Here is a 57,671-nt window from a genome sequence, read left to right as displayed (position 1 = left end):
TCTACATCCCGGCTACGTCGATTGGCTGATAGGGCAGGATCCCATCATGGTCGATCGCGCCATGCACTACCTCGGCTGGGAGTTCTTTAGGCACTCGCCGGTCTTGCAGTTCCCGCTTGGCGCCAATCCTACTTACGGCAGCGAGATCAGTAGCTCGATCGTATTTACCGACTCGATACCTTTGTTAGCCCTGCTGCTGAAGCCGTTCGAAGGAATTCTGCCCGAGCCTTTTCAATATTCCGGATTTTGGATACTGACGTCATTTTGCCTGCAGGCTGTATTCGCCTGGAAGATTCTATTCGCTATTGGCAATGACAGAATCCTGGCGCTGACGGGCTGTGTATTTTTTGCGCTGGCTCCGCCCGCACTTTGGCGGTTGACCGCTCATTATGCCCTGTTCGCTCAATGGGTGTTGTTAGCCGGACTGTACCTTTATGTCAGGCGTTCGTTCAGCGGTCCGTCATGGTATTTGCTGTTGGCGGTGACCGCGCTCATCCACGCTTATCTGCTCTTCATGGTTGCAGGGCTATTTGTAGCCGATCTGCTGCAGCGCCGTTGGCTAGGACAGACGAGCACGGCGCGCACTATCACCGTGTTCGCTACTGGAACCGCTCTCACCGTGTTGGTGATGTGGGGCGTCGGATATTTCATGGTAGGTGCCGGTGTCGATATCGGGGGCTTCGGATATTATCGGATGAATCTTCTGGCTCCGATTGATCCCGACTCGGACTGGTCGATATTGCTGCGTGATCAGAGGCAAGGGCCAGGAGATTATGGTGGATTCAGCTATCTCGGCCTGGGCATGTTGGGTCTCATGTCCGTGGGTTTGTATGAAACCTTGAAGTCCCGTGGCCTTGAATGGAACGCCAGGCGACTCACGCCGCTCGTCCTGTTGTCGCTATGTCTGTATCTGTTCGCGATTTCGAACCATATCGCAATTGGAGACAACGAAATCGTTGCCTATGGTATTCCGGTGCCGGTATAACCTTTTGCACGTATTTTCAGAGCGGCGGGAAGAATGTTCTGGCCATTTTTTTACATCATGTACACGGCCGCTTTTTATGTTGTCGTTAAAAAGCTGCCCATAAAAACGGCCAGAGTATTATGTGTGCTGATGCTTCTCGTCCAGGTGGTGGATTTGTCTCATGCATTGGCCCGGCAGCGCGAGATGTTTACCAGCCGATATAGATGGTCGTCCCCCTTGACTTCGCCGGTGTGGACAGAAATCGCTGCCAGATATAAACACATTGTGTTAGTTCCGCCGAAAAACGAACCAGCCAATTGGTGCCTTTGGTGCATTTCGCAGCCAAGAACGGAATGACGGTAAATGCAGGCTACTTTGGCAGAGTCGATAATGCCAAAATCGATCGCGTCCGACGCGACCTGGCTTTGTCCTTATCCCGGAACGAACTGTCTCGAGATGCAATATACGTATTTGAAGACGATCCCTTGTGGGCGCTGGTCTCTCGGCGCGCCTCCAAGGCGGACTTGGTCGGAGAGATAGATGGTCTGCGCATCATTGCCCCGGATTTCAGATGAGGCTTGCCCGATAGTGCACCTCGATGTTTGAGATACACTACCGGGCACGTCCTGCCAGCTATTTCCCCCCTTGGCCCCCGGCGCTTCCCGGCATCTTCGGGAAACAGGTGTCGTTCGCCGCCGCCTTGGCATCCTTGAGTTTCTTGCGCAGTTGTTCGGATTGCGGTGGATCGCGGAAGACGGCGCCACGTTCGCCCCCCATGCCAAACAGATTGGTGAAGGTCACGGCCTGGTCGTATTCGTCGGCGGTCATCGCCTTGGCAACGACGTCGACGGCGCAGGCGCAGTGGTACATGTTGTCGTAGTTTTGACCTCCGTGTTCCTGCATGCATTGCAGAACGTATTCGACCCGTGTCAGCGTCGGGAAATCGCCAGTGCTCGGCGGAGCGGCAGCGGGCGATTCTGAAGCAGCAGAAGTTTGAACCTTCGGTTGCACCGGCTGGGGATCACAGGCGTTCAGTCCGGTCAGCAGCAGGGTCAAGGTAATGGGCCGGATTGTTCTGGCAGGGAAGATTGTCTTCATGGTCGTATCGGATCTGTGAGGGGAACCTAATTCTCGGCGGCGAAATCGACGATTTTCCTGAGTTTGTCGTTCATCCCCCTGGTGAAATCATCGAGGGATGGGTTTTGGGTGGTTTCGGGCAAGAGATGCACCGTGATTCGCGTGCGGCCCCGCTCGAAGCGGACGGCGACGTTGCAGGGCATCCAGGCCACTGCCGCCGGCTCGATTTCGAGCATTTGCCTGGCCAGGGTCAAGTTGCAGAACTGCAGCGTGTCATAATCGGGAAAGTCTATCCGATCCCGCTGACGTATCACACTGCCGATCTTGTTGTGGCCGGTGATCCGGAAGTTCTGCTCGGTGATCGCCAGCTCCAGCTCGGCCATCACGTCGGCGTAGGGTTTGGTGGTTTCCGCTTCGTAATAGTCCGCGCGCCAGTCCGCCGGTGTCGAGGCACAGGCGGTCAAGGCTGCTGCCGCCAGGAAGGGCAGATGCCGCTTGGCTTTTTCGGTCATTGTCAGGATTTGTTTACGCAGTGAAATATCCTTCCCCCAAGATTACCGGATGCGTGCTAGCCGGCGGAAGAGGAAGCCGCATGGGCGGTCGCGACAAGGGGCTGGTGCCGTTCCGGGGCAGGCCGCTGGTGGTTTATGCGCTGGAGGCCTTGCGGGCGGTGGCAGGGCAGGTGGTGGTCAGCGCCAACCGTAGCCGGGAAATTTACGCCGGTTTCGGCTGCCCGGTGATCGCCGACACAAGCGGGGAATTCGAGGGGCCGCTGGCGGGACTTTTCAGCGCGATGGCCTGGGCCGACACGGAATTCGTTTTGACCGTGCCTTGTGATACGCCGCTGGTCACCGGCTGCATGTTGAAACGCTTGGCCGAGGATCAGGCAAGGTCGGACTGCGATATCGCGGTGGCGCACGATGGCGAGCGCCTGCATCCGGTATTTCTCATCGTGCGGCGGTCCCTGCGGGCCGATCTCCGGTCCTTTCTGGCCTCGGGGGAGCGCCGGGTCGAGGACTGGCTGGCCCGGCACCGGACCCACCGGACCGACTACAGTGACGTGCCGGAGCTGTTCGCGAATGTGAATTCCCTAGAGGAGCTCAAGGTACTGGAAGCGCGGAGGATTCAGCCCAACGCCTGACCGTTCCGATCGAAGAAATACCAGTCTTCCGGCGCCATCCTTAGGCGGACGGCATCGCCGCGGGCAAAGGGCGGCAGGCCCGGGAGGCGGGCAATGAGGCTGGCCGCTCCCGCTTCATGGGCGAAATGCAGCAAGGTTTCATGGCCGAGATATTCCACCTCCCGGACGCGGACGGCGATCCCCTCGGACGAGACTTCGGCCAGGCGGACAGCTTCCGGCCGGATGCCGGCGATAGCCGCATCTTTCGGTGTCCTCATCCTGCCCGGCAGTGGCACGCCGCCGAAACTGGGGAGGATGATGTCGCCGGAACGTTCAATCCGGACCGGCAGGAGATTCATGGGGGGGCTGCCGATGAAACCGGCGACGAAAGTGTTGGCCGGATGGGCGTAGAGTTCCCGGGGCGAGGCGGCCTGCTGCAGCCGTCCGCGGTTGAGAACCGCGATGCGCTGGCCCAGGGTCATGGCCTCGACTTGGTCGTGAGTGACATAGATCATGGTCGTCCCGGTCCGCCGCTGCAGTTCGGCGATTTCTGCGCGAACCTGCGTGCGCAGACGGGCATCCAGGTTGGCGATGGGCTCGTCGAGCAGGAATGCCACCGGATCACGGACCAGCGCCCGCCCCATGGCCACGCGCTGGCGCTGGCCGCCGGAGAGCTGCGCAGGGCGGCGGTCGAGCAGCGGCGCGAGTTCGAGCATCGATGCCACCTGCTCGATCCGGCGGCGGCGTTCGGCGCGGCCCACCCGGCGCATTTTCAGCGGAAACTCCAGATTGCCACGCACTGTCATGTTGGGATAGAGCGCGTAATCCTGGAACACCATGGCGACGTTACGCTCCGCCGGGGAGAGCGCGTTCACCTTCGTGCCGCCGATCCGGATCGAGCCGGCGGTGGGGCGGTCCAGGCCGGCGATGAGCCGCAACAGCGTGGATTTGCCGCAACCCGATGGGCCGACGACGACGAGAAGTTCGCCGTCGGCGATGTCGAGGCTCAGATCGGACAGCGCCGCGAAACCGCTCGGATAGGTCTTGCTCAGTTCTTCGAATGCGATACTGCCCATGCGGATTCGCCCGGTCCGGTATCGGCGGGGCACTTGACCGGATTGCGGCCAGCACTCTTGGACGCGTACAGCGCCTGGTCGGCGAAGCGGATCAGGACTTCGCCGGTGTTGCCTTGGGCCGGAAATGCCGCAGCGCTGTCGGTGCCGCCGATACGCAGCGCACGCGCGTGTTCTTGAAGCGCCGGCCGGCCGTGGATTTCCCGGACCACGCGATGGGCCGCTTCGGCTCCGGTGAGCACGAAGTGTTCAGTCATGAACCCTTGGAAAGGCAAGGGCGTGCTGAAAAGTGCCAGAACCGCGACGTCGGTTTGGAAATGGTCGTTGCGATAGACCTCAGGTCTTTCTGTCATACCGCGGCGACCTCTTCCTCGCGAACCGACAGGCCGTCGCTCATCAACAGGGCTAAACAGTGCTCCGAATGCGCTCCTGGGGTCGAAATCTCGACTGGCGCCAGAGTATGAGCTCTGCCCGCGTCGAACTGCCGCAGACCGGTCCGGATGTACGCCGCCGCATGAAAGCTGCCGGCCTCAAAGCTCGTAACCGCAAGGCTGCGTTCGCGGTAGCCGGCCGGTCCGATTTCCCCCGCCGTGGTGCGGCTGACGACGGGGATTCCAGCGAACAGACACAGACGGTGCATTTCAGCAGTGGTCGCGCCCTGGTCGTATCCGTCGGAGCCAAACAACGTCACGACTGCCGCCCGTTGGGACGCGACGCCCGCATGGCATTCACGCACGGCTTCGCGGCGGTCTTCAGCGCAGAACTGTGCGATTCGGATCGGGGAAGAACCCGCTTCTCCCGTGTCTGAGCGGACTTCCCGGTATTTTATGAGCATCGGGGCGATTGAGCCGGCTGACATGAGCGTTATCCCGACAGCGGAAATCCATAAATGCAAGTGACACCGCGGTGAGCTTACCATTGTATACGACTTGACATATCTGGCTGCCTGGATAAGCATGCAAGCGGGCCGTGGGGGGTATCCAATCGTGCTGAGCTTGTTCAGATTTAAAAGATGTCGACGCTGGATAGGTTTTCTGGCGTTGACGTTAATCGCCTTGCAAGTGTCGTCCTTGCTACGGGTGAGCTGCATCGGGCCTGTGACACCCGAGGAACATCATGTTTTGCTGAATTGTGCGGGCCAATCCTCCCATGGGCATAAGGGTGGCGGTCATCGGACCCAGATACTGCTGGATTGTACGGCCCATCCGTGTATCAACGCCTTTTACGGCAGCGACGACGATGCCGTCCTGAAAAAAGAAAACCAGCCTGAGTTGGTTATCTGGACAGCCGTGGCTATCCTGCAGACGCTGATATCCGTCGTACTTCTTGAGATTTGCAGTTACACGAGTCATTCACGCGATTTCCGGCTGCGAGAGCGCGAAATCCCCCTTGTCTATCGATTCTGCAGTCTGCTCAACTAGCCCCCTTCCCGTCTAAAAGCCTCGAGATATAAGGTTTTTACGACAAGGAGTGGCTATGTCTTTGTTACGCCGGATTTACCCGGCAAACTCAAATTCGTTCATCGCGGCGCTTTATGTCATCGGGGCTTATCCGAGGAACGCGTTCGCCCGCGTTGACGACGCTCTGCTCGAAGAGTACTCAAGTCGCAGTATGCGCCCTTCGGAAAAACTTCCGGGATACGCACGATGGCACCACGGTCGCAAGGTAACCGTTCAGTCCCCTGGGAGCGCGGGCGTCCCGCCCGCTGAAAGAGCGGCCAGGATGGCCGCGTTCCCGGCAAAAAACCGGGGGCTGAACGGATGCCATCAGAGGTCGCAGGTCCGTTTTCCAAACATCACGCAGAAATCAAGGAGGTAACATTAGGCGAACAGTTAATAATACGTTGTGTTTGAATAAATAATCCGGTAATCAATCTAAAATAGGTCAATGAGGTATGCCATGAACAAAATGATCAAAACATTAGTGCCAGCTGCTATAGCCCTTGGAATGCTGGCGAGTTGTGCCCAACCGAATCTTCATCCCATGGACATGTCTGCGGCGGTACAGAGCGCCAAGACCAGAGCCGATCACGAAGCGCTGGCGGCGCATTATGAGCAAGCTGCCCAAGAAGCGGTGGGCAAGATTGACGAGCACAAGAAGCTGCTCGAGCAATATAAAACGCGGGGCTATCTTTATGGAAAACAAGCCTTGAACTTACAATCTCATTGTGAAGCGATTATTCGATCTTATCAGCAGCTTGCGAATGCCAACTCGGAGATGGCAAAAATGCACCGCCAGTTGGCCGAAAGTGCGAATTGATCGGTAAGACCAAGGGGCGCGGCAGAAGCGGGCTTTCAGGTCTGTCGCGTCACTCCAGGTGGTTGTTTCATTGATGAGATATGGCATATAGCGCGGAGGACGGGCGCCATGAAATCCGCATTGTTCTGGGTGGGGCTGATGTGGCCCGTTTTCGCTGTCACTCAGGAGAACCTCCCGCAGGTGTCACTGGAACGACTGATCCAGGAGGCACAGGACCATAACCCGGAGATTCATGCCATGCGCCAGCGATGGGAGTCCGCCAGAGCGGTGGTTCCTCAGGCGCAAACTTTGCCGGATCCCAAGATTGCCGTCGGGTATACCGATATAGCCCCGATGAAGGGCCCGATGTACGGGATAAGCCAGGAGATCCCCTTTCCCGGCAAACTGGCTCTCAAGGGCGAAATTGCCTCGCGCGAAGCCGAGCGTGCCGAACAGGATTATCTGGCGACCCAATTGACCGTCATCGCGCACTTGAAAGAACTGTTTTATGAACTTTGTTTCATCCATAAATCCAGCCAGGTCATCATCAAGAACAAATCTCTTCTGGAGGGTTTCGAGGAAACCGCCGAGGCACGTTATTCGGTCGGACAGGCCGCCCAGCAGGACGTGTTGCGGGCGCAAACGGAAATATCTCGTCTATTGGCTCGCTTGGCCATACTGGAGCAGCGCAGGCAATCTCTGCATGCCGAAATCAACCGCATCCTGAACCGTTTGCCCAGCGATCCTTTGGGCGCCCCGCAGGAAATTCGGATCACACCGATGAGGCATGCGCTCACGGAGTTGAATACTCTGCTGGAGCAGGGCTCCCCGTTGCTGCGCGGCCAACAGAAGGGTCTCGAACGCGGCAATCAGGCCATCGCGCTGGCGAACCGGCAGTATTATCCGGACTTTGAACTGGACGCACGGGGACAACACGATACCGCGATGCATGCGGAAGGCTACCAGGTTATGTTGCGCGTACAGGTTCCCCTCTATTTCGCCACCAAACAGCGGGAAGGCGTGCGCGAGGCTGTGGCCAGCCGCGAGGCTGTTTTCCAGGATCTGCAAGCGCTGCGTCAGGACTTGTTATCCCGGATCAAAGACAACGTGGCCCAAGCCGAGCGGGCGGAGCAACTCATCAAGCTGCTGAAAGACGGCATCATTCCCCAGTCCCGGCTCACGCTGGCCTCCGCCCAGGCCAGTTATGCGGTCGGCAAGGTGGATTTCCTCACCCTCCTGAACAGCCTGCTGACGCTTCAGGAGAACGAACTGGAGTTTCACGGTGAGATAACCGAGCACGAAAAGGCACTGGCGCGGCTAGAAGGCATCATCGGAGAAACGCCATGACCTTGCGCTATCGAGATGTGCTTGGCGGGGCGGTCTTGGGATCGGTCTTCACCTTGGCCATAGTCCTGCTCTTCCGCGCGGATCACCCAAACCTACGGCAGGCTTCGCCCGCCGAAGGAAAGGAAAAACCGATCCACGGAGATCGTGGGGCGGCAGTGGAGCTTCCCGCCACTCGGGACGATCATTCGGGCCACGTGCAAACCACGGCGGCACCTGAAAATTCCCTGGTCATCAGCCCGGAGCGGATGCAATCCATCGGCGTCAAGTTCGAGCCCGCGGCGCGGCGCCTCCTGGAGCGGACGATCCGCACGGTGGGCAGGGTCGAAGTCGACGAGCGGCAGCTCGCCCGGGTCACCGTCAAGCTGGAAGGCTGGATCGACCGGCTGTTGGTCAATACCACGGGGGCATCGGTTCGCCAGGGCCAAGTCTTGTTCACGCTTTACAGCCCGGAACTGCTGGCCACCCAGGAGGAGTACCTGATCGCTCTTCGCAGCATCAAAACCCTGGGCGAAAGCGAGTTTCCGGAAGTCGCGGCCGGTGCAAGAGCCTTGTTGGAAGCGTCACGCCGCAGGCTGTTGCTTTGGGACATCCACGAGAGCCATATCCGTGACCTGGAGCGCACCGGGAAGGTATTGACGACCTTGCCAATCCACGCACCACGCGCCGGCACGGTCATTAACAAGATGGCGGTGGAAGGCTTGCAGACAAAGCCGGGGGACGAGTTGTACACGATTGCCGATCTGTCTCGCATCTGGATCGTCGGCGATATTTACGAGTACGAAATGCCCCTCGTCGCCATCGGTCAGATCGCCAGCGTGAGTCTGTCCTACGTGCCGGAAGTCTCGCTCCAAGCACGCATTGGCTTCATCTATCCCACGGTCGACCCGCAGACCCGCACCGCCAAGGTTCGCTTCGAGCTGGACAATCCGGGCGAACGGCTCAAACCCGGCATGTACACCAATCTGGAACTGAAGATTCCACTCGGTATGCGACTGGTCGTGCCCAAGGACGCGATACTGGAGTCCGGAGAACGGCAGATCATTTTTATCCATCTCGGCGGCGGTCGGCTCGAATGGCGTAACGCCAAGACCGGGCTGCGCAGCGGAGACTGGGTGGAAGTCCTGGAGGGTATTCGGGAGGGCGAACATGTCGTGACCTCGGCGAATTTCCTCATCGACTCTGAAAGTCAGTTGAAATCGGCGGTCGGTGGCATGCCGGGCATGAAACATTAACGTTTTTATCAATTGAGGTTTTTCTCATGAGCGGTTGTTGTGATGACAGTTGTTCTTTGGATCGGTTGCGCGAACGACAGCGAGGAACGTTACAAATTGTTCTCGGCATCAACGCCGCGATGTTCCTGGTCATCGTTGCCGCTGCCTTCTATGGAAAGTCATCCGCCCTGTTGTCCGACAGTCTCGATAATCTCGGAGACGCATTGACCTATGGTCTTAGCCTTCATGCCGTTTCAAGGGAGCGTGTCGTCAAGGCCAAAGTAGCCTTGTTTAAAGGCGGGCTCATTTTTCTAGCCGCCTGTACCGTGGCTGTTCAAATAGCTTTCAAACTGATTGCCCCCACCGTCCCGCTGTTCGAGGTTATGGGCAGCTTTAGCCTTCTAGGCCTTGCCGCCAACTCCCTTTGCCTGTTCTTTCTATGGCGCCATCGCCGTGACGACGTGAATATGAGTTCGGTGTGGGAGTGTTCACGAAACGACATTGCATCGAATCTGTCCGTTTTTGTCGCGGCCGGCGCGGTTTGGTTCACCGGATCGGGCTGGCCCGATATCGTCGTCGCGTCCTGTCTCGTGCTGCTCTTAATGCGCTCCGCCCTTGGCGTCATGGCCGCAGCAAAGGCGGGGATGAGAGCGGCAAGCTAACGCTAACGCGAACCTTCGGATGGGAACCATGAGGTAACCGTGTGGTAGAAAAACTCATCGAGTTCTGCACCAAGAACCGCTTTATCGTCTTTCTGCTGGTCTTTGGCCTGGCCGCCGGCGGCTTGTGGGCGATGAAGAACACGCCCATCGATGCTCTGCCGGACTTATCCGACACCCAGGTGATCGTCTATACCCCATGGATGGGGCGCTCGCCGGACCTGGTGGAAGACCAGATCACCTATCCCATCATCACCGCCCTGCTGTCCGCACCCAATGTGACGGTGGTGCGCGGCTTTTCTGATTTCGGGTACTCGTACGTCTACGTGCTGTTCAAGGACGCCACCGACATCTACTGGGCGCGCTCGCGCGTGCTGGAATATCTCAACCAGTTGGCCGGCAAGCTGCCGGAAGGAGTGACACCCCAACTCGGGCCGGACGCCACGGCGGTGGGGTGGGTGTTCCAGTACGCCTTGGTGGATGAAACGGGACAGCAGGATCTGGCCTCGTTGCGCTCCTTCCAGGACTGGTATCTGCGCTACTGGCTGCGCAGTGTCGACGGGGTGGCCGAGGTCGCCAGCGTGGGCGGCTTCGTGCGTCAGTACCAGATCGCTCTCGATCCAACCAAGGTGCTGGCCTACGGGCTCAACCTGAACGAGATCATCGACAAGGTGCGGATGAGCAACCTCGACGTGGGCGGCCGGGTCGTCGAATTTTCGGGCGTTGAATACATGATCCGGGGACGCGGCTACATCAAATCCACGCATGACATCGAACAGATCGCGGTGGGGGCGAATCCCAACGGCACGCCCATCCTGCTGCGCGAGGTCGCTACGGTTACCCTGGGTCCGGATATGCGGCGTGGGCTGACGGAATGGAACGGCCGGGGCGAGGCGGTGGGCGGCGTCGTCATCATGCGCTACGGCCAGGATGCCATGGAGGTGATCGACCGCGTCAAAGCCAAGCTCAAGGAAATCGAGTCGTCCCTCCCCAAGGGCGTCAGGATCGTCACCGCCTACGACCGCAGCGACCTTATCAAGGAATCGGTGGCAACGGCCGCCGAGAATTTGACCGAAGAGCTGGTCGTCGTCAGCGTGCTGATCATCGGATTTCTGCTCCATATCCGCTCCGCTTTGATTCCCATCATCACTCTGCCTCTCGCCATCCTTATTGCGTTCATCCCGATGTACTGGCTCGGTGTCGGCCTGAACATCATGTCCATCGGCGGCATCATCGTCGCCGTGGGCGATATGGTGGACGCGTCCATCGTCATGGTGGACAACGCCCACCGTCGGCTGGAGGAATGGGAGCGGGGTGGAAGGGTGGGGGAGCGCAATCGGGTCCTCGTCGATTCCGCCAAGGAGGTTGGTCCGCCGATTTTCGCCTCGCTCCTGGTGATCGCCGTTGCCTTCATGCCGGTGTTCACGCTGGAGGCTCAGGAAGGCCGATTGTTCAAACCCCTGGCGCTGACCAAGAACCTGTCTATCGCCACGAGCGCGGTGCTGGCCGTCACGCTGATCCCGGCTCTTCTATCCCTTTTTATTCGGGGCCGGATCATTCCGGAGCGGCGCAATCCGGTCAGCCGAATCCTGCAAGCGCTTTATGTCCCGATACTGAGGCTGGCGCTGCGCTATCGGGCGCTGGTGGTTGTACTCGCCCTCCTGTTGATGGCCAGCATCGCCGTACCGTTCCAGCGCATGGGTTCGGAATTCATGCCGCCATTGTATGAAGGCACCATACTCTACATGCCGACCACGCTGCCGGGCATCGCGGTGACCGAGGCCGGGCAGCTCCTGCAACAGATGGATCGCAAACTCATGGCGTTTCCCGAAGTCGAGCATGTGTTCGGCAAATCCGGCCGTGCCGAGACCTCCACCGACCCGGCCCCGTTCAGCATGATGGAGGTGGTGGTGGAGCTCAAACCGAAGGAGCGGTGGCGAGAAGGACTGACCTACGAAGACCTGATCGCCGAAATGGATCGCGCGCTGCAATTCCCCGGGGTGACCAATGCCTGGACTATGCCGATCAAGGCGCGCATCGACATGCTCACCACCGGTGTGCGCACCCCCGTAGGCATCAAGATCTTCGGTCCGGATCTCAAAAAGATAGAGGAGATCGGAAAAGCCATCGAGATGATCGCCAAGGCGGTCCCCGGCACACGCAGCGTTTACGCGGAACGGGTTTCTGGCGGCTATTTCCTGGACTTCGCGATCAAGCGCGACGAGATCGCCCGCTTTGGGCTGACCGTCATGGATGTGGGCAAGATTATCGAGTCCGCCATCGGAGGGGAAAGCATCACCACCACCGTCGAGGGGCGCGAGCGCTATCCTGTCAATCTGCGCTATCTCCGGGAACTGCGAGATGACCTGGACAAACTGGGCCGTCTGACCGTCAGTACGCCCAGCGGTGCCCAGGTGCCCCTCGCCCAGCTCGCCGATTTACGGATGGTCAGCGGGCCGGCGATGATACGCGACGAGGACGGCATGTTGTCCGGTTATGTTTATGTGGACATGGCCGGGCGGGACGTGGGCGGTTACGTGGAAGACTTAAAGCGCGTGGTGAAAGAGAAAATCGAGCTGCCCGCGGGTTATACCCTGATTTGGTCCGGACAATACGAATTCATGGAGCGGGTCCGGCAAAGGCTCACGATTTTCGTGCCGTTGACGCTGGCCATCATCTTCGTACTGTACTACTTCACCTTCCGTTCAGTGGCGCAAACCCTCATGGTCATGCTGGGTGTGCCGCTGGCTCTTGTGGGCGGCGTCTGGGTGTTGTACGGCCTCGGTTACAACTTGAGTATCGCCGTGTGGGTGGGACTGATCGCGCTGGCCGGTGTCGCCGCCGAAACCAGCGCGGTCATGCTGGCCTACCTCGACGAAGCTGTCCGGCGGCGTCGGGACGCCGGCCAACTACATTCGCTGGCGGATCTGGTGGAAGCCGTGCAGACGGGCGCCAGGGAGCGTATCAGGCCGGTGATGATGACAGGCCTGGCCAATATCGTTGGCCTGTTCCCGACCATGCTGGCGACCGGTACCGGCGCGGATGTGATGAAGCGCCTGGCGGCACCCATGATCGGCGGCATAGGTTCGGCCATGTTGTTGACATTGCTGGTCATTCCGGCGATTTACGTCATCTGGCGATGGCACGGCGACATAAAGTCGATCGCCGAAGAGGCAAGGGCTTGAGGTGACCGGGATAGGGGCGCAGTACCTGATCGGGTTGGCGCCGGCATGGAATTCCCGCGCGGCTTTACGTAGATCGGCGGAGTAGTACCTTACTCGGACTCGGCGGCCATTCGACAAAAGCGGTTCCTCGTCATGGCAATCACGGCGGATCCAGCACGGCGGCGACAAGCGCGGGACGTCAGGCCCCGCGCTGTTGATCCAGGCACCGCGAGCGATCTACCTGCTAGCGGACAACGAGACCGGTGATGCCTGCGGGGAGGGCGCCCAGACTCTGGAGTTTTTGCAGCCCGCCTCCTTTCAGGATGCGGTAAACGCCGATACTGTGGTCGCCACCGCTCAAGGTATACAGCATTCGGCCGTCGGTAGAAACGGCGAGGTCGGTGGGCCGGTTTTCCTCGGCTGCACGGGTGTGCAACAGCGACAGATGGCCGGCGGCATCGATTGAGAATGCGGAAATGGCGTTGGCGGGGGTATCGGCGGTGAAGGCAATGCGCCCCGTGGGTGTCGTGGCCAGCCAGCAGGCGGCGGTTTGTCCGGCCGCGACCGCTCCATCGATCAATTGGGCGGTTCCATCTTCCAGCAATTGGTAGGACGACACGGTCGCGCCATCCGGGGCACCGCCCTGGGCTTCGGAAACGAAGAACTGGTCGCGCTTGCCGAAGGCAAAGCCGAAGGGCGTCGATCCGGCGGAATCGATCGAATGCTTTGCTTCCGGGCTGCCGTCCTCGTTCAGAGAAAATGTCGTGATTTTGTTGGACGCTTTTTCCGTGATCACCAGGGTGTTGCCCGTGCGGTCGAAGCTGATCTGGGCCGGTGCCGTGCCGTCTCCGCTGAGCTTCTGGTGGGATTCGGGCAGGGGGTGCAGCTTGCCGGTGCGGTGGTCGAAGCGGAAGCCGAAGATGGAATCGTCTCCCGAGTTCACGACATAGACCCGATTTGGGCCGACGGCCACGCTGACGGGGGTGGTGCCTTCCTCACCGGCGCGGTCGATGAGTTGCAGCCCGTCCCGGTCGATCCGGAACACCGATAAGTCGTTGCTGCCCGCATTGACGGCGAACAGGTACCGCGCATTTGCGCTCAGTGCCAGAGCGCCCTGGTTGCCGAGGCCTGAGCCGGTACCGGTTCCTCCGGTGGCGAAGCGGCCTGCCGGCTCCATTTGGCCGTTGCCGTGGCGGTGAAATGCGAGCACCTCGTTTCCATCGGCATTGTTGGACAGCGTGTATACCGTCTCCACCGGCGGATTTCCGGCGAATTTGGGGCGTTTGTCGGGATCGGCCAGGCCAATGCCCGGGATCAGCGATGCGAACGCAAATGCGGTGAAGGTGAGCTTGAATAGGGTCTTCATGACAGGCCTCGTGTGAATCGAAAAAGGTTCCCCCGGTAAGCCACGGGCTTTTCGGGCGTGGCCATTGTGCGTGGCCAAGAATCACGAATTCATCACGGAGCGCTCAAATAAATGTGACTGGCCTGTACCTTGCGGCGTGCCGATAATTGAGGCCACACCATCCGATCGGCGGGAGTCCGGCTCCGGCAATGAAACGCATCCTGGTCATCGAAGACGATACCGACATCGGGGACATGCTCGGCATCAACCTGCGGGATGAAGGTTACGCCGTGGAGATCGCAAGAGACGGTACCGGCGGACTTGCGTGTTTGAAGGCCGACCGTTTCGACCTCCTGGTTCTGGACCTGATGCTTCCCGGCATCGACGGCCTGGAAATCTGCCGTCAAGTCCGGCGCATGCCCCATTACCAGCCGATCGTTATCATCAGCGCAAAGTCCACGGAAACGCAGCGCGTATTGGGCCTTGAACTCGGGGCTGACGACTACCTGACCAAACCCTTTTCCATCCCTGAACTCATCGCGCGGATTCGAGCCCTGTTCAGACGAGTCGAAGCGATGGAACGGGAGTCGCAGGCAAAGGCCGGCGTCATCGTTCGTGGGCCGCTGACCATCGACCCGGTCGGTTATTCCGTCATGCTGGAAGGTCGGCCCGTCGCCCTGACGCTGAAGGAGTTCGAGTTGTTGCTGTTCTTCGCCCGCCATCCCGGTCAGGCATTCACCCGCCTCGCGCTGCTGGATCGGGTGTGGGGCTATAGGTACGACGGCTACGAGCACACCGTGAATTCGCATATCAATCGGCTGCGTGCGAAGATCGAACGCGATCCCGGCCGGCCCGAATTCATCCAGACGGTCTGGGGTGTCGGCTATAAGTTCGTGGATTTTGGGGAGAATCGCCCGTGAAATTCAGGTCGCTCTACAGCCGCATCGCGCTCACCTTCGCCGCTCTGGTTCTCCTCTTCGGCGGCTTGTGCGGAGGGCTCGATCTGGTCGCGGCAAAAAATCACCAGCAGGAAATCATCCAGCGGCTCAGCCGCGGCCTGGCGGAACACATCGCGAGCCACTGGCCCTTGTCGAAAGGGGAGGGGTTCGACGGCAAGGCGGTGAGCGAGCTGTTCCACATGCTCATGATCGTCAACCCCAGCATCGAACTCTATCTGTTGGACGCGAAGGGTGCCATCTTGGCCTACGATGCGCCGCCGGGGCGGGTTCGGCTGAAGGAGGTTTCCCTGGCCCCCTTGCGCGGCCTTTTCGGAGGCGATGCGCTGCCAGTGAAAGGGGACAATCCGCGCCACCCCGACCGCCGCGAGATATTCAGCGCCACACCGCTGAATCGGGATGGGCAAATCATCGGTTACCTATACATCGTGCTGGCCGGAGACGAGTACCAAAGGCTGGCCGAAGACGTCTGGCAGGGGCATGTGTTCCAGAGTGTCATGTGGACGGGAGCGGGAGCGTTGCTGCTGACCCTGGTTGCCGGGTTGGGCCTGTTTTCGCTGGTGACCCGTCGTTTGGACGCCTTGACGCGGACGATCGCCGCCTTCGACGACGCGAGTTTTTCCGGCACCTTGCAACTGGATGGCGCGCTGCAAAGCAGTCCCGACGAGATCGGCCGGCTCGCCGCGACATTCTCGCGGATGGCCGAGCGCATCGCCGCGCAGGTGCAACATATCAAGTCCCAGGACACGCTGCGGCGCGAAATGGTCGCCAATGTGTCGCACGACCTGCGCACCCCGCTCACTTCCATGCAGGGCTATCTGGAAACCATGCTGCGGAAGTCCGACCGGCTTTCTCCGGCGGAACGGCAGCAGTACCTCGAGGTCGCCGTGCGGCAGAGCCGGCGTGTGGCGCACTTGGCTCAGGAGCTGTTCGAACTGGCGAAGCTGGAATGCGAGGAAGTGCGGCCGAGTCTCGAGCGTTTCTCCTTGCAGGAGCTTGTCCAGGACGTGGCGCAGAAATTCGAGCTGGCCGCCGATGCCAAAGGAGTCCGGATTGCCGCCCGGTTTCGCGATCGCATTCCCTTGGTCTATGCCGATATCGCGATGATCGAGCGGGTTTTGACCAACCTCATCGACAACGCGTTGCGCCACACGCCGGAGGGCGGTCAGATCGACTTGACGCTGAGGCGCGAAGCCGGAGACAGGGTGACGGTCCGGGTGGAGGACAGCGGTGCCGGCATCGCCAGCGAACTTCTGCCAAGCCTGTTCGAACGGGATTCGCCGTTGCGCCGGGATTCCGGAAGGCATATGGGGGGCGGGCTGGGTCTGCTTATCAGCAAGCGGATGCTGGAACTGCATGGAAGTACGATCGAGGCATTGAGCGGAGAAGGCCGTGGAGCAGTCTTCACTTTCAGCCTGGCGGCTCCGGCCTGAGACACTGGATAGGCCCGTTCTTCCGATGAGCCAGTCCAGGAATCTCTGTCCCCGTTCGATCCTCCTGGCCTGTGCCTTGATCCTGAGCGGCTGCCAGCCGGCGGAAAACGCCGGGGCCGTGGAGTTCTGGGCGTTCGGCAGCGAGGGCGAAGTGGCCCGCCAGCTTGCCGGCGAATTCGAGCGGCTGAATCCTGAGATTCGCGTGGAGGTCCAGCAAATGCCCTGGAGCGCCGCCCACGAAAAGCTGCTGACGGCTTATGCGGGCCGCAACCTGCCCGACGTGTTCCAGCTCGGCAATACCTGGATAGCGGAATTCGCCGCCCTCCGGGCGCTGGACGAGGTCGCCGCCCGCTTCGGGAACACCGGACGGAAAGACGATTACTTCGAAGGGGCGTTGGATGCGGCCGTCGTCGAGGGCAGGATGTGGGCGGTCCCCTGGTATGTCGACACACGCATTCTGTTCTACCGGCGCGACTTGCTGGAAGCCGCGGGGATCGCATCACCGCCCCGGAGCTGGGAGGGCTGGTTCGACGCGCTGTCCCGTATCCGTGAGCGCACCGGGGCTTTCGGGCTGTTCCTTCCCATCGACGAATGGGAGGTTCCCGTTATTTTCGCGATGCAGCAGGGAGCGGCTCTGCTGAAGGATGGGAACCGCTATGGCGATTTCCTCCATCCCCGTTTCCGGGTAGCGTTCGATGCTTACCTGCGCTGGTTCAGGGAAAAACTGGCTCCTGCGGAAACCTCCGGTCAGATGGTCAACCTTTATCGGGAATTCGGACGCGGCTATTTCGCGGCTCTGATCACCGGTCCCTGGAACCTCGGCGAGTTCCGGCGGCGGCTGCCAAATATCGACACTGCGTGGGACACCGCGCCCTTGCCGTCTTTCGACGGTTCCTATCCCGGTATCTCCTTGGCCGGCGGGGCCAGTCTGGCGCTTGCCGCCACTTCCAAGCGCAAGGAAGCGGCCTGGAAGTTGATCGAGTTTCTGGCCGCGCCGCCGCAGCAGGTCCGCCTGTACCGGCTCACCGGCGATCTGCCGCCGGGAAGAACCGCCTGGAGCGATCCGGGCCTGGCCGGGGACCGCAGGGCCCAGTCCTTCCGTAGCCAGATGGACCGTCTGCTTTCGCCCCCGAAAATTCCCGAGTGGGAACGGATTGCCAGCCGGATCGCGGCCTGCGCCGAGCAGGCGGTACGGGGCAAAGTGTCCCCGCCAGCGGCGCTGGAAGCCTTGAACGACGAGGTGGACCGGATTCTGGAAAAGCGCCGCTGGCTGCGGGAGCGGGGGTTGTGAGGCGAAATCCCGCCTTTTGGTTCGTTGCGCCGGCACTGACGCTGCTAGCCGTGTTCTTCTTCCTGCCGGTCGCCGCGGCGTTTGCCCTCAGTTTCACCGATTTCGACATCTACGCACTGGCCGACATCCGCCGCCTCCGGTTCGTGGGCCTGGACAACTACCGCCGCTTGCTCGGTGACCCGCAATTCTGGCAGGCCCTGCGGAATACCCTGTATTTCGTGGTCGTGAGTGGTCCTTTATCGGTGCTGGTTTCGCTGGCGGCGGCTCTTCTGGTCAATCATCGCCTGACCCCCTTCAAGGGGCTGTTCCGTACCTTGCTGTTCCTGCCGGTGGTGACGACCCTGGTGGCCGTGGCGGTGGTCTGGCGCTATCTGTATCAGCCACGCTACGGCATTCTCAACCATCTGCTCGGCGGATTTGGCATCGAGCCGGTCGACTGGCTGGGCGATCCGGACTGGGCGATGCCGGCCATCATTCTGATGGCGGTGTGGAAGAATTTCGGCTTCAACATGATTGTGTTCATCGCCGGTCTCCAAAGTATCCCCGAATCGCTGTACGAGGCGGCCAGTATCGACGGTGCGGGCGCCCGCCAGCAGTTCCTCTATATCACCCTGCCACTGCTCGCACCGACCTTCCTGTTCGTCGCCGTGATCACCGTGATCGGCCATTTCCAATTGTTCGCCGAGCCTTATGTCATGACCCAGGGCGGTCCCGCTGGCAGCACGCTCAGTCTTGCCCTCCTGATGTACCAGCAGGGATTCCGCTGGTGGAATCTGGGGTATGCCGCTGCGATTGCCTTCGTGCTGTTCGGCCTCGTCGGGTCGACCACTGTCTTCCTCGCTTTGATCAGGCGGAAGTGACCCTTCGGGTCGGGCCGCTGCAGTGGCGGTCATCTCTGCTCCAACCTGACCGGCCTAACGCCGATGCTCGACCGGAACTTCTTAATTCTCTGTTAAGAGTCGCAGATCGAAACTTTGCATCGGATTTGGAGAGCAACTGTGTTGGAGGTCAAGCGATTTGTGGGCATGACCAAGGTTTATTTTGTTTCAGCATGGCATTCAGGCTGGTGAGGAGCTTACGCATGGCCGCCGTTAAAGCGACCTTGGCCGGTTTGCCTTTTTCGACCAATCGACGATGGAAGGTGGCGATGGGATTATCGCCTCGGGTAGCGGCCAAGGTCGCCATGTACAGCACCGAGCGCACTTCCGCTCGTCCGCCCCAAATCCTCCGCCGTCCTCGCTGGAAGCCACTGTCCCGATTAAACGGCGCCAATCCCACCCGGGCAGCGATCTCGCGCCGGTTGAGTTTGCCGAGTTCTGGCAGATACGACAGCAACGTGAGCATCGTCACGGGGCCTACGCCCGGTGCACTTTGGAGCAGGTCGACTCGGGTTTTCCAAATGTCCGATTCGCGCAGCCGGTTTTTCAAATCCCCGTCGAGTCGAGCGATATGCTCGTCCAGCCAGGCAATGTGCTCCTTTAAGCCCTGTTTTTGCCGTGAGCCGGCCATCGCCAAGCGGGTTCTCTCTTGGGCGCGCATCTCCACTAATTGCCGTCGCCGGGCGACCAGTTCCACCAAGGCTTGCTCTGCCTCGGTCCGGCCGGCGCGAACTTCGGGGCGCACGGCCTTGGCGAAATGGGCCAATACCAGGGCATCCAGCTTATCGGTTTTCGCGAGCCGGCCGGTGGCCTTGGCGAAGTCACGCACTTGGCGAGCATTGACGACGGCCAACGGCAGTCCGGCCACTCGACCGGAAGCCGCGAGCAAGGTTTCGAGTCCCCCGGTCGCCTCCAAGACGACTAACGCCGGTTGGAGCGTGAGGAGTCGCTGGATCAGTGCCGTGACCCCTGCCTCATCATTGCTAAAACGCTCGACCCCGCCCTCGGGACTGACTCCCAAATCCAAATACGCCTTCGATACATCCACCCCGGCAAATCGCTCTTCGTTATTCATGTCGTACACACCCCACCTTGTAAAAATTCGGACTTCCGTCCCAGCCACTGTTCGGGCTCTGCCAACAAAAGAAGAAAGACGATCCACGCTCTCCCACAAGCTCAATTTCTCGGCTTCGAGGGTCAACGATCTATCTTCCTCCGAACCTCTTATTCATACCTCCGTGGCTCAGGGAAGAACATACAAGAGGGCTTCATGCGTTTACTACTTGCCGAAGATGATCGGATGATCGGCCAGGCCCTTTGCGAGGGATTACACCAAGAGGGTTTCGTCGTCGACTGGGTCCAGGACGGACATCAGGCTGAACTCGCCTTGAAGGCTGCTACGGCCGCCTACGCCTTGCTCTTGCTCGATCTGGGGCTGCCGCGGCTGTCGGGTCTGGATTTGCTTACCGACCTTCGGCGCAGCCGGGCCGACATCCCGGTCCTCATTCTCACCGCGCGCGATTCCCTGTCAGACCGGGTACTGGGGCTCAACAGCGGTGCTGATGATTACCTTGTTAAACCCTTCGAGCTCGATGAGCTTGTTGCCCGCATCCATGCACTGGTCCGGCGGGCGGCGGGGCGCGCCGAACCAGTCGTCGAACACGGTGCGTTGCGGTTACTTCCGGTGAAGCGGGAGTGTTGGTTGCGAGGCGAGCCGGTCGAGCTGTCCGCCCGTGAATTCGATTTGCTCTACGCTCTCCTGGAAAAACCCGTTGATTCTGAATGGAATATAATCCATTCGGAAAGTGAATTCGATTTGCTCTACGCTCTCCTGGAAAAACCGGGCGCGGTGTTATCTCGCAGCCGGCTGGAGGAACGCATTTATGGTTGGGGACAGGAAGTGGTCAGTAATGCCATCGATGTCCACATCCATCATCTCCGCAGGAAGCTGGGGCCGGGATTCATCGTCAATGTCCGGGGCTTGGGTTATCGGGTTTCCCAACCATGAACGTATCGATCAAAAACCGAATCCTGCTCTGGCTGTCGCCGGCCCTTCTCCTGGCCGGGTTCGCCTTTACCGCCTCGACGTATTTCAATGTGCGGGAGGAAGTCGACGAACTCTTCGACAAGGTTCTGCAGGCCATGGCGTATTCCCTGCAAACCCTGCCACCCACTGCCGTCAAAAACGCGGTGCCGGTATATCGTGTCGCGCAGGCGTCAGATCTCGATCTCATCGGCCAGCGCTGGAGCGGAGGCGGTCAGTTGAGTTATCGCTCGCATCCATTCGAGCCTCTGTCCGCTGATACACCGGAAGGCTGGAGCATTGTGCACTGGCGGGGTGAGCCATGGCGCATTTTCAGCCTCGCTACGCCCGAGGGCCTCGTCCAGGTGGCCCAGGCCCTCCGAGAACGACGGGAGACCGCTGATGAAATCACTCTGCAACTGTCGGCACCGCTGCTGCTCCTACTGCCGACGGTGGCGATGATGGCGTGGTTTGGTGTCCGCCGGGGGCTGGCGCCATTGCAAACCGTTGTCGCCGCCGTGGGCCGGCGGGATCCCGATGACATGGGTCCCTTCCCCGACCAAGAAGCACCGCAGGAAATCTGCGCTCTGATCGCAGCGCTGAACGGTTTGCTGACGCGGTTGCAGGGCGCATTGGCAGCCCAGCGCAGGTTTACTGCGGATGCGGCACACGAGCTGCGCAGCCCTTTGACGGCAGTCTCCCTCCAGGCTCAGATCGCCGAACGCACCGGCGATCCACAAAAGCAAGCCCTGGCATTGCTGCGGTTGCGGCAAGGCATCCAGCGAGCGACTCACGTCCTCAATCAGATGCTGACGTTGACCCGGTTCGATCCCGAAGCGCCCCCCCCGCCACTCGTGCAAGTACGGCTCGATGAATTGGCTCGCTCGGTGGTGGCAGACATGGCTGCTGTGGCGGCAGAGAAAGTCATCGACTTAGGGATCACTTCGATTGAGCCCACGGTGATCAAGGGCAATGCAGGGGAATTGCAGGTGCTCATCGGCAACCTGCTCGACAATGCTGTGCGCTATACGCCGAGGGGGGGGCGCATAGACGTCAGCGTGAAGAAGGAACAGGAGGCCGCGATTCTGTCCGTGTGCGACGATGGCCCTGGTATTTCCATCGAAGAAAGGCAGCGTGTGTTTGACCGATTTTATCGCAGTCGCGACAACACCGAACCGGGCAGCGGGCTCGGTTTGGCCATCGTCCGGCGTATCGCCGACCGGCACGCGGCGGATGTTCGTTTGGCTTCGGGCCGCCATGGAAAAGGACTGTGTGTGCGCGTCCGCTTCTCATCGATTCGGGCATGACCTGTCTGCCCCAGGGTGACGGCCGGGCCGGTTTTGAGGCCAGACTCGGTAGTCTGGTCCTGGCCAGTTGTCTGGTTTGCGGGTGCGTCGGTTACCGGAGCAGGCCGCTGGAGCAAGCCGAACTGGTCGGGCACTTGGCCCTGCCGGAACCTGGATCGCTGGTGGAAGCCGCTACCCAAGTGCGCCATCCGCGTCTCCGACCCGTTTCATTGGACTTCTCCAAGCCTTTGTCCGATGAAGCTTTAGGTCTCCTGGCCGTCCTGGTCAGTCCCGAACTCAAGATTTTTAGGGCCAAGGAAGCCGTTGCCGAGGCCCAGGTTTTCAATGCCGGTCTGTTGCCCGATCCCAAACTGTTCGGCCGCTTCGACTGGGTGTTCAGCGGTCCTGCTGGTCTGGTCAGCCCCTACACGGCGACCCTCCAGTGGGATCTCGCCAAGCTGGCGACACGATCCACCGATGTCCGCATCGCCGAGGGGCATGCCCGGCAGGTCCGGCTGGATGTGGCTTGGCAGGAGTGGCTCGTGGCGAACCAGGCGCGTCTTTTGGCGAGGCGTTGCGTCTATCTGGCGCGCCAGGAGGCCGTGGCAACCGAAGCCGCACAGGTTTCGGCGCAACTGCTCGACCTCACCCGACACAACCTCGCTTTGGGCGACGCGACCCTGACGGAGTTGGGTATCCGCGAAGCGGCATTTCTCGATGCCAAGGATCGTTCCCTGGCGCTGGCGCGGCAGGTCGCCAAGGCACGCCAGGATTTGAACCGGCTGTTGGGGTTCCCGCCTAACCATGGTATAGCGATCGCCGGCTTCGAGGCGGAGCCGCCGGCCGGTCTGCATACGGAGCGGCTGTTTGTGTCGGCGCAGCGGCAACGGCTCGATCTTCAGGCACTCGAAGCCGGTTATGCCAGCCAGGAGGCATCGGTATACCGGGCGATCCTCGGGCAATACCCGGCATTTACGCTCGGCATCAACGATTACCACTATTACAGCGATTACAACACGGGCGGCCCTACCGTCAGCATGGACCTCCCCCTGTTCAATCGTAACCGCGGTGTCATCGCCATCGCTGAGGCAACGCGCGAGCAGCTCCATCGGGAATATGTGGCGCGACTCAATCAGACCCGTGCCGACATCGGCACCCTGGTGACGGACCTGAACCGGATTGCCCAAGAACGCGAACCACTAGCCCGCGAACTGCCCGAACTGACACGCGCCGAACGCCTGCTGCGGGAAGCGGCGGCTGCGGGCGACGTAACGCTGGTGAATTACGAAACCGTGCGCGCGAACTACCTAGACAAACGTCTGAAACTGCTGGCTTTGGAGCAGGCTGCTGCGGAACAGGCGGTTGCTTTGCAGGTCGCGGTCGGTTCACCTTCAATCCTGTGACAGAAACGCCATGAGCCGAAAATCGAAATCCGCGAACCGCTGGTGCTCGGTGCTGGCCGCGATACTCGGCCTCGCATCCGGCTACGGAACGAGTACCGAATCCTCCGTCCTGGTGACGCTGGCGCCGGCGCAGCCGGCCGACATGAGGACGACCCTTACAGCGTACGGAACCGTGGAGTTTGCTCCAGACCAGCTCCAGGCGCTGAGCGTTCAAGGTGAGGGACTGGTTACCCACGTGCACGTCGCACCGGGACAGCGGGTACGAAAGGGCGACGCCCTGGTTGAACTGACGGCGACCGCCAACAGCGCAACGGAGCTGGAACATGCCCGAATCGCGGTCGAGTTCGCCACCAAAGACTTGGAACGCCTCCAGGACTTGCGGACTCGCCAACTGGCCACTAACGCAGAGGTCCGCACGGCGGAAGAAAATCGGGTCAAGGCCGAATCGGCCCTGGCCAATGTGCGAAAGCGCCTGGGCGAAACCAGCCACAGGTGTCTGCGTGCGGACCTCGACGGCTACGTCGAAGCTGTCCATGTTCATGCCGGGGATATCGTATCGCCCGGTGCCCTGCTGTTGCTTCTGGCCCCTGCCGACAAGCTGAGAGTGCGATTGGGCATTGAGCCGGAGGATTTGCCCATCGTCCAGGAAGGCCAGAAGGTCGTGATAAAGCCACTGCATCCTGGCCTTCCACCCAAAGAGGGACAAGTTAACCACATTTATTATCAGGTGGATCCGAAGACCCGGCTGGCCGAAGCGGTCGTGCTGCTGACCGGCTCATCGGACTGGTTACCAGGCATCACGGTCAAAGCTGAACTCGTCGTCGCCGAGCATCGGCAGGTGGTCACCGTGCCGTATCAAGCCGTGCTCAGCCGGGACGGAAGACATTATCTGTTCGTGGACGAACAGGGTCATGCGCGGCAGCGTTGGGTCGAGATCGGATTCGACGATGGCCAGCGAGTGGAGATCTAGGCCGGCCTCGAAGCTGGGGAAGGCGTGATCGTCACTGGCAATTATGAACTCAGTGACGGGATGCCCATCCGGACCGCCGAGGTGCCATGATGGCCTCCTGGCTTTTGGCGCACCGACGTTCGCTGCTGTTTCTGCTGGCACTTTTGGCCCTGGGCGGGATGGTGACGGCGCTGCGATTGCCGGTGGCACTCTTTCCGACGCTGGATTTTCCACGGGTGGTGGTGAATGTCGATGCCGGAGACCGTCCGGTGGATCGCATGGCGGTGGAAGTGACCCAGCCGTTGGAGCAGGCACTCCGTGCCGTGCCGGACGCGCGCGCGATCCGCTCGACAACGAGCCGCGGCTCGGCCGATCTGGCGCTGACCTTCGAGTGGGGCACGGATATGGTCACCGCGCTGTTACAGGTGCAGGCCGTGGTCAGTCAAATCCTTCCGGACCTTCCAGGCGGTGTCCGTTTCACGGCGCGACGGATGGACCCCACGGTTTTCCCGGTGTTGGGTCTGGCCTTGACTTCCGTCCGCAACGACCCGGTCGCCTTGAGGGATTTTGCTTATTACCGTTTGCGTCCGCTCCTTTCGGCCTTGCCTGGAGTCGCGGAAGTTCAGGTTCTAGGCGGGCGGCAGGCGGAATACCAGGTCATGGTGGATCCGGATCGTCTGCACGATCTGGGGCTTACCCTGGCCGAAGTTGCATCGGCGCTTTCCGATGCCAATGTTGTGAGTGCCGTAGGCAAAGTGGAAGAGCACTACCATCTTTACCTGACGCTCGCTGATTCGCATCAAGGGAGCGAGGAGGACATCCTGCATTCAATTCTCAGAAGCGGATTAGATGGTGTCGTGGAGTTGGAAGACGTCGGCCGGGTCGAACGCGGCCATCGGCCCGAATGGACAAAGGTCAGCGGCAACGGGAAGGACGCCGTGCTGGTGAACATCCTTCAGCAGCGTGGAGCCAATACGGTGGCCATCGCCGAGGAGACCCGGCGCGCGCTGGCCGGCTTCTCGTCGCAGATTCCTGGTGACATCGAATTCAAACCCTATTACGACCAGTCGGAACTGGTCAACGACGCGGCTGTCAGCGTACGCGACGCACTCGTCTCCGGTGCAGTCTTGGCTGCACTGATCCTGCTTTTATTTCTGCGCAATCTGCGCGTCACGCTGATCATGCTTATCGTCCTTCCCGGTGTCATTTCCGCCACGGTCTGGCTGCTAAAGCTGTTCGGACAGAGTTTCAACATCATGACTTTGGGCGGGCTCGCCGCAGCCGTAGGACTGGTGACGGACGATGCCGTCGTTATGATCGAACATATCATGCGTCGCTTAAGCGAAACACGGGACGACCAGTCGACACATGGGACGGTAATGACGGCCGCCAGAGAGATGCTGCATCCATTGACGGGCTCCTCGCTCGCGACGATCGTGGTGTTCTTCCCCCTTCCGTTTCTGGGCGGCATCACGGGGGGATTTTTCCGGGCGCTTGCCTTGACTATGGCATCGGCTTTGGTCATTTCCTATGGGGTTGCGGTGCTCGCCGTTCCGCTGCTGGCAAATCACTTGTTGAGCCGGCGGGACGCGCTCCGTTTGGAGTCGGTCGGGCCGTCGCAGGCCCGGTTCCACCGGGCCTATGGCAGCCTGCTCCATCGCTTTCTGCGGCAGCCGCTTTGGACACTGCCTGTCATCATCGCCTTGGTCGTCACGGGTGTCGTTGCGTTCAGCCGGGTGGGCTCCGGCTTCATGCCCCATATGGATGAGGGAGGGTTTGTACTGGACTATCGGGCACTTCCGGGAACCTCTCTGACTGAGACTGACCGGCTGCTCGATCAGGTCGAGCGGATGATTGCAACGATCCAGGACATCGATAGTTATTCCAGGCGTACCGGCTTGTCGCTGGGTGGGCATATCACCGAAGCCAACGAAGGGGATTTTTTCATTCATCTCAAACCACGCCCCCGCCGGGACGTGGAGGATGTCATGACGGAATTGCGGGAGGCCATCGAAAGCCGTGTTCCCGGCTTGCAGATTGAAACTGCCCAACTCATGGAAGATTTGCTCGGCGATCTCACTGCCGTGCCTCAGCCCATCGAAATCAAGCTTTTCGGTGACGATAGCCAGGTGTTGCGCCAGTTTTCGCCCCAGGTGGCAGCCTTACTGGATGACGTTCCCGGTGTCGTAGAAGTGTTCGATGGGATAACGCTCGCCGGTGATGCCATAGAAATTCACTTCGATCCGGTCCAAACTGCCCTAGAAGGTGTGAGTCCCGGCATGGTGGCAAGGCAAATACAGGATTTCCTGGCCGGTACGGTAGCGACTCAAATCACGACGGGTGCGAAGATGATCGGGGTGCGCGTTTGGACGAACGAGGCACTACGCACGCGTCTAGGGCAATTGGAAGCACTGCGGATTCGCTCGCCTGACGGCCACGATTTTCCTTTGAAGCGCGTGGCCCGTCTGCAAGTCATCGAAGGGCAGGCTCAGGAAACGCGGGAAAACCTGAAAGCGATGGTGGCTGTCACTGCCCGAATCGAGGGACGCGATCTGGGATCGACAGTCGCGGACGTGCAGACAAGGGTGGCCACGCTGCCCCTCCCTCCGGGCGTGTATGTCGAATATGGCGGACTCTACCGTGAACAGCAGGATTCGTTCCGGGGACTGATCCTGGTTTTCATCAGCGCCGTCCTGTTGGTCGCCCTGTTGCTCCTGTTCTTTTACGAACGCATCAGAGTCGTGTTGGCCATTCTGACCACCACCTCGCTGTCCCTCACGGGCGTGTTTGCGGGGCTATGGCTGACTGGAACCGAGCTCAATATTTCTTCGTTAATGGGGATGACATTGATCGTGGGCATCGTTACCGAAGTGGCCGTGTTTTATTTTTCAGAACTTCGCCAGGTCCGCAATCCGGATCCCCCTGCTTTGGTCCGTGCCGGTATTCTGCGCATGCGCCCGATCTTCATGACATCGCTGGTCGCAATTCTGGCGCTCATGCCGCTCGCCTTAGGTATGGGACCCGGCTCCGCCATGCAAAGACCGCTCGCCATCGCCATCATTTCCGGCCTGCTCCTCGCCGTGCCCCTGGTATTGATTGTCATGCCGGCAATTTATGCTTTATTCCACATAAACCGCAGGGGTATTCATGAGCCGTGAACGGCAGCCCGCATTTTCCGGCTTTTAGCAATGTCAGGATCAGTCATGCGAACAGGACAAAAGCTGCTATGGCTTATGCTCGCCTTCGTGCCGCCACTACTGCAGATTCTGATGGCTGGATTCACCATCCCACCCTTGGCGCGCCTAATTGCGAGTTCACCGAAGACCTCGCCGAACACTTGGGACCGCACCTGGGCAGCTTCCTGAAAGCCACTATTGGCAATGCCACCGAGTTCATCATCGCCAGTGTGGCGCTCGAATCGAGCTTAACCGATGCCGTCCGCGGCAGCTCGACGCTCGTCAACCTGCTTATGGGGCTGGGGCTCGCAATGTTCCTAGGCGGTCTGTGCTTCAAGGAGCAAACATTCCAGCCCGAACCCCGCCTGGATGCTGGTAGTGACCGCCATCGCTCTGGCGACGCCGATAGGCCCTGCACGCCGCCACTCATCGGGAGTTGCCGGACCCGCTGGACACGTTCTCCCAAGTCGCTTCGGCCTTGCTGCTGGAGGTCTAGGGCCTGATGATCCTGTTTTCGATGCGTACCCACTGCCATTTGTTCATGGCGGGAGAAGTGGAGGGTTCGGACCGGATGTCTCCGGCGCAGGTGCATCGGCCCTTGCAAAAAAGACGGTCGCCGCCCTGTTCGCGGCGACCTTGGGCATGGTTCTGGTGTCCAGAAATTCTGGTGGACAGGCTGAAGCGGACGATTGAAGTGCTGCACCTGTCGCCTTTGTTCACCGGCATAGTCGTCCTGACTTTTGTTCGGGAGTATTGTCTCAATGCGGCCTGGCAGAACAAGATGGATCTGGCCATCGCGATCGCCATCGGCGCGACCTTGCAGATTTTTCTGTTTGTGGCACAGGCATTGGTCCTGGCCGGCGCCTGGCTGGGGCAACCACTGACCCTGGATTTCGAGCTCTACTTGATCGCTGCGGTCGCAGGCGCGGTTTTTCATCGTCAGTTCGATCAGTTCCGACGGTAAGTACAACTGGCTGGAAGGGACGTTAATTGAGAGCGACCTATGCCTTGCAGGCCGTGGGTTTTTTCGTCCATCCGTAATTAAATCCGCCGATCGCGGAGGAGGGTTCGGAATGAATGTCGTCAAACTTCGGCCCGGGAAGCCGCTGGAATTCTTCGTCCACCTGGATCGCCAGTCGGGGCGGCTTCGAATCGATGCCCCGCGCATCTTCAACCAGCAGCGGCGCGGCTGCGCCAGGACATTGATTGAAAAAGCGACGTCGCTGTCCGGTGTGCGCTCCGCCAGCATCGACCTCGTCGCATCCGCCTGTGTGTTGGAGTTCGATCCCGGCAGTGACCTCCAGCGGTTGTCGGAGGCTTTCGCGGCGGAGTTGTGCATTACTCTGGCTTCGGACTCTCGCGACTCCCGAGCCAAGTCCACCTGGGACGTGTTGGCCGCTTTTCCCGGAAAGCCTTCCGCTATGCTTTGGGAAGCACGGCTGCAAACGCCCGACCGCCTCGATCTCCGCATCGAGGCGGCATCTTCGAAACCCATTGTGCTGCTCGGCATTGCCGACCGGCTCGACCAGGTTGACGGGATTCAATCCTGCCGGATCGGCTTCGTGCCGCAACGTCTTATGATCGACCTGAGCCGCTCGGAACTTTCGCCGCTCGACATCATCCATGCAGCTCATCGGCAATGGTCGGACATGGATACCATCACGGCCGCGGTTCCGCCCCGGCCGGTGCCGCGATTTCTCCAAATTCCGTACCTTTTCAGTGCGGGGGTGTCGTTTCTCCTCACACTGGCGGCTCTGATCATTCCCGGCCTCCCCACCGTCCCGTTTCTGGTCGCCACGAGTTTCTTCCTGGCACGCTCATCGCCCCGTCTGTACCTTCGATTGCAGGGGTTCCCTCTGTTCGGTCCGGTTCTGCGCGAGTGGGAACGCTTCCATAGCCTGGGGACGGAGTCGAAGGACAAATTGTTGAAATTGAGTCTCGGCGTGCTTGCACTTTCCGTCGTTCTCTATCCCCTGGATCCGATAGCGCTGGGCCTCGCCTTTCTCCTGGGATTTATCACCGTGTTTAGAATCCGTAGTCTGCCGAGCAGACCAGGCGTACCGGCGGACGAGGACCAGCCGGCATTCGGCCAACCTGCCGTCCAGGAGCCGTGACTCGTCATGACGGCTCGCTATCTTGCCTGCGCTTCAGCCGATTTCGTACGTTGCGGAACGGCAGCACTTTTTTCTCTGGATCATCACCTGAAGGAGTCTTCATGAATACCCGTATCGAATCCGTCCAAGCCATGCCGATTTACGATTCCCGCGGCGTGCCCACCGTGCGCGTCCGGCTCACACTGACCGATGGAACGGCGGCCACTGCCTCGATTCCGTCAGGGGCCTCAACCGGCGAGAACGAGGCCGTCGAGCTGCGGGATGGTGACCCGAATGCCCATGGCGGCCAAGGGGTGCTGAAAGCCGTGCGCAATGTGAACGATGTCATCGCACCGGCCGTCATAGGTTTGGAGCCCTGGCGGCAAGGGGAGATCGACAGCCTGATGATCGAGCTCGATGGCACGGCGAACAAGGAAAAACTGGGCGCCAACGCTATTCTGGGCGTCTCGGAAGCCGTCGCTGTCGCCGCGGCAAAAAGTGCGGGGCTGCCGCTCTATGCCTATCTCGGTGGTGCCGGCCAGGCGCGCCTGCCCATCCCGATGATCAATATCCTGAATGGCGGCAAGCATGCGGACAGTAGCTTGGATTTCCAGGAGTTCATGATTATGCCGGTCGGCGCGCCCAGCTTCGCCGAAGCGATGCGTTACGCAACGGAAATCTTCCAGGCATTGAAGTCCCTCCTCAAGGCCAAGGGCCATACTACCGCAGTGGGGGACGAAGGCGGTTTCGCCCCCCAATTGCAGAGCAATGACGAAGCCTGCGATCTGATCGTCGAAGCCATCGCGAAAGCCGGCTACGAGCCCGGCGAGGACATCGCCATCGCCCTCGACCCCGCCGCCAGTTCATTTTACGAAAACGGCGTTTACCGCCTGACGCGCAGCGGTCAGGGCGACAAGACCAGTTCCGAAATGACCGATCTCTACCGCCGCTGGATCGACAAATACCCCATCGTTTCTATCGAGGACGGCCTTGCGGAAAACGACTGGGATGGCTTCCGCGAGCACACTGCCGTGCTGGGTGAGAAAATCCAGATCGTCGGAGACGATCTTCTGGTCACCAACACCCGTTTCATCGCGCGAGCGATCGAGGAGAAAAGCTGCAACGCGGCGCTGATCAAGCTCAACCAGATCGGCACCGTCACCGAGACGGTGGAAGCCGTCCATCTGTGCCGAAAGGCCGGCTGGAGCTTCGTGGTTTCCCACCGTTCGGGGGAGACCGAAGATACTTTCATGGCTGATTTCGCCGTTGCCATGGGGGGCGGGCAGATCAAGACCGGGTCGGTGTGCCGTTCCGAGCGCATGGCCAAATACAACCGACTATTGGAAATCGAGTCGGAGCTGGGTAAGGCCGCCAGATTTGGCCGCTAAGCCGACCGATCCGTTGGCGCTGACATTGGCAGCGCATCCGTCCTTTTGCCTGCAGTGTTTCGTGAAACTTCCGGAGTCCGTGGGAGTATGTCCGTATTGCGGTTCGAGTGTTGCCGACCAGCATCACAGGAGCTATGCCGCCCGGCTGATTCATGCACTGTCCCATCCGTTGGCTGAGGTGCGCATGCGCGCGATCATCGCTCCGGGACTGCGAAAGGAGGAAGGAGCCGCCGCCTCCGCACTCCAGGTTTGTGCGTTGCGCCATCCGGTCGATGTCGCCGAAGGTGTGACTATGGCGCAGGCTTCGGGGAAAATGCCGCCCCGCCCCGCCCCGCCCCGCCCCGCCCCGCCCCGCCCCGCCCCGCCCCGCCCCGCCCGCCGTGCGCCGGACCTCGCGGGCACTGTTGCAGGCGGGCGGAAGTTGACGGCACCATTATCGAGTTCCCAGCGCTCCAGGAAAGACGGTGTGGTTGGGCCAGCGGATCGAATCCCAATCGGGATAGAACCACCACGACCAGACCCTTTCAGCAATCGAAGGAGTCCCGATGTTTCAGCAGGTTTTTTCGCTACCCTCCGCCGTTTGGCTGCTTGGCCTGGTCAGCCTGTTCAACGATTTGGCCAGCGAACTGGTCTATCCCCTCGTCCCGATTTACCTCACTTCCGTCCTGATGGCGGGTCCCAGGGCTTTGGGCATCATCGAAGGCATCGCCGAAATGGTGAGCAGCCTGCTCAAGCTGTTTTCCGGAATCATTGCCGACCGGGTGCACCGTGCCAAATTCCTGGTGGTCTGCGGCTACAGCCTGGCGGCGATCTCCCGTCCTCTCTTGGCGCTCGCCACGGTCTGGCCCTTGGTGCTGGCCTTGCGCTTCGCCGACCGTTTAGGCAAGGGGCTGCGATCATCGCCCCGGGATGCCATGCTGGCCGCCAGTGTCGCTGCCGGCCAGCGCGGCCTGGCCTTCGGATTGCAGCGCGCCATGGACAATGCCGGCGCGGTGCTCGGGCCGCTAGCGGCGACCGTGCTGATGGCGGCGGAAGTACCCATCACGGAGATCTTCCTCTGGGCCGCGCTTCCCGGCGCCGTGGCGGTCTTCCTGACCGTTTCGGTCCAAGAACCGGCGCGGGAGATCCGCTATGACGGCGAGCCGCTCGACTGGAATCTGCAAAAGCTGCCGCGCGCGTTCATGCGTTATCTCTGGGTGCTGGCGTTGTTCACACTGGGTAACTCGTCCAACATGTTTTTATTGCTGCGCGCTCGGGATTTGGGTTTGCCGGAATACCAGGTTCCCCTGCTGTGGGGCACGACCTCCCTGGTCGCCATGCTGTTTTCCACATACCTGTCGGGGCTTTCGGACCGTGTCGGTCGCGTGCCCATGATTTTCACGGGATGGATGGTCTATGCCCTGTTTTATTCGTGCCTCGGCCTGAACGGCTCTAGCCTTTTGTTGTTGTGGCCGCTGTTCGCCTTTTACGGCCTTTTTATGGCAGCGACCGAGGGTGCGGAAAAAGCTCTGGTCGCCGATATGGCACCGCCCGCTTTGTTGGGAACGGCTTACGGCTGGTTCAATCTGACCACTGGTATCATGTTGCTGCCGGCATCTTTGGTCTTCGGAGCGCTTTGGCAATACGCCGGTCCACTCACGGCTTTCGGCTTCGGCGCCGGATGTTCGCTGCTGGCCGCGATATTGCTGAAACTGTGGGTCAAATAGATTGAGCTTCCTATGACCGCGTGCCGGTATCGGTCGGCGCCCGTCTCCGGCGCAGCGCTGCTTAGGCAGAAAGCGTAGACGCGAAAGGCCCAGCTGAAAGCGCATCAGAACTCATTACTTCTGTGGAGGTGATTGGGCCGTTGAGGCGGATTCACCGACCCAGCCATTGCATCAGCCAGGGTGCGAAGTAGCAGGACCATCCCCGCCGCCGCCAGAAAACCGGCGAAAATGCGGTGGTATTTGGCCTGATCGATCTGGGTGTAAAGGATCTTGCAGCCCGTTCGTCATTGGCCGCGATGACTCGATCGGGTTTTAGGCCGTGGCCCTTCTGTTTTCAGAGAGGTTTACAAAGAGATACCAGGGTCACTTGATTTTTTACCAGCCCTTGTCAGCCAGTCTCGATCGGGCCAGGGGCATGGTCCAATGATCGCACTGCTGCCGAGACAAACCGGACCAATCCCCTCAGGGTGTTCGATCAGAGTGGGGTATGTATAGTCGCGTCCCAGCTTACGACATGGTCTAATGCCAAGCGGCTAGTCAGTTTGTCGATGACGGCGTCGACCCTGTCGGGCAGGTCGTAGAATTCCACGATCAGCGGTAAATCGAGGGACAGGTCGACCAGGGAAGCGGTGTGAATCTTCCCATCGGTGCTGAAACCTGCGATACCACGCAGCACTGTGACGCCTGCGACCTTTTCTTCCTCATGAAGGAACTTGATGAGCTTGGAGAGGAGATGTTCCCCTTCCCGGAGATAAATACGGACGATTCTCACAGAACGCATTGCCATAGATTATCCCATTGTAATATCAATCAATCCGATATTTCCTGATCAGCCAGACCTTGATCGTCTGGGTCAGCGCAATGTAACCCGCCAAAATCAAGAGCAATAGTGGCCAGTAATTGGCTGGCAAGGCGACGAAGCCGAGTGACGCAGCCAGAGAGGAATACGGAAGCCAGATGCCGACGCAGCAGATCGCCACTGTGGTGACGAGCAGGGGAAAACTCGCCCGGCTCTCCAGAAACGGTATTTTGCCCGTCCGGATGACATGGACGATCAGGGTCTGCGACAACAGGGATTCGACGAACCAGCCGGTATGGAACAGTTCGGGGTGGGTCCAGGCATCGAAAACCGAGAATAAAATGAAATAGGTCAGGTAATCGAAAAGCGAGCTGATCGGTCCGATGAACAGCATGAAATGGGCGATGTGGCCGATTTCCCACTGGCGAGGTCGGGCAAGGTATTCAGGGTCGACGTCATCGGTGGCGACCGTGGTTTGCGACAAATCGTACAGTAAATTGTTGAGCAGAACCTGCGGCGGCGTCATGGGCAGAAAAGGCAGAAAGGCGCTCGCGCCGACCACGCTTAACATGTTGCCAAAGTTGGAGCTGGCGCCCATTTTCAGATATTTCACGATATTGCCGAAGACTTTACGGCCTTCAATGACGCCATCGTCCAGTACTTCCAGATTTTTTTCCAATAAAATGATATCCGCAGACTCCTTGGCGATATCCACCGCACTGTCCACGGAAATGCCGATGTCGGCCTCCTTCAGTGCGGGTCCGTCATTGATGCCGTCCCCAAGGAAACCCACCACATGACCTTTGTGCTGCAGCAGGCCGATGATGCGCGCTTTCTGCATGGGCGACAGTTTCGCGAATACGGTGGTCGTGTCCAGCAAATGCCCCAATTCGGTATCGGACATCTGTTCGATGGCGGGGCCGAGACTCACTCGTTCCACTGCCAGTCCCACGTCATGGCAGATTTTGCGGGTAACGATTTCATTGTCCCCGGTGAGAATCTTGACGGCGACTCCGTGCTCGCAGAGTTCGGCGATGGCCGCAGCGGCACTGTCTTTGGGGGGGTCGAGGAAAGCCACATAGCCGATCAGGGTGAGCTCGTTTTCGGCGCTGGCATCGTATGAAGTCTGGGATGCCTCGATGTCTTTGTAAGCCACGGCGAGCACCCGGAACCCTTCTTCATTGAGGGCCGCGGTCGCCTCCTTCAAATGTCGGCGATGGAACCCGTCCAGATCGAAACGCTCTCCTCTAGCTTCCCCCTGGGTGCAGATGGCAAGCATCTCCTCCACGGCGCCTTTACAGATCAAGCGATGCCGGCCCGGTTCCCGTTCCAAGACTACGGACATCCGGCGCCTTACGAAATCGAAAGGGATTTCGTCGACCTTCACCCCCTGTTCCTTACTGGCGGCGAGACCATCTTCGAGGGCATGGCGCAACACAGCATCGTCGAGCATATTCCGGAGGCCGGATTGAAAGTGGCTGCTGAGAAAGGCGAATTCGAGCACCTTGGGACTTTCTTCGCCTTGAAGATCGAGGTGTTTCTCCAGAACGACCCGACCCTGCGTCAGGGTACCGGTCTTGTCGGTGCACAGAATATCCATGGCACCGAAATTCTGAATGGCGCTCAATTGCTTGACGATCACCCGCTTGCGGGACATCGCCAGGGCGCCTTTGCCTAAATTGATGGTCACGATCATCGGGAGGATTTCGGGTGTCAAGCCGACAGCCACCGCTACGCCGAACAGAAAAGCCTCCATCCAAACGCCTTTGGTGAATCCGTTGAGCAGGAAGACCAGCGGTACCATGACGAGCATGAACCGGATCATCAGCATCGCGAAGCGGTTGAGTCCGTGATCGAAGCGGGTCAACACATGGCGGCCGGCCAAGTGGTGGGCGATGGCACCGAAGTACGTGTTGCTACCGGTTTGAACGACTACGGCCTTGGCCGAGCCGCTGAGGACATTCGTCGCCATGAAGCAGAGATTGTCCGCTTCCAACGGTACGGCGGCCGTCTGCGGCCGGCCAAATTTCTCCACCGGCATGGTTTCGCCGGTCAAAGTGGCTTGATTGACGAAAAAGTCTTTGGCCACCAGAATTCTGACATCCGCCGGTATCATGTCGCCAGCCGAGAGATGGATGACGTCGCCGGGGGTCAAGCTTTCCAACGGGATTTCCCGACTGACGGGTGAGGCGGTAGCGGTTGCGCGGCGGAAAACCGTCGCCGTGGTTTTGACCAAGGCCCGCAGCTTTTCCGCTTCCAGCTTCGCCCGGCGTTCCTGCCAGAGCGATAGCAAGGTACTCAGCATCACGATGATGGCGATCAATACCGCGGTTTTGCGATCGTCGAGCGCAAAGGACACCGTGGCGAGGATCAGCAGCAGAAGATTGAGCGGCGACCGCAGACGTATCGCCAGCTCACTGACCAAGGTCGGGCGCTTTTCCCGGCGGATTGCATTCGGACCATACTTGCGGAGCCGCCGTTCGGCTTCCTGCTCGGTCAAACCTTCCAATCCGGATTCCAACTTGGCCAAGGCGGCGTCGCAATCGAGGCTTGCTATTTCCAGCAGCGTTTCGCCCGCCCGGTAACCGGCTGGAATCGCCGTCTTTCGATGGCCGCCGGGAACGGTGTCACCCCCGTCGTGGCCATGACGGCCTACGGTTTCGCGGACGACCTTCCACTCGGGCAGGGCCTGCCTGAACCAATGGTGCCCACTAAACCGGTCGAGAACTTTTCGGGAAAGATTATGTTCATTAGAGCCGGTCGGGCGCATCTTCCAAATTCAGGCCAGGGATTCGGGAACTCGACTATAGCAATTCCGCCGACGTCAAGGATAGAGCTCCGCCGCGTTCGGGTAATGATCCGGAATGTCTTGGACACCAGCTCCGATAGCAGGAAATCATGTCTTTATTTCCCACGCCTTGAGTCTTGCTTGCCTTCCAGCACAACCCCGTGATATAGCGCAAGGCGCCACCTGACATCGGGGCCGCTGAAGTTCCCTACTCACCCAGCATCAAATGACATCGGGAGTACTGCAATGTTATCCGACCTGAACCTGTACAATCTGGCGCGCCGTTGCGCTGCTCGCCTCACCGAGAACCTCGACAACATCGGCTACTGGAATGCCAGGTTCGACCGTTTCGCCCGGCTGTTTGCGCGTTTGTCCGGCAGACCGCTTGCTTTCAACCTTGCTCTGTTCGTTATTCTGGCTTGGGTGATTACTGGCCCGATTTTCAGTTTCAGCGATACCTGGCAACTGGTCATCAACACTACGACCACCATCGTGACCTTCCTCATGGTGTTCCTCATCCAGCACACGCAAAACCGCGATACCGAAGCCGTCCAGGTGAAGCTGGACGAACTCATCCGCGCCATCGAACGTGCCGATGACACGTTGCTGGATCTGGAAGAACTGGAGGAAGAAGAACTGGCGCTGATGCGCAGCAAATACGTGGGTTTGGCCCGAGCGGCGCGCCAAAGCCGGGTCAGTGGGGGAGTTCCGGAAACCGAGTGAAGCAAGCGTGATGCGGTATTCGAAGCTGGTGATCTACCTCGTTCTGGTGCTGGCGACGGCGGCGACGTTGTTTCCGCTGGTCTGGATGGTTTCGGTGTCGTTGATGCCGCCGGCCGACGCCCTCCGCTATCCACCCCCACTTTGGCCCAAGGCTCCGACGTTGGAGCATTACCGGGCTTTGTTCGACCGGCTGGCAGTCGCGCGGTATGCGCTGAACAGCCTAGTACTCGCGGCTGCGGTCACCGCGCTGTCGGTGCTGGTCAACGCCGCGGCTGGCTATGCCTTTGCCTGTCTGACGTTCATGGGGCGGGATAGGCTGTTCCAGCTGCTGCTGGCCGCCATGGTCATCCCGGGGCAGGTTGCCATGTTGCCCTTGTTCCTGCTGCTGAAGCTGCTCGGCCTCGTCAATACTTATGCCGGAGTGATCGTTCCGGGGCTCGCCAGCATTTTCGGGATATTCCTGGTACGGCAGTATGCGCTGTCGCTGCCACAGGGGCTGCTCGATGCGGCGCGGCTGGATGGGGCCGGGGAGCTGCGTATCTTCTGGTCGCTGGTCCTGCCGCTGTGCCGGCCTGTTCTGATCACGCTTGCGGTCTTCACTTTCCTCGGAAGCTGGAACGATTTTCTCTGGCCTCTGATCATTTTGACCGACAGCCGTCTTCATACTCTTCCAGTGGCGCTGGCCGTCCTGATGGGCGAGCATGCGGTGGATACGGAGCTGATGATGGCGGGTGCAGCCCTTACGGTGGTGCCGGTGATCGTCCTGTTTCTGGCAGCGCAGCGATACTACCTCGGTGGGCTGATGCAGGGCGGCATCAAAGGATAGCCGCGCGATGACCAGTCATGGCAGCCGCCGGTCACGAGCCTGTCATTTCCACCCATTACCGTAACGGCCGATTCGACCCGGCTTGCCGCGTCGAAAGGCGCCGGATATCCGCAGAACCTCATCGGCGGGGCCGTTCCGGCCGATCCAATGACGGCCGGCAGGCGGTGACCTCGTTTTCGTCCGTTGTCCCTGCACCCCGGCTCGAGCCGCGCCGGCCGCTGATCCCCCGTAATTGGAGAGATGAACATGTCGAAAATACGTCTGGTATTCGGTTTGGTTGTGGGCTCGTCATGCCTGGTCTCTGCTTCGGGCGAAGTGATGGCCGGCAAAACCGACAGCATACAATTGGGCCCGCGTCCGTTCTTCCTGGTCAATGACATGACGGATGGCAAGCTGAAGAGCAAGCTGATGAAGTGTTCCACGGGTCCCTTCAGAAAGGCCGAGTTTGCGATTGGCCACCGCGGCGCTGCGCTGCAGTTTCCCGAGCACACCAGGGAGTCCTACGAGGCGGCGGCACGCATGGGGGCCGGCATTATCGAGTGCGACGTGACCTTCACCAAGGACAAGGAGCTGGTTTGCCGCCATGCCCAGAACGACCTGCACACCACCACCAACATCCTCACCATTCCCGAACTGGCGGCGAAGTGTACCAAGCCCTTTACCCCGGCCACGTTCGACGCCAGCGGCAACCTGCTCACGCCGGCGAGCGCGGAGTGCCGCACCACCGACATCACCCTCGCGGAATTCAAGATGCTCAGAGGCAAGATGGACGCCTTCAACCCCAGGGCAAAGACCCCGGTGGAATTCCTGGGCGGCACGCCGGACTGGCGAACGAATCTCTATGCCGGCCCCACCAGCGGCACGCTGATGACTCACAAGGAAAGCATCGCGCTGTTCAAAAAACTGGGCGTGAAGATGACGCCAGAGCTCAAGAGTCCGGTCGTGTCGATGCCTTTCGACGGTTTCAGCCAGGAAGACTATGCGCAAAAGATGATCGATGAGTACAAGGAAGCGCTGATCCCCCCCAGCAAGGTTTTTGCGCAATCCTTCAACAAGGCGGACGTGCAGTACTGGATCCAGCATGAGCCGGCCTTCGGCAGACAGGCCGTATATCTGGATGACGCCGAGGCAGTGGCAGATCTGCCCGGTGCCGCCGAACTGGCGCAATACAAAGCCGACGGCATCAACATCGTCGCGCCGCCGATCTTCGCCCTTCTGGATGTGGATGCCGCCGGGAACATCGTGCCGTCGGAGTACGCCAGGAACGCGAGGCATGCCGGTCTGGACATCATCACCTGGACTCTGGAGCGTTCCGGCATCCTCGCAGACGGCAACAACGGTTTTTATTACCAGACTTTCGACTCGGCGATCCATCGCGAAGGCGACATGATGCGCGTGCTTGACGTGCTGGCCAAGGATGTGGGCATCCGGGGCATCTTTTCTGACTGGCCGGCGACGGTGACGTATTACGCCAACTGCATGAACCTGCGATGAGTTTAAGCTAATCCTGTTCAACTGAGCCGTAACGAGCCGCGGGCGAATATCGAGAGGAGTCGTTGTCGCGGCGGTTTCAGAGGCGGCGGAAGGGGGGGCGATATCGGGAATGCGGAGCTGGTCGAATCAAACCTCGGCAAGGGCAGAACTTGCCCGCATTTCGGACGGGAATTCCGTTTTCCTCCCCTTCCCCCGTAACGGACCGGCCAGCCTCGTCCGGGCGCTGGGGCCGTTCGGCGGGTCAGCGGGCCCATGCTAAACTGCGACGCAAGGCGTTTCCGGTACGACCATGAGCGTAGCGTTACGACTGTACGAACAACTAACCGAGGCGGGTGAAGACAAGACGCGCGCCAAACTGATCGCGGAAGCCTTCGAGCATCTGGAGGACCGCTATCCCCAGTTGAAGGACGTGGCGACCGCCGGCCAGGTGCGCGAGACCGAATTGCGGCTGCAGAAGGAGATCAAGGAAGTCGAAGGGAAACTGCAGAAGGAGATCAAGGACGTGGAAGTGCGCCCGACGCAGGCCATCCATCGCCAGACCCACTGGGTGGTCGGTTCCGTCGGTGCGGTGGTGGGCGTGATAATGATCCGGCTGCTGGAATGGTTCCTCGCCCATCTGCCCAACCCGTAGACCAGGCTCCGCGACAAAACCCGTCGTACCCGGCGGAGTCGCGGCAGCCGGCTGGCCTTTCTGCAGCAAGCCCTTCGGGTGTGGCCGCCGAACGGCACGAGCCGTGGAGGTTTTTGAGGCATCTGCCGGCGGGGGCAAGCCGATTCAAATCACGCTCACGGTCGTGACTCTTCGCCAGTCTTCTTGGCGCAGCGAGTCGCCATTGCACAGTAGCGTGGTGAATGGTGCAAGCGCTATTTTAGCCAGGCAGTTTCCGCCGCGCTTCCTGTACATTATGGATCTGCCCAATCTTTTCCAATGCAGTACTGAGCTGGCCCAGGTCGTGGACTTCGATCATGATGTCCATGACGACGCCTTGGTCTTGCGGATTGGTCTCTGTGTAAGTCCGCAGAATGTTGATGTGCTCATGCGCCAGCACCTGGGTGACGTCTTTGAGCAGTCCTTTGCGGTCGAATGCGCGGACCTCGATGTCGACCGGGAACACCCGTGTTTCCTCCCCCCAGGTGACATCGATCAGCCGGTTTCGTTTGCCTGAGGGAAGCTGGACGACGTTGGGACAGTCCTGACGATGGATGGTCACGCCGCGGCCGACGCCGATGTAGCCGATGATCGGATCGCCTGGGATCGGCGCACAGCAGCGCGCGAAATGCGTCAGCAGATTCCTGACGCCCTGCACGGTCACTTCGCCGGTTCCGCGGATGGCCTTGCGCGCCGGTTTCCGCTGTGGTAAGGGCGGCGGCTGACAGCCGGGCAGCTGGAGCGCGGCTGCCAGTTGTCCCGGACCGATGTCGCCGCGGCCGATGGCGAGCAGGACGTCATCGGGCCGCGGCAGGTGGAAATGGCGGGCCAGGGTTTCCAGGTCGACGTCACGGGTCTGCAGCTTGTGCTTTTCCTTGTCGAGTATGGCTTTGCCGGCGCGCAGGTGCTTGTCGTGATCCTGCTGTTTGAACCACTGTCGTATCTTGTTGCGGGCGTGGGCGGTCCGCACGTAGCCCAGACGGGGGTCGAGCCAGCCGAGGGTCGGGCCGCCCTGCTTGGCGGTGAGGATTTCGACCTTGTCGCCCGATTTCAGTGGTTGGGTCAGCGGCACCATGACGCCGTTGACCTTGGCGCCCCGGCAGCGATGGCCGACTTCCGAGTGGATGGCGTAGGCGAAATCGACCGGCGTGCTGCCTTTGGCCAAGCGGATGACCTGGGCGCGTGGCGTGAGCACGAAGATCGCATCGCCGAAAGGCTCTTCGCGGAAGTCCTGCAACAACGAATCGTTGTCGTCCTCGCTCTCCAGCAGGCGGCGCAGGGAGGCGATGCTGCGGTCGAAAGCCGCGTCCTGTCCGCCGCCTTCCTTGTAGCGCCAGTGGGCGGCGACACCGTATTCGGCGAATTCGTGCATCGCCTGGGTGCGGATCTGGATTTCCACCGGGCGGTCGTCGGGACCGATGACGACAGTATGCAAGGACTGGTAGCCGTTGTCCTTGGGGTTGGCAATGTAATCGTCGAACTCCTTGGGAATGTGTGGCCACAGGCTGTGGACTGCGCCCAGTACCGTGTAGCAGGTCGGAATGCTGTCCACCGTGACACGTACCGCCAGCAGATCGTACAAATCGGCCAGTTGGGCGTGTTTGCGCTCCATCTTTTTCCAGATGCTGTACAGGTGTTTGGGGCGCCCCGATACCTTTGCGTCGATGCCGAGTTTCCTGAGCTCGTCCCTCAAGAGCCCCATGAAATTCTGGATATAGACTTCGCGTTCCGCGCGGTTGGTGCTCAGGGATTTGGCGAGCGTGCGGTATTCATCCGGATGCAGGTAGCGGAACGACAGGTCTTCCAGCTCCCATTTCAACTGGCCGACGCCCAGGCGGTGCGCCAGAGGGGCGTAGAGTTCCAGGGTCTCGCGGGCGATGGACTCACGGGCGCCGCCGTCCTGGTATTTCAGGATGCGCATGCGCTGCACCCGGTAGGCGAGCCGGACGAGCACGGCGCGGACGTCGTTGACCACGGACAGCAGCATGCGCCGCAGCAGTTCGGCCTGTTCGGGACCGGGATTCTCCTGCAGTGAATATTCGTTGAAGGTATTGAGCCAGTTGACCTTTTCCAGCAGCCGGACGGTCTCTTCGTCGAAGTGGACCCTGATGAATTCCGCCGGAAGCGTCTCGCGCAGATAAGGATCGGCCAGCAGAGCGGCCTGGATGCTGTAAGCGTCTACCTTCAGGTTTAGCAGGATATGTCCGACGTCGACGCCGCGTGGGCGGGGCTCGGGATCCTTGGCTGCCGCATCGATGGCGAGGTTCAGAGCTTTGCGGATGTTTTCCGCTTGGGCGGGATAGCCTTGCTCGAATAGCCGGTGCAGTTGTTCGGCATCCAATTTCGAGGCGTCGGACTGGTAGTGCGTGTGCTTCATTCAGTTTCGGGGGGTGGAAATGCCAGATCGCGGGGGCGAACAGGCGCGGTCGGTTGCCGTGCGCGGGGGATCGCTTCCATAATCGGGCTGCGTGGGCTCACGCGCAATCTTAGCAGAACTGCTGCTTTCCGCTGCGGGCCGGCGCCGAAACCGTATGTTGCCCGAGGAGCGCGGCGTGATGCAGGAGATCGAGGGAAAAACGGCGACGGCCGGCATCGCGCCGGCTCGGCGGGCCGATGCCGCAGTGCGGCGGTTCGCGGCAGAGTGCCTTGAGCGCATGCAGTCCAGCGAATCCGGGATACTGGAAAACCGCGATAGTGAGGCCTTGCATGATTATCGGGTAGCCTTGCGCCGCTGCCGGACCGTGCTGGGGCAGATGAAAGGCGTATTTCCCGAACGGGAGGTCCGCCGCTGGCTCGACCGGCTTGGACGGCTGGGCGAATTGACTGGGCCGCTGCGGGACTGCCACGTCATGCTCGCCGATCTGCCGCTCTACCAATCGGTGCTGCCCGAGTCGTTGCGGCCGGCCTTGGCCCCGCTGCAGTCGTATCTCGAGCGGGAGGCGGCATCCGCCCACCGGATTCTGGCGGATCGTTTGCGGCGTATGGATTACCGGCGCACGATCGAAAGTTGGCAGCGCTTCCTCGAGCGGCCGGCGCCGAAGCGGCCGTCGGCGCCTAATGCCCTGGCCGCCGCCGATGAGCTCAGCGGCCGGCGGATCTGGAAACTCTACCGGCGGATGTTGCGGGAGGGCGCATCGCTCGGCCCGGACAGTCCTTCCGAAGCTTTTCACGCTTTGCGCAAACAGGGCAAGAAACTTCGCTATTTGCTGGAGTTTTCGGCTTCGCTCCGGGGCGATGGCGAACTCCGGGACCTCATCGCGCCCTTGAAGAAGCTCCAGGGCGTCCTCGGCGAATTCCAGGACGCCGCCGTCCAGCGCGATCGCCTTTTGTATCGGGCTGAAATCCTGAGACAGGAAGGCCAGCCGCTCGAAACCCTGCTGGCGATCGGCGCGCTGATCGGCCATCTGGAGCGGCGCCAGTCGCGCTGCCGCCGGCAGTTCAGCGAAGGTTTCGCGGTGTTGGCCGGGAAGCCCTCACGCCGGCGCTATCGCAAGCTGTTCGGGCTAGGGCACGGCGAAGGAGACAGCGGCCGGCGCGGGGGTTAAACTTTTTTGGACTCAACCTAAGAATGGAAGGGGATGCATGCAAGTAAAGCAGAGCAAGGAACCGGTACCACGCATTCTGATCGTCGGTGGCGGCGCCGGCGGCCTGGAGCTGGCAACCAAACTGGGCAAGACCCTCGGCAGGAAAGGCAAGGCGCAGGTGACCCTCATCGACGCCCACCCCACCCATATCTGGAAACCTCTACTGCATGAAGTCGCGGCGGGCACGATGGATGTCAACGACGACGAGCTGGATTACCTGGCCCAGGCCAACGCCAGCCATTTCCGTTTCGTTCTGGGACGCATGAACGGTCTGGATCGCGCCGCCAGACAGGTGAAGCTTGCGCCGCTGCTCAATGCCGCGGGTGAAGAGGTGATTCCCGCCTGTTCCTATCCCTATGACATCCTGGTCATCGCCGTCGGCAGTGTGTGCAACGATTTCGGTGTTCCCGGCGTGGCGCAGAACTGTGTCTTTCTGGACACTCCGGAAGAGGCCCAGCAGTTTCACCGCCGCCTGCTGGAGGCTTATATGCGCGCCCATGCCATGGGTGGGGCGAAGCAGCCCGGCCAGCTCGATGTGGCGATCGTCGGCGGCGGTGCCACCGGCATCGAACTTTCGGCTCAACTGCATCAGGCCACCCGGCTGCTGGCAGCCTACGGCCTCGACAACGTCACACCCTCGGACATCAAGATTCATCTGATCGAGGCCGCCCCCCGGCTGCTGCCCGAATTGCCGCCGCGTCTGTCGGAGTCTACGGTCAAGCAGCTCCTGGCACTCGATATCCAATTGCACCTTGGCGAACGGGTGGTGGAAGCACGGCCGGATGGCGTCCTGACCCATACCGGCAAATTCATCCCTGCCGTGCTGAAGGTCTGGGCCGCCGGAGTGAAGGCGCCGGATTTCCTGGCGCAGAGCGATCTGGAAACCAACCGCCTCAATCAGATCGTGGTGCGCCAGACGTTGCAGACGACGCGGGATGACCGCATCTTTGCCATCGGCGATTGCAGCGCCTGTCCCTGGCCAGAAAAGAACACCACGGTGCCGCCGCGCGCGCAGGCGGCTCACCAGCAGGCCAGCACCGCTTACAAAAACATTCTGCGATTTCTGGCTGGCAAGGCGCTGGCCGATTACCACTATCGCGACTACGGTTCTCTGGTTTCCCTGGGCAAGTACAGCACGGTGGGCAATCTGATGGGAAATCTCCTAGGTAGCGTGATGATCGAAGGGGTGATCGCGCGCCTGGTCTATCTGAGCCTTTACAAGATGCACCAGTATGCCCTGTTCGGGCCGTTCCGGGTCGGTCTGATCATGATCGCCCATTTCTTCAGCCAGAAGCTGCGGCCGAAGATCAAGCTGCACTGAGCCGGTGGCGTGCCCTGTCAGGCCGGTTCGCCCGCCACCCACTCCAGACGCCAGCCGCCTTCGCCTTCGGGGGCGAGGGTTGCGTGCAGCCAGGGCAGCAGGGTCTTCATGTGTTCGTCGAGGCGCCAAGGCGGGTTGACCACGATCATGCCACTGCCGTTCATCCGCTTGTCGGCGGTTTCGGGCAGCACCGAGAGTTCCATCGCCAGCAACCGGTCGATGCCGGTCTGGCGGAATTTCCGGCGTAGCCAGTCGGCGGTGCGGCGATCCTGGATCGGATACCAGTAGGCGAAAATGCCGGTGGGCCAGCGTTTCCATGCGGCCGCCGCGGCTTCTGCCATCCGCTCGCGCTCGTTGCGGAGTTCAAACGGCGGATCGCAGAGCACGAGGCCGCGCCGCTCGGGTGGCGGCAGGAAGGCTTTGAGACCTTGGTAGCCGTCGATCGGGTGGACCGTGATCCGCCGTTCGCCACCGACGCTGGAGCGCAGCGATCGGACTTCGGTGCCATGCAGCTCGCACAGAGCCATCCGGTCGCCGCTGCGCAGGAAATGCCGGACGATGAGCGGCGAACCCGGATAAAACCGTAATCTTCCGCCTGGATTGAGCAGCCTAACCGCGGCGAGGTAATCCTCCAGCTCGGGCGGTACCGAGGGCAGCTTCCACAAGCGCTCGATTCCGCTCCGATGTTCCCGGTTCTGCTTCGCCATGGCCGATTCCAGGTCGTAACGGCCGGCGCCGGCATGGGTGTCGAGGTAGAAGAAGGGGGCCGGCTTGCGTAGCAGCGAGCGGACGATCTGCGTCAGCACCGCATGCTTGAAGACGTCGGCGGAGTTTCCGGCATGGAAGCCGTGGCGGTAGCTCAGCATCGGTCGACTGAAAAAAGGAATTCGCACCCCGGAAATCGGGGACGGGGACGATTAGCGGGCAGACGGCGGATAGCGCCGTTCCAGGTCGTCGAGAAAACGGCCGATCTGTTTCATGCTGCCTTTCAGCAGCCGCGGCGGTTGCCCGTTAAGCCACCGTTCCAGGCGCGTGCTGCTGCCGGGCCATAACACCAGCCCCCCCATGGCCAGGAAAGGCAGGCCGAGCACACCGGGCGTGACCAGTCCGACGACACCGGCGGTGATCAGCAGCCAGGCGACATCGTGCGGCATGCGGCGTATCCGCTGTTCGGTTTTCCGTTCGATGGCCAGGGCGTCAAGTGTCTCCAGGCTTTTTATCCGGGAAGCTTCGTCCGCTTCCTGTCCGCCATGCCCGGACGCGGCTGGGGGGGCGGCAGGCTTGTCACGCCCCTTTGAAGGTTTGCGCCTGGAATGAGGACTTTCGGTCATGTTGGTGCTGTTTCGGAGTTTAATTATTCATACTACCTGCGGAAGGTGGCACGGCTCAACCGCGATTCATGCAGGTGCTAGCCAGTCTGCGATCCTGCCGTGATCGAGCAGCCAACGTTCCTGGAAAACGCGCTTGGCGGCGAGGCCGGCGCGCCGGCTGAAGGACCGGTTGGCATAGGCATTGAGCGCGACGGACAGGCCGGGAACGAATGATGCCAGGTTCCGGCCGAGCACGATCCGTTGCAGCACCGCCAGCGCCGCATCGTTCACGGCGTCGCCGACGAGGTGATGTTCGAGCTGCCAATGATGATCATCCAAGGCGCGTGCTCGTTCCTCGGGTGTGTCGGCGGTGGCCAGCGCCAGGATGTGCAGCATGAGACTGCGGTCGCCCGTGCGCTCCGTGGAATAACCGTAAGCCTGAGACACGCGGTGGATCAGGCGCAGAGCCACACCCAGCAGGGCCGGAACGCCTACCAGGACGGTACCCATGCTGCCCGCGCCGGTCATGGCACCTACGCCGGTGGCGAGTTTGAGTCCTTCTTCGATGACTTTGTCGGCCAGGCGGTCGCTGAATTCCAGCGACTGTGCGCCGATTTCCTCCAGGTTGCGGCATCCGCTATGGCGCAGGATCCAATCGTCCCGTACCAGTTGTTCGGCCATCTTGTTGAGGGCATCGAGTGCGAATCGCGAAGCGGGGACGGGTAAGACCTTCCGGCTCAGGCGGACCAGTGGCCGCCGCGCGCGGTTCAGGATCGGGCTCGCCAGATGAGGCTTGCGCCGTTTCCATGCGGCGATGGCCCGGATCTGTTCCGCTTCGTAACGGCTCGGTGGTACGGCTGGAATGAGGTGTTTCATGCGTATCCGCAGGACTGGCGGGGAAGGCTCCGGACTCCGGCGAACGCCGGGCTGTTCAGCGCAGAACCGGAACCCGGCACACCTTTGCCATCTGCAGGTCTGCCCGCATACGGCGGTCGACGTTCATGACACCGAGGTTGGCGATGATGCCGGAAGTAATGCCGTTAAGCAGTCCAGCGAAAGCGCCGGCGATGCACAGCAGATTGGGGATCGCCGCCATGCGGCAGGCCGAAACGACGTTGGCATCGTGGCCTTGGGCCAGCTCCATCAGAGCCACCAGGGGATCGAGCGATTCGCCCAGGATCGCGATGTCGCAGGGGCCGCCCTCGGCGATCTGGCTTCCCAAGCCGATGGCGACATAGGCCTCGCTCGCCGTGGCTGGCTCCTTGCCGAAGTCGCCGACCACGGTGGCGTGCACACCCCGTTTTTTCAGCCCTTGGAGAAAGCGGATCTTTTGCTCCGGGTTCAATCCTCCACCGGAAAGATCGGCACCCAGACGCCGCGCGAGTTCGGCGGCTTCATCGTCCGGCCGGGAGGAGACGACGAATATCTGCTGCATGCCGAGCGCGCGGAGACGGGCGAGGGTCTGAGTCGCGCGCGGCAAGCGCGAGTAAGTGAACCGCAGCTCGGCCACGTCGGTGCCGTCGATACGCATCCGCAATGGCGCCGTGACCGCCTTGGAGTGGCTGAGCGCTCCCGTCAGACTGACGGTATGGCGGCCGCTCCGCACCTCGACCGCGTCGGCCTCCAGCGACAGCAGCTCTGGCCTGCGGACGACCAGCCTGCGCTGGACGCAGCTTCGGGCCAGCGCTTCGGCACGTTCGTCACCGAGGAACAGTCCGGCGCCTGCGGCATATCGCAGAATCGCATCGGTATCCGGCACCTGGCTGGCCACTTCGGCCAGTTCGAGCTGCGGATCGAGGAGGCCGGGCAGATCGCCGTCGATCACCAGGAAGTCGCTGTCCTTCAGGCGGGTGAGGGCCGAGGCCGATTTGAGCAGGGCGCCGCTGTGCAAGGCCAGCCGCATGTCCCGGAGCGCCTGCATCGGCAGAGCCATGCCGGGACCACTGACCCAGTCCTGGTGCAGGATCGCGCCCGCCGTGATCAGGTCGCCCGCGGCCCAGCCCATGCCGGCGGTGGCCAGGGTAGGGAGCACCGCGCGGTCTGCCAGATCTTCGGCTTTGCGCCGCATGGCCTGGTCGGAAGGCATCCGTGTGGCGGTGTCGAGAACCGACCGGCTAAGACTAGCAGCCCGGGTTTCCGCTCCGATGCGGACGACTTCGATGTCCAGCGAGCCACTGACTACGACGGACCCCGCGAGTACTTCATCACCGGGAATTTTCCGCACCGGGCCTTGGCTTCCGCGGAGGCTGGTTTCCTGGACCAAGGCCTGGCCGGCGAGGACGACGCCGTCGACCGGGATGACCCGCGGTGCTGGAACTTTGACCCGTTCGCCGGTATGCAAATCGGTCGGGGCGACCAGTGACTCGGTGCCGTCGGCACCCACCCGGACGGTCTGCGCCGGAATCGGCAGGCTGTCTTCCAAGAGCGCCCGGGTTTCCCGGACCAGCTGTTTCCGCCAGTTCTGCTGCCAATAGCGCAAAGACCATTCGGTCAGGGCGTAAGCGAGGACCTGACCCGTGGCGATCGAGCAGGCGAGCAGGGCGGTGTGAAACACCGGCACGCCCAGTTTTCCGCGGCCAAGCTGCTTGCCGGCATCCTGCAAAACCTTGAGATTGTTCGCCACCAGCAGACCCGCCGCGACCGGTGTCGCAAGCGGCAGCATCAGTTCCCCCACGGCGCCGAGTCCGACGCTGGCATTGGCGACCCGGAAATCCACCGCTGTGGGCTCGGGAACACGCAGCATCGTTTCAGTGCTCAGAAATCTTTCGGCGATGCGTATGAGGGGCAAAGGTTTCAGCGAATCAGAGTCGTAGCGTATCCGGATTGTGCCGGAAGCAGCGTGGCCGGAGATGTGCCGGACGGCATCGAGTGCGCCGAGCGCAGCTTCGATGTTCCGGAGGCATCTAACATCCCCCTTCAGGAGGGGATGGCGTAACTCCAGCCAACCAACGTCGGCGGATCCGATCCGGAACAGTGAGATCAGGCCATCATGCCGATGCAGCGTCACGGGGGAATCCGCCGGCCATTGCGGCAAATCCCGCTCTGTCAGTGCTTCGTCATCGGCGCCCACCGCGGCCGCCAGCCGCCGGCGGAAAGCATCGACGTTTCCTTTTCTGGTGCGGTGCCTGATGAGCGCATATCCCCGGGAGGGTTCCAGCTCGAGTGACTCGACTTCCGGGAGGGCCAGCACTTGCCGGGCAAAACGGCGGGCAATCGTTGCCCGGCCGGGGCCGAAGACCGCCGTAGCCTCGATGCGCAGCCAGTTGGAACCGAACGTGATGCTATGGGCCATCTACCAGTTGTTGTCGGATTGTTGGTTTGAGAGGCGGCTAATAGGCGTAGGGTTCGATTTCGCCGAGTTCGACCATACGGTCGAGTTCCGCGACAATCGCCTTGTCTTGCTCGTCAAGGACGTTGTAGAGCTCCTGCAGATGCTTCTGGCGGCGCCGGACTTCGATGATCATGGCCGACAGAAAAATGGCCGCCAGGGCTGTGGTCAGTGCGTTCGTCACCTGTTCCATGCGTTTTTCCTCCGGTCTTGGTGGGGTGAAAATGCGGCTCGATCGGGCGGTCCCGTCAGGCGCCCATGGCGTCCTTGGCGCCCTCACGGATCACTTCGATCGTGCCCATGAACCCGTCCTTGTGCAGTCTGTCCTTGATGTCCTTTTCGATATTGGGGCTGTCGTGGTGCAGACTCAAGAAGCGCAGGAACTCCTGCAGAGCGTGCAGTGCCCTTACGGGCTTCTGGATCAATCCCAGATTGAGATGGAATCCGTGGTATTCGCCGCCGTCGCGCGGGCCGGACCGCTGCATGTCGCGGACGATGAGCACCGGGTCCTTGCCGATGAACTGTGGATGCCGCTTGACGATGTCCCGGGACTGTTCCGGGGAAAGTACGTAGAGCGGGTCGCCATCCTGGAATGAGCGGATCATCTCGAAATTGTCCCGGATCACCTGGGCAGCTGGGGAGGACCAGCCGGTATCCACGATGAATATGCGAAATCTGGGAGCCGGCCGCCCGCCGGCGCCTTCCGGAGCTGCGGCGTGTACTGGTTTGCTTCTGCGGCCGCTGGATGTAGGTGTGTTTGGATCGGACATGGGCGATTCTCTCGTGGGCTGTTTCGAAGCAGATAGGCGATTCGGTTGGGCCCAGGTTTCTAGGCCGCCAGCGCGCTCCCCGTGTCATCGTCGGCTTCGTCGATTTCCGCCGCTGTGTCGACAACTTCCGCCGCGGCGCCGGCTTCATGGATTCCGGTCCGTTCTACATTAGCACAGCCCGCGCGCTTCAGCTCGAGTTCGAGCTGGTGGCGCCGTTCGGCTTCCAAAAGGGCGACCTTCCGCATCGGCAGCAGACCATTGGCGAGCGCCGCGAGCGCAGCGACATTGTTGGTGAAAACCGAGGCCGCCACGCCGAAGCCCAGGGTGAACACACCGAGGACGCAGGCGACATTGGGGGCGATGATCATGGCCCAACTGCGCGCGATATTGCGCTCCAGTTCCCGGGAAATGTCTCGCAATTCGCAGAGCTTGCCCAGGCCCTGTTCGAGGAACACGATGTGGGCGGTATCCGTCGCGATAGAGGTGGCGCCCCGCAGCGAGATTGACACGTTGGCCTTTTTCAGTGCGATGGAATCGTTGATGCCGTCGCCGACGAAGCAGACGGTGCGGCCTTCCTGCTGCAGCTTTTCCACGTAATCGGCCTTGTCCGTCGGCAAGACCTGGGCGAAATAGCGGTCCATCCCGAGTTCCTCGGCCAGTTTGCGGGTGGGCGCTTCGTGGTCGCCGGAAATGATGGCCAGGTGTTTGACGCCGCGTGCCCGCAGGCCGGCGACGATGTCCTTCACCTCGGGGCGGACTGCCGCCTGGAGCTCCAGTGCTCCACCGATCCGGTCGCCGATCGCGACCATCACCATGGTATAGCCTTCGAGGTGGGCGGCATCGAGCGCTTCTTGGATTTCCGGGGTCAGCGCGATGCCCTCCATCTCCATGAAGCGGGCGCTGCCCACCCGAATTCGCCGGCCGTTCACACCGACGTCGATGCCGTAGCCGACCTTGTACTGGGTCTCGTCGGTCGCAGGCAGGTCGATTCCCCATTCCTCCGATTTTTTCAGGATGGCCAGGGCGATGGGGTGATGGAACTTCTGCTCGGCACCGGCGGCATACATCAAGACCTCATTTTCCGCGAAACCGTTCGCCGTGATGACACGGCCGACCTCCGGACACTCTCGCGTGAGGGTGCCGGTCTTGTCGAACAGCACGGTGTCGATCCTACCCATGAGTTCCAGCGCCCGGCCATCCTTGACGAGGATGCCCTTTTGCGCGCACAGCGCCAGCGAAGACAGGAGGGCAAGCGGTGCCGCCATGCGGATGCCGGTGCCTAGATCACTGTTGAGGGCGGCGATGGCGCCGCCCGGACCGATGGCCGCCATGGCGAGGCCGCCCACAACCAGCGTGGGAAGGGCGGCTTGATCCGCCAGCTTTTCTCCCCGGTTTTGGGAGGAGAGCTTATAGCCCGCGGTGTCGTTCAAAATCTGGCTGATCTTGGAGGAGGCCGTTTCGCTGCCGGATTGTTCGACCGAAACGAAAATCTTGCCGGCGACCATGACGGTGGAGGCGAACACCCGGTCGCCCACGCCCTTTTCGGCGGGGGTGGATTCGCCGGTCAGAGCATGCTGGTCGATCATCGCCATACCTTCGACGATATGGCCGTCCACTGGCACGGTATCGCCGGTATGGACGGCCACGATGTCGCCTTTCTGGACTTTGTCCATGGGCACTTCGATCTCGACTCCGTCCTTGACCAGCCAGACGTAGCGAGGCTGCTTCCCGAAGGCGTTCAGCAGCATCTTCTTGGAGTTGTCTTCGGTTTTCTTGACCAGCAGCCGGCCGAAGGACAGGCACCAGGCCAATACCGCGCCGGGCAGAAGCTGCAAGGTAGCCAGGCAGCCAAGCACGACGATCGAATCCAGGAAGTCGCAGCCGATCCGCTTTTCCTTCGAGAGACGCTCGTATGCTCCCTGGAAGCAGGGGATGGAGGTATAGGCGAATACCGCGGCAGACAGCGGGAGCAAAGCCGGAACCGCAAACTGGGCGGTCGCCGCCAGTGGGACGGACAGGGTGCAGATGGTCAGGTCGAGATCGAGCTTGTCGAGCTCTTCCTGATGCTCGGCGGTTTCCAGGGCACTGTCGAGGATCTCGATGAGATTCGTCTGGCTCAAACGGCGTGGATCGTAGTCGATCTGCACCGTGCAGCGCAGCGAGTGCGTCTTGTAGCGGTCGATACCGAGCACGCTCATCAGCTCCCGCTCGATGGCCTGGCAGAGGTTGTTCTTGCGGTACAGGACGGGGTTCTTCAGCCTGATCGAACCGGCCTGGTCGCTCACCACCTGCCAGCCCGTGACCCGTCTGCCGAAGCGATGGTAATGCACGACGCCGTGGCGATCGCGCGCAGTGACCATCGGCGCGAAAACCGGCTCGCTCTCTGCCGGCGAGCCATCGTCCTCCACCAGGCAGTCCGCCACCCGCCATAGCACTTCTTTCGCGGCGTGACGCTTCGTATCGAAATGCAGCTCGGCGCAGCAGACCGAGCCTGATTTGATCGTCGCGCCCCGGATTTGCGGTACCCGGAATACCCGCCGCAGGAAGGCCCGACACACCGGTGTATCGGGATTGCCGAACAGCTCCTGCCCGTGGACCGCAATGGTGCCGGCTGCGGGGAAGGAGACGGCGATACTATTGGAGCCGGAGAGTTTCTGATCGCGGGGGTTGGAAGTGGCGTGGGGCATTATCGACTGTCCTGAGTGACCAACAAATTGACGATGATTCCTTTGGCAAAGGGGCGTCATCGCGCCCCCGGGCCGGCGATGCGGCTCAGGTGCTAGGTGCGGTCACCGCCGTCTCCTTGGCTTCGTTCAGCGCGTCGAGAGCTGCGCGGCCGCCGTCGACCAATCCCTCGACGATGGGATTGTCCTGGGGAATGGACCGGGCGATGAAAACGGTGCCGTAAACGATGCCGTAGGAAACCATGTAGGAGCTGGTGTAGGCGAAGCGCGACAGCGAGCGTCCGATGTCCATGCCGGCCAGTTTCTCCCTGACCTTCGCCGCGTCTTCCGTCGCGTTCTGTACAGCGTCACGCATCGCATCCGAGATCGATTTCAGGGCTTCGGCCTCGCCGGCATCGGTACTGGTGCTGTTCGCGGTTGGATCTGCCATGGGATCGGATACCTTCTTGAAGTTGGACATATTCGTTGTGCCTCCTAGGCTGACCATTTGGGCCACCTGGAACACACGGGTTCAGGCTACCACGCGTATTCGGCGAAAGCCAAGATGAAGATGACGCCGGGAGTTCGATTTAACCTTACTGTCATATTACGGCCCCGTTTTTTAAGGCAGGATCCCCTAACAAGATGCCCCGTGACGATTATGCTCCGTACTGTAACCTTTTGAGCAGAGTATCTGATCAGTAGAACAATCCGCTGGTGGTGATGGTCCGCACCCTCATACTGTAGGTTCCTTTGGATATCGCGTTTATGCCAGAATCCCGCCATACCTGGACCTCACGGACTATCCGCAGCAAATCCTGATGTCTTGATCCCTGAGGGGATGGGCGAAAGTTCCCGGGCGCGGCTTTAGTCGAACCAAGGAGCGGCTGGATGGATGGAGGAAGAACGCGCCTCTCTCGAAGGAAGATTCCTTTGGCAGGGCTGGAATCTGTCTGCAGCAAAGCGGCTGCGCCAGACGGCTTGTTCCGGTCCGGTCCGGCTCAGCGGCCTTAAGGATGACTGCAGGCCACTGTCATTCACCTCGTATCGGCCGGAACGCTGTGGTTTCTTCGGCCTGGCTGGCCGATACATAGCTTTTCATCGGTCGATGTCACCCATTTTTCTCCGAAAGAATCTGGTCGTCATACGCAGTGCGCTGCTGGTTTCAGCCTTGGTTTGGTTCGCTGGCTGTGCCCTGATCCGTGATACGTTGGAACTTTCCGACAAGGCGGTGCAATTCATTCTGCCCTTGGGCGTGGACAGCAAGCCCGTTGATCCCGTCGATTTGCAGGGAAAAATCATGCGCTATGCGGATAATTTCCTGGCCATGTTCAACGGCGAAATCGATAAACTGCCGGAGGTTCCAGGAAGCGTTTCCGAACGTCATATTCGATCCGCAAAAATTGCGTACAACTTCGATATCCTCGGCATCGCGACCGGTCCCAACCCACTGGCCAATCTGCTGGACATGGTGTCTTACGTGACGCTTACCCGCCTCACCGTCGCCGACTATTGGATGCCTAAGGTCTTCGGAAACGCCGCACTTCCGTTGGCAAAGAATCTGGAGTCCGCCGAAACCGAAATCTGGCGCATTGCCGACGTGGCCCTGCTGCCGCAGCAGCAGAACGAACTGCGCACGGCTATTCACGCCTACCACCAGGCCAATCCCGATCCAAAAACACTGCGCGCCATTCACGGCATGGGATTTGCCTCGGCCATCGCCAACATCAGCAAGAACGGCACGAGTGTAAGGCCGCACGGCCAGTCCAGCGTTTTCGACATGCTGGGCATCGATCCATTGTCAGCACTCACCCCGGCGACGCGGGAGCTGGCGCAGACCAAGCTGTTCGGGGAACGGGCGCTTTTCATCGCCAAGCGTATGCCGGAACTGATCCGCTGGGAAACGGAACTGTTGACGCTCGACACTCTGGAACTCCCCCAGGTCGGCCGTCTGAATGACAACGCGGCGCAATTCGCCTCCGCAATGGACCGCGTGAGCCGGGTCGCAGAACGGCTACCTGCGGACCTCGGCGCAGAGCGCGAACGCATCGTCACGGCGTTGACTTCCCAAACCTGCGGAATGACGACTCTGGCCGATCAAGTGGACCGTGCCTTCGGTTCGGGCACACGGATGGCGGACGCCACGAACACGACGCTGAATAGCTTTAAGAACCTGCTGGCGCAGTTGAAAGCCTCGCCGTCGAATGACTCGGGTGAACCTTTCAGAATCCAGGATTACACCGCAGCGGCGGTAGAAATCGGCAAGACGCTGCAACGGCTTGAGACCTTGCTGGATATGGCGCGGACGGTACCCGAACCGGACCAGTCGAAATTTTTAGAGCATTTCACTCAAGAGGCACAGGCGGGGGGTAAGGAGTTCGTCGATTACCTATTCCTACGATCGCTCTTGTTGCTCGGGTCGGTTTGCGTCGGGGTGCTGATGACTGTCCTGGCCTACCGCCTGATCGTGGCGCGCTGGCTGCGAGGTGTGTCACGCCTGGCCAACGCGTCTGGATCAGGACCAGATTGCAGGAAATGAGCAACTGTCTTTCGAGTCAATCGGGATGAAGAGAATCGTCCCAAGATTTTCCGGTTCTGGCCATGGCGTTGAGGATGGTCAGGAGCTTGCGCATGCAAGCGACGATGGCGACCTTCTTGGGTTTTCCAGCGGCGACGAGCCGGTCGTAGAACCGCCGGATCACGGCGTTGAAGCGGATGGCCGCCAGCGCCGCCATATAGAGGCCGTGTCGCACCTCCCCGCGACCGCCGAAGATGGCACGCTTGCCGCGCATCTTTCCCGAGTTGCGGTTGAGCGGTGCGACCCCGATCAAGGCGCTGATTTCGCGGCGGGAAAGCCGCCCCAGCTCGGACACGTCGGCAATCAGCGTGGCCACCGTCGCCGGACCGATACCGCGCACACTGGCCAGCCGCTGGGCGAGATCGGCATGATGCGTGTCGAGGTGGCGAGCAAGCTCCGCCTCGACCTCGTCGAGCTGCGCCCGGATGGCCTTGATCAACGCTTCGATGCGCTTGCGGGCGGCGGCATGGCTGACCGAGAGCCGATGCTGCTCGGCAACGTGCATCGCGACCAACTGACGCCGGCGGGCCACCAGCACCTGCAACACTTAAACCAAACAGCCTCCACCAAACCCGGGGCGGTTCAGTCCGCCGGAACCGATAACGCCTATAAACTCGCAAAAATACAAGCTGAAGGTGGCCTCGGGTACCGACATCCTGTTCGATCCGAAGCTCGCGACCAAGCAAGGCGCTATCCTGGCAACGCTAAGGCGTTGGTATGCTCCGGCCGAAGTGCTGAAAATGATCACCAGTGTCAATGCCGAACTGCTTGCACTGTCCGGTGCGCGCAGCCCTTATCCTGGCAAGCTGGAAGTCGTGGAAGAGGGTGCTCTCGCAGATCTGTTGCTGGTCGAGGGCAATCCGATCGCCGATATCCAACTCATCGCCGATCCAGCGAAAAACTTCCTGGTCATCATGAAAGACGGAAAGATCTACAAAAACATCCTGAAGTGAGCGGCAGCTGCCAAACCAGTACTCGTGTGTCGAACAATACCCCCGTCAGTCCGCCATACCCGTCGCTTCCGCCTACGGTGATGGCGCATAAAAGAAACCGATGCCGAGCATCAGATAGACTGCAATCAGCATCACGCCTTCGAGCCAGGTCGAGGTATGGTCGGCCAGGAGGTTCCGGGCGACCATCACCGACAGAATGATGCCGACGAGTTCGAACTCGGTGAACAGCAGGTCCATGTTCATGCCCATGAGGTTGCCGGCGATCACCAGGAAGGGGGCGACCAGCAGCACCAGCTGGGTCGTTGCGCCGAGGTTGACCGACAGGGCGAGGGTCATCTGGTTCCGGTAAGCGAACGCGGTGGAATTCATGTACTGGGCCACATTGCCTACGATGGAAAGCAGGAACACACCGGCAAACACGGGGGTGAGGCCGATGGCGTCCGCTGCGTCGTCGATGGAGTCGGTCAGCGCATCGCTCACGACCGCCAGCACGACGGCCACCGCGCCGAGTATCCAGAAGGCGGCCCTGGGGCTCCATGCCGGTCTTTCTTCCTTGGTCGCTTCTCCTTTTTCCTGCAGTTCCGCTTTCACCGCGACGGCGCCGACCGCCGGCCGGTGCGTGAGCAGGGTGAAGACCATGCTGGCGAGGTAGACCATGAACAGGACGATGGAGATTTCCAGGCTGATTTCCTGGTCGGGCTTGGCGCCGAACTTGAATACGGCGGGGATCACGAGCCCGAAGGTGCCTAGCATCAGCAGCGCCCCGTTGATCGAGACCATCTCGCTATCGAAGCTCTGGCGGGGCTTGCGCAGCCCGCCGGCGAGGAGGGAAAGGCCCATGCCGAACAATAGTGTGCCCATGATCGAGCCCGCGATAGATGCCTTCAGGATGTCGATCAGGCCGTTGCGCAATGCGGAAATGCCGATGATCAGCTCGGGCGCGTTGCCCATGGTCGCGTTCAACAGTCCTCCGTAAGTGGGCCCCAAATAGTCCGATAGGGCATCCGTGGCTTTTTCCATCAGACCGGCGAGGGGCACGATGGCAAGGGCGGAGCAGAAGAAAACCAGAATCGGATCGGCGTGGAACCAGTTCAGCGCAACGGAT

General features: G+C 60.8%; 50 protein-coding genes (2 of these 50 running past the window's edge). 29 read left to right on the top strand and 21 right to left on the bottom strand.

Translation table 11 applies throughout. From position 1 onward, the window contains the following. Window positions 1-985: the 3' portion of a DUF6311 domain-containing protein gene (locus N4J17_RS15530; protein ID WP_198323664.1), read on the top strand. Its footprint begins 98 nt before the window's first position; 985 of the gene's 1,083 nt are visible here — the last part of the coding sequence; the start codon falls outside the window, past its left edge; its stop codon occupies window positions 983-985. 612 nt (window positions 986-1,597) lie between these two features. Here the strand turns inward: N4J17_RS15530 and N4J17_RS15525 are convergent. Next, window positions 1,598-2,020 carry a hypothetical protein gene (locus tag N4J17_RS15525; RefSeq protein WP_232470614.1) on the bottom strand — a complete coding sequence of 141 codons (423 nt, stop codon included), beginning with the start codon at window positions 2,018-2,020 and terminating at the stop codon, window positions 1,598-1,600. A 68-nt stretch (window positions 2,021-2,088) separates the two neighbouring features. Then, a complete protein-coding gene (locus N4J17_RS15520) occupies window positions 2,089-2,553 on the bottom strand; it encodes a DUF302 domain-containing protein (protein ID WP_198323666.1) in 465 nt (154 codons plus the stop codon). A gap of 80 nt (window positions 2,554-2,633) precedes the next feature. Between N4J17_RS15520 and mobA the strand changes: the two genes are divergently transcribed. Next, on the top strand, window positions 2,634-3,182 hold the full coding sequence (gene mobA / locus N4J17_RS15515; protein WP_232470615.1) for a molybdenum cofactor guanylyltransferase MobA: 549 nt from the start codon (window positions 2,634-2,636) through the stop codon (window positions 3,180-3,182). Here mobA and N4J17_RS15510 read toward each other — a convergent pair. From N4J17_RS15510 to N4J17_RS15495, 4 genes are all read right to left on the bottom strand, one after another. After that, entirely contained in the window at window positions 3,167-4,237 is a 1,071-nt protein-coding gene (locus N4J17_RS15510) for an ABC transporter ATP-binding protein (RefSeq protein ID WP_198323668.1), read from the bottom strand. The genes mobA and N4J17_RS15510 overlap by 16 nt on opposite strands. Beyond that, on the bottom strand, window positions 4,210-4,587 hold the full coding sequence (locus N4J17_RS15505; protein ID WP_198323669.1) for a hypothetical protein: 378 nt from the start codon (window positions 4,585-4,587) through the stop codon (window positions 4,210-4,212). Before N4J17_RS15505 ends, N4J17_RS15510 begins: the two co-directional genes overlap by 28 nt. After that, window positions 4,584-5,093: an FIST N-terminal domain-containing protein gene (locus tag N4J17_RS15500; protein ID WP_232470616.1), complete on the bottom strand. Its 510-nt coding sequence runs from the start codon at window positions 5,091-5,093 to the stop codon at window positions 4,584-4,586. Before N4J17_RS15500 ends, N4J17_RS15505 begins: the two co-directional genes overlap by 4 nt. 214 nt (window positions 5,094-5,307) lie before the next feature. Next, window positions 5,308-5,586, bottom strand: coding sequence for a hypothetical protein (locus N4J17_RS15495; RefSeq protein WP_198323671.1), 279 nt, complete (start codon window positions 5,584-5,586; stop codon window positions 5,308-5,310). Window positions 5,587-6,133: 547 nt separating this feature from the next. Between N4J17_RS15495 and N4J17_RS15490 the strand changes: the two genes are divergently transcribed. The 5 genes from N4J17_RS15490 (at window position 6,134) to N4J17_RS15470 (ending at window position 12,874) form a co-directional block, all read left to right on the top strand. Next, window positions 6,134-6,493: a hypothetical protein gene (locus N4J17_RS15490; RefSeq protein WP_232470617.1), complete on the top strand. Its 360-nt coding sequence runs from the start codon at window positions 6,134-6,136 to the stop codon at window positions 6,491-6,493. A gap of 108 nt (window positions 6,494-6,601) precedes the next feature. Beyond that, entirely contained in the window at window positions 6,602-7,819 is a 1,218-nt protein-coding gene (locus tag N4J17_RS15485) for a TolC family protein (protein WP_232470618.1), read from the top strand. Further along, the gene (locus tag N4J17_RS15480; RefSeq protein WP_198323672.1) at window positions 7,816-9,051 is read left to right on the top strand and encodes an efflux RND transporter periplasmic adaptor subunit; all 1,236 of its coding nucleotides are present in this window, start codon (window positions 7,816-7,818) and stop codon (window positions 9,049-9,051) included. Before N4J17_RS15485 ends, N4J17_RS15480 begins: the two co-directional genes overlap by 4 nt. 26 nt (window positions 9,052-9,077) lie before the next feature. Beyond that, entirely contained in the window at window positions 9,078-9,692 is a 615-nt protein-coding gene (locus tag N4J17_RS15475) for a cation transporter (RefSeq protein ID WP_198323673.1), read from the top strand. 41 nt (window positions 9,693-9,733) lie between these two features. Further along, entirely contained in the window at window positions 9,734-12,874 is a 3,141-nt protein-coding gene (locus N4J17_RS15470; protein ID WP_198323674.1) for an efflux RND transporter permease subunit, read from the top strand. A 223-nt stretch (window positions 12,875-13,097) separates the two neighbouring features. Here the strand turns inward: N4J17_RS15470 and N4J17_RS15465 are convergent, their stop codons facing one another. Continuing rightward, window positions 13,098-14,219 (bottom strand): lactonase family protein, encoded by a 1,122-nt coding sequence (locus N4J17_RS15465; RefSeq protein WP_198323675.1) that lies wholly within the window; start codon window positions 14,217-14,219, stop codon window positions 13,098-13,100. Window positions 14,220-14,407: 188 nt separating this feature from the next. On the opposite strand from N4J17_RS15465, the gene N4J17_RS15460 reads away from it, so the two are divergent. The 4 genes from N4J17_RS15460 to N4J17_RS15445 are packed head-to-tail and all read left to right on the top strand — an operon-like array spanning window position 14,408 to window position 18,738. Beyond that, entirely contained in the window at window positions 14,408-15,118 is a 711-nt protein-coding gene (locus N4J17_RS15460; protein WP_198323676.1) for a response regulator transcription factor, read from the top strand. After that, complete coding sequence (locus N4J17_RS15455) at window positions 15,115-16,587, top strand: HAMP domain-containing sensor histidine kinase (RefSeq protein ID WP_169603853.1); 1,473 nt, start codon at window positions 15,115-15,117, stop codon at window positions 16,585-16,587. Before N4J17_RS15460 ends, N4J17_RS15455 begins: the two co-directional genes overlap by 4 nt. Before the next feature lie 25 nt (window positions 16,588-16,612). Continuing rightward, entirely contained in the window at window positions 16,613-17,878 is a 1,266-nt protein-coding gene (locus N4J17_RS15450; RefSeq protein ID WP_198323677.1) for an extracellular solute-binding protein, read from the top strand. Continuing rightward, the gene (locus tag N4J17_RS15445) at window positions 17,875-18,738 is read left to right on the top strand and encodes a carbohydrate ABC transporter permease (RefSeq protein WP_198323678.1); all 864 of its coding nucleotides are present in this window, start codon (window positions 17,875-17,877) and stop codon (window positions 18,736-18,738) included. Before N4J17_RS15450 ends, N4J17_RS15445 begins: the two co-directional genes overlap by 4 nt. A gap of 148 nt (window positions 18,739-18,886) precedes the next feature. On the opposite strand, the gene N4J17_RS15440 is transcribed toward N4J17_RS15445, so the two are convergent. Further along, entirely contained in the window at window positions 18,887-19,831 is a 945-nt protein-coding gene (locus tag N4J17_RS15440; protein WP_198324346.1) for an IS110 family transposase, read from the bottom strand. 195 nt (window positions 19,832-20,026) lie between these two features. Between N4J17_RS15440 and N4J17_RS15435 the strand changes: the two genes are divergently transcribed. The 10 genes from N4J17_RS15435 (at window position 20,027) to N4J17_RS15390 (ending at window position 32,780) form a co-directional block, all read left to right on the top strand. Then, the gene (locus N4J17_RS15435) at window positions 20,027-20,764 is read left to right on the top strand and encodes a response regulator transcription factor (protein WP_198324319.1); all 738 of its coding nucleotides are present in this window, start codon (window positions 20,027-20,029) and stop codon (window positions 20,762-20,764) included. Beyond that, window positions 20,761-22,086: an ATP-binding protein gene (locus N4J17_RS15430; RefSeq protein ID WP_198324318.1), complete on the top strand. Its 1,326-nt coding sequence runs from the start codon at window positions 20,761-20,763 to the stop codon at window positions 22,084-22,086. Before N4J17_RS15435 ends, N4J17_RS15430 begins: the two co-directional genes overlap by 4 nt. After that, window positions 22,083-23,468, top strand: a complete 1,386-nt coding sequence (locus tag N4J17_RS15425; protein ID WP_198324317.1) for a TolC family protein — start codon at window positions 22,083-22,085, stop codon at window positions 23,466-23,468. The genes N4J17_RS15430 and N4J17_RS15425 overlap by 4 nt, the downstream gene beginning before the upstream one ends. Before the next feature lie 10 nt (window positions 23,469-23,478). Next, window positions 23,479-24,438, top strand: coding sequence for an efflux RND transporter periplasmic adaptor subunit (locus N4J17_RS15420; protein ID WP_198324316.1), 960 nt, complete (start codon window positions 23,479-23,481; stop codon window positions 24,436-24,438). Window positions 24,439-24,524: 86 nt separating this feature from the next. Further along, window positions 24,525-27,575: an efflux RND transporter permease subunit gene (locus N4J17_RS15415; protein ID WP_338457613.1), complete on the top strand. Its 3,051-nt coding sequence runs from the start codon at window positions 24,525-24,527 to the stop codon at window positions 27,573-27,575. 68 nt (window positions 27,576-27,643) lie between these two features. Continuing rightward, on the top strand, window positions 27,644-28,096 hold the full coding sequence (locus N4J17_RS15410; protein WP_198324314.1) for a hypothetical protein: 453 nt from the start codon (window positions 27,644-27,646) through the stop codon (window positions 28,094-28,096). Beyond that, the gene (locus N4J17_RS15405; RefSeq protein ID WP_338457612.1) at window positions 28,096-28,557 is read left to right on the top strand and encodes a hypothetical protein; all 462 of its coding nucleotides are present in this window, start codon (window positions 28,096-28,098) and stop codon (window positions 28,555-28,557) included. The genes N4J17_RS15410 and N4J17_RS15405 overlap by 1 nt, the downstream gene beginning before the upstream one ends. A 109-nt stretch (window positions 28,558-28,666) precedes the next feature. Beyond that, window positions 28,667-29,707 (top strand): DUF454 family protein, encoded by a 1,041-nt coding sequence (locus tag N4J17_RS15400; RefSeq protein ID WP_198324312.1) that lies wholly within the window; start codon window positions 28,667-28,669, stop codon window positions 29,705-29,707. Window positions 29,708-29,808: 101 nt separating this feature from the next. After that, entirely contained in the window at window positions 29,809-31,074 is a 1,266-nt protein-coding gene (gene eno / locus N4J17_RS15395; protein ID WP_277458600.1) for a phosphopyruvate hydratase, read from the top strand. Between the two features lie 545 nt (window positions 31,075-31,619). Continuing rightward, the gene (locus N4J17_RS15390) at window positions 31,620-32,780 is read left to right on the top strand and encodes an MFS transporter (RefSeq protein ID WP_198324208.1); all 1,161 of its coding nucleotides are present in this window, start codon (window positions 31,620-31,622) and stop codon (window positions 32,778-32,780) included. 475 nt (window positions 32,781-33,255) lie between these two features. On the opposite strand, the gene N4J17_RS15385 is transcribed toward N4J17_RS15390, so the two are convergent. Continuing rightward, on the bottom strand, window positions 33,256-33,567 hold the full coding sequence (locus N4J17_RS15385; RefSeq protein ID WP_198324209.1) for a DUF190 domain-containing protein: 312 nt from the start codon (window positions 33,565-33,567) through the stop codon (window positions 33,256-33,258). Window positions 33,568-33,586: 19 nt separating this feature from the next. Then, on the bottom strand, window positions 33,587-36,349 hold the full coding sequence (gene mgtA, locus N4J17_RS15380) for a magnesium-translocating P-type ATPase (RefSeq protein ID WP_198324210.1): 2,763 nt from the start codon (window positions 36,347-36,349) through the stop codon (window positions 33,587-33,589). A 264-nt stretch (window positions 36,350-36,613) separates the two neighbouring features. Here mgtA and N4J17_RS15375 point away from each other — a divergent pair, with 264 nt between their 5' ends. From N4J17_RS15375 to N4J17_RS15360, 4 genes are all read left to right on the top strand, one after another. Then, entirely contained in the window at window positions 36,614-37,090 is a 477-nt protein-coding gene (locus N4J17_RS15375) for a low affinity iron permease family protein (RefSeq protein ID WP_198324211.1), read from the top strand. Window positions 37,091-37,100: 10 nt separating this feature from the next. Then, window positions 37,101-37,916, top strand: coding sequence for a carbohydrate ABC transporter permease (locus N4J17_RS15370; protein WP_198324232.1), 816 nt, complete (start codon window positions 37,101-37,103; stop codon window positions 37,914-37,916). A gap of 246 nt (window positions 37,917-38,162) precedes the next feature. After that, complete coding sequence (locus tag N4J17_RS15365; RefSeq protein ID WP_232470746.1) at window positions 38,163-39,410, top strand: glycerophosphodiester phosphodiesterase family protein; 1,248 nt, start codon at window positions 38,163-38,165, stop codon at window positions 39,408-39,410. A 289-nt stretch (window positions 39,411-39,699) separates the two neighbouring features. Continuing rightward, entirely contained in the window at window positions 39,700-40,041 is a 342-nt protein-coding gene (locus tag N4J17_RS15360; RefSeq protein ID WP_198324213.1) for a hypothetical protein, read from the top strand. Between the two features lie 238 nt (window positions 40,042-40,279). On the opposite strand, the gene N4J17_RS15355 is transcribed toward N4J17_RS15360, so the two are convergent. Further along, entirely contained in the window at window positions 40,280-42,436 is a 2,157-nt protein-coding gene (locus N4J17_RS15355) for a RelA/SpoT family protein (RefSeq protein WP_198324214.1), read from the bottom strand. Between the two features lie 154 nt (window positions 42,437-42,590). Here N4J17_RS15355 and N4J17_RS15350 point away from each other — a divergent pair, with 154 nt between their 5' ends. Then, window positions 42,591-43,604, top strand: a complete 1,014-nt coding sequence (locus N4J17_RS15350; RefSeq protein ID WP_232470747.1) for a CHAD domain-containing protein — start codon at window positions 42,591-42,593, stop codon at window positions 43,602-43,604. Between the two features lie 37 nt (window positions 43,605-43,641). Further along, window positions 43,642-44,964 carry an NAD(P)/FAD-dependent oxidoreductase gene (locus N4J17_RS15345; RefSeq protein WP_198324215.1) on the top strand — a complete coding sequence of 441 codons (1,323 nt, stop codon included), beginning with the start codon at window positions 43,642-43,644 and terminating at the stop codon, window positions 44,962-44,964. 17 nt (window positions 44,965-44,981) lie between these two features. On the opposite strand, the gene N4J17_RS15340 is transcribed toward N4J17_RS15345, so the two are convergent. The 8 genes from N4J17_RS15340 to N4J17_RS15305 all read right to left on the bottom strand — a co-directional run bounded on the left by N4J17_RS15340 (window position 44,982) and on the right by N4J17_RS15305 (window position 53,486). Then, window positions 44,982-45,830, bottom strand: coding sequence for a 23S rRNA (adenine(2030)-N(6))-methyltransferase RlmJ (locus tag N4J17_RS15340; protein ID WP_198324216.1), 849 nt, complete (start codon window positions 45,828-45,830; stop codon window positions 44,982-44,984). Window positions 45,831-45,881: 51 nt separating this feature from the next. Next, window positions 45,882-46,118 (bottom strand): hypothetical protein, encoded by a 237-nt coding sequence (locus N4J17_RS15335; RefSeq protein ID WP_277458555.1) that lies wholly within the window; start codon window positions 46,116-46,118, stop codon window positions 45,882-45,884. A gap of 243 nt (window positions 46,119-46,361) precedes the next feature. Then, window positions 46,362-47,150, bottom strand: a complete 789-nt coding sequence (locus tag N4J17_RS15330) for an EcsC family protein (protein ID WP_198324218.1) — start codon at window positions 47,148-47,150, stop codon at window positions 46,362-46,364. A 55-nt stretch (window positions 47,151-47,205) separates the two neighbouring features. Beyond that, on the bottom strand, window positions 47,206-49,566 hold the full coding sequence (locus N4J17_RS15325; RefSeq protein WP_198324219.1) for a cation-transporting ATPase: 2,361 nt from the start codon (window positions 49,564-49,566) through the stop codon (window positions 47,206-47,208). 37 nt (window positions 49,567-49,603) lie between these two features. Continuing rightward, a complete protein-coding gene (locus tag N4J17_RS15320; RefSeq protein WP_198324220.1) occupies window positions 49,604-49,795 on the bottom strand; it encodes a hypothetical protein in 192 nt (63 codons plus the stop codon). Between the two features lie 55 nt (window positions 49,796-49,850). Then, entirely contained in the window at window positions 49,851-50,261 is a 411-nt protein-coding gene (locus N4J17_RS15315; RefSeq protein WP_198324221.1) for a hypothetical protein, read from the bottom strand. A 170-nt stretch (window positions 50,262-50,431) separates the two neighbouring features. Continuing rightward, window positions 50,432-53,059: a heavy metal translocating P-type ATPase gene (locus N4J17_RS15310; RefSeq protein WP_232470748.1), complete on the bottom strand. Its 2,628-nt coding sequence runs from the start codon at window positions 53,057-53,059 to the stop codon at window positions 50,432-50,434. 85 nt (window positions 53,060-53,144) lie between these two features. After that, entirely contained in the window at window positions 53,145-53,486 is a 342-nt protein-coding gene (locus tag N4J17_RS15305; protein WP_198324222.1) for a hypothetical protein, read from the bottom strand. A 444-nt stretch (window positions 53,487-53,930) separates the two neighbouring features. Between N4J17_RS15305 and N4J17_RS15300 the strand changes: the two genes are divergently transcribed. Then, a complete protein-coding gene (locus tag N4J17_RS15300) occupies window positions 53,931-55,574 on the top strand; it encodes a hypothetical protein (protein WP_198324223.1) in 1,644 nt (547 codons plus the stop codon). A gap of 16 nt (window positions 55,575-55,590) precedes the next feature. Here N4J17_RS15300 and N4J17_RS15295 read toward each other — a convergent pair whose 3' ends face one another. Continuing rightward, window positions 55,591-56,160, bottom strand: a complete 570-nt coding sequence (locus N4J17_RS15295; protein WP_198324224.1) for a transposase — start codon at window positions 56,158-56,160, stop codon at window positions 55,591-55,593. 88 nt (window positions 56,161-56,248) lie between these two features. On the opposite strand from N4J17_RS15295, the gene N4J17_RS15290 reads away from it, so the two are divergent. Continuing rightward, window positions 56,249-56,566: a hypothetical protein gene (locus N4J17_RS15290; protein ID WP_198324225.1), complete on the top strand. Its 318-nt coding sequence runs from the start codon at window positions 56,249-56,251 to the stop codon at window positions 56,564-56,566. A 72-nt stretch (window positions 56,567-56,638) separates the two neighbouring features. Here N4J17_RS15290 and cax read toward each other — a convergent pair whose 3' ends face one another. Further along, window positions 56,639-57,671, bottom strand: the 3' portion of a protein-coding gene (cax, locus tag N4J17_RS15285; protein WP_198324226.1) for a calcium/proton exchanger. 35 nt of this gene lie beyond the right edge of the window; only the last 1,033 of its 1,068 coding nucleotides appear in the window; its start codon lies off the right edge, out of view; it ends in the stop codon at window positions 56,639-56,641.

It is taken from the genome of Methylococcus capsulatus (genome assembly GCF_036864975.1).
GTDB lineage: Bacteria > Pseudomonadota > Gammaproteobacteria > Methylococcales > Methylococcaceae > Methylococcus.
Note: the sequence above shows the minus strand (reverse complement) of the source record. Positions and strands in the feature narration are given on the sequence as shown.

Excerpts from the sequence above, each read along its gene's own strand:
- N4J17_RS15520 (WP_198323666.1), bottom strand. The coding sequence starts at position 2,553 with ATGACCGAAAAAGCCAAGCGGCATCTGCCCTTCCTGGCGGCAGCAGCC.
- mobA (WP_232470615.1), top strand. The coding sequence starts at position 2,634 with ATGGGCGGTCGCGACAAGGGGCTGGTGCCGTTCCGGGGCAGGCCGCTG.
- N4J17_RS15510 (WP_198323668.1), bottom strand. The coding sequence starts at position 4,237 with ATGGGCAGTATCGCATTCGAAGAACTGAGCAAGACCTATCCGAGCGGT.
- N4J17_RS15505 (WP_198323669.1), bottom strand. The coding sequence starts at position 4,587 with ATGACAGAAAGACCTGAGGTCTATCGCAACGACCATTTCCAAACCGAC.
- N4J17_RS15500 (WP_232470616.1), bottom strand. The coding sequence starts at position 5,093 with ATGTCAGCCGGCTCAATCGCCCCGATGCTCATAAAATACCGGGAAGTC.
- N4J17_RS15495 (WP_198323671.1), bottom strand. The coding sequence starts at position 5,586 with ATGACTCGTGTAACTGCAAATCTCAAGAAGTACGACGGATATCAGCGT.
- N4J17_RS15490 (WP_232470617.1), top strand. The coding sequence starts at position 6,134 with ATGAACAAAATGATCAAAACATTAGTGCCAGCTGCTATAGCCCTTGGA.
- N4J17_RS15485 (WP_232470618.1), top strand. The coding sequence starts at position 6,602 with ATGAAATCCGCATTGTTCTGGGTGGGGCTGATGTGGCCCGTTTTCGCT.
- N4J17_RS15480 (WP_198323672.1), top strand. The coding sequence starts at position 7,816 with ATGACCTTGCGCTATCGAGATGTGCTTGGCGGGGCGGTCTTGGGATCG.
- N4J17_RS15475 (WP_198323673.1), top strand. The coding sequence starts at position 9,078 with ATGAGCGGTTGTTGTGATGACAGTTGTTCTTTGGATCGGTTGCGCGAA.
- N4J17_RS15465 (WP_198323675.1), bottom strand. The coding sequence starts at position 14,219 with ATGAAGACCCTATTCAAGCTCACCTTCACCGCATTTGCGTTCGCATCG.
- N4J17_RS15460 (WP_198323676.1), top strand. The coding sequence starts at position 14,408 with ATGAAACGCATCCTGGTCATCGAAGACGATACCGACATCGGGGACATG.
- N4J17_RS15450 (WP_198323677.1), top strand. The coding sequence starts at position 16,613 with ATGAGCCAGTCCAGGAATCTCTGTCCCCGTTCGATCCTCCTGGCCTGT.
- N4J17_RS15440 (WP_198324346.1), bottom strand. The coding sequence starts at position 19,831 with ATGAATAACGAAGAGCGATTTGCCGGGGTGGATGTATCGAAGGCGTAT.
- N4J17_RS15435 (WP_198324319.1), top strand. The coding sequence starts at position 20,027 with ATGCGTTTACTACTTGCCGAAGATGATCGGATGATCGGCCAGGCCCTT.
- N4J17_RS15430 (WP_198324318.1), top strand. The coding sequence starts at position 20,761 with ATGAACGTATCGATCAAAAACCGAATCCTGCTCTGGCTGTCGCCGGCC.
- N4J17_RS15425 (WP_198324317.1), top strand. The coding sequence starts at position 22,083 with ATGACCTGTCTGCCCCAGGGTGACGGCCGGGCCGGTTTTGAGGCCAGA.
- N4J17_RS15420 (WP_198324316.1), top strand. The coding sequence starts at position 23,479 with ATGAGCCGAAAATCGAAATCCGCGAACCGCTGGTGCTCGGTGCTGGCC.
- N4J17_RS15415 (WP_338457613.1), top strand. The coding sequence starts at position 24,525 with ATGATGGCCTCCTGGCTTTTGGCGCACCGACGTTCGCTGCTGTTTCTG.
- N4J17_RS15410 (WP_198324314.1), top strand. The coding sequence starts at position 27,644 with ATGGCTTATGCTCGCCTTCGTGCCGCCACTACTGCAGATTCTGATGGC.
- N4J17_RS15405 (WP_338457612.1), top strand. The coding sequence starts at position 28,096 with ATGATCCTGTTTTCGATGCGTACCCACTGCCATTTGTTCATGGCGGGA.
- N4J17_RS15400 (WP_198324312.1), top strand. The coding sequence starts at position 28,667 with ATGAATGTCGTCAAACTTCGGCCCGGGAAGCCGCTGGAATTCTTCGTC.
- eno (WP_277458600.1), top strand. The coding sequence starts at position 29,809 with ATGAATACCCGTATCGAATCCGTCCAAGCCATGCCGATTTACGATTCC.
- N4J17_RS15390 (WP_198324208.1), top strand. The coding sequence starts at position 31,620 with ATGTTTCAGCAGGTTTTTTCGCTACCCTCCGCCGTTTGGCTGCTTGGC.
- N4J17_RS15385 (WP_198324209.1), bottom strand. The coding sequence starts at position 33,567 with ATGGCAATGCGTTCTGTGAGAATCGTCCGTATTTATCTCCGGGAAGGG.
- mgtA (WP_198324210.1), bottom strand. The coding sequence starts at position 36,349 with ATGCGCCCGACCGGCTCTAATGAACATAATCTTTCCCGAAAAGTTCTC.
- N4J17_RS15375 (WP_198324211.1), top strand. The coding sequence starts at position 36,614 with ATGTTATCCGACCTGAACCTGTACAATCTGGCGCGCCGTTGCGCTGCT.
- N4J17_RS15370 (WP_198324232.1), top strand. The coding sequence starts at position 37,101 with ATGCGGTATTCGAAGCTGGTGATCTACCTCGTTCTGGTGCTGGCGACG.
- N4J17_RS15365 (WP_232470746.1), top strand. The coding sequence starts at position 38,163 with ATGTCGAAAATACGTCTGGTATTCGGTTTGGTTGTGGGCTCGTCATGC.
- N4J17_RS15360 (WP_198324213.1), top strand. The coding sequence starts at position 39,700 with ATGAGCGTAGCGTTACGACTGTACGAACAACTAACCGAGGCGGGTGAA.
- N4J17_RS15355 (WP_198324214.1), bottom strand. The coding sequence starts at position 42,436 with ATGAAGCACACGCACTACCAGTCCGACGCCTCGAAATTGGATGCCGAA.
- N4J17_RS15350 (WP_232470747.1), top strand. The coding sequence starts at position 42,591 with ATGTTGCCCGAGGAGCGCGGCGTGATGCAGGAGATCGAGGGAAAAACG.
- N4J17_RS15345 (WP_198324215.1), top strand. The coding sequence starts at position 43,642 with ATGCAAGTAAAGCAGAGCAAGGAACCGGTACCACGCATTCTGATCGTC.
- N4J17_RS15340 (WP_198324216.1), bottom strand. The coding sequence starts at position 45,830 with ATGCTGAGCTACCGCCACGGCTTCCATGCCGGAAACTCCGCCGACGTC.
- N4J17_RS15335 (WP_277458555.1), bottom strand. The coding sequence starts at position 46,118 with ATGCCGCACGATGTCGCCTGGCTGCTGATCACCGCCGGTGTCGTCGGA.
- N4J17_RS15330 (WP_198324218.1), bottom strand. The coding sequence starts at position 47,150 with ATGAAACACCTCATTCCAGCCGTACCACCGAGCCGTTACGAAGCGGAA.
- N4J17_RS15325 (WP_198324219.1), bottom strand. The coding sequence starts at position 49,566 with ATGGCCCATAGCATCACGTTCGGTTCCAACTGGCTGCGCATCGAGGCT.
- N4J17_RS15320 (WP_198324220.1), bottom strand. The coding sequence starts at position 49,795 with ATGGAACAGGTGACGAACGCACTGACCACAGCCCTGGCGGCCATTTTT.
- N4J17_RS15310 (WP_232470748.1), bottom strand. The coding sequence starts at position 53,059 with ATGCCCCACGCCACTTCCAACCCCCGCGATCAGAAACTCTCCGGCTCC.
- N4J17_RS15305 (WP_198324222.1), bottom strand. The coding sequence starts at position 53,486 with ATGGCAGATCCAACCGCGAACAGCACCAGTACCGATGCCGGCGAGGCC.
- N4J17_RS15300 (WP_198324223.1), top strand. The coding sequence starts at position 53,931 with ATGGAGGAAGAACGCGCCTCTCTCGAAGGAAGATTCCTTTGGCAGGGC.